The organism is Micromonospora sp. NPDC049559, from assembly GCF_040676675.1.
Classification (GTDB): Bacteria; Actinomycetota; Actinomycetes; order Mycobacteriales; family Micromonosporaceae; genus JBFAPK01.
This window is the reverse complement of the sequence record NZ_JBFAPK010000013.1, coordinates 107,312-163,297: the sequence shown is the minus strand read 5'-3', so window position 1 is coordinate 163,297 and position 55,986 is coordinate 107,312. Positions and strand designations below refer to the sequence as shown.

The window sequence follows — 55,986 nt, the reverse complement described above, 5'->3', positions numbered from 1 at the left end:
ATGTTCTTGCCCACGTAGTCGGCCCGGATGGGCAGCTCCCGGTGGCCCCGGTCGACCAGTACCGCGAGCTGTACCGAGCTGGGCCGGCCGAGGTCGTTGATCGCGTCGAGCGCGGCCCGGACGGTACGCCCGGAGAAGAGGACGTCGTCGACGAGGATCACCCGCTTGCCGTCGATCCCGCCGGGCGGCACCTCGGTCGGGCCGACCGCGCGGGTGGCGTGGCGGCGGAGGTCGTCGCGGTAGAGGGTGATGTCGAGCACACCGACCGGTACCCGCACGTCCTCGAAGGCGCTGATCCGGGCGGCCAGCCGGCGGGCCAGCGGCGCGCCCCGGGTCGGGATGCCGAGCAACACCGTCTCGGCCGCGCCCTGGGTCTTCTCCAGGATCTGGTGTGCGATGCGGTCGACCACCCGGTGCAGCTCGGCACTGGTGAGGATGACCTTCACGGACGGTGGCGGCGTGGTCGCGGGCTGGGCGGCCTGCGGGTAGGCCACGGCGGACCTCCTTCCCCGCCTCACGGGACGGGTCGTTAAAGGATGTCGGATTCGGCGCCCGTCCCGGGGGTCGGACGCCGGGGCTTCACGCCACGTTACCAGTGACCACAGGGATCCCCACCTCGGGTTCCTGACCGTCCGGTCAGCGGTCTACGGGATACCGGAATCCGAACAACTCCCTACGATCTTGCCAACAGGTAGGTCACGAATACTTGACCCGGTGTCGCAATCCCCGTACCGTCACGCTCCGTAGCGATCGCTGGGGAGAACCCCGAGCCAGCACCTGGGAGTGTCCGAATGCCCTCTGAGTACGCAAAGTCGTTGGGCGCGCGTCTGCGCTCTATCCGTCAGCAGCAGGGGCTTTCCCTGCAGGGGGTGGAGGAGAAGTCAAACGGGCGTTGGAAGGCCGTCGTCGTCGGTTCGTACGAGCGCGGTGACCGTGCCGTCACGGTGTCGCGCCTGGCCGAGCTGGCCGACTTCTACCGCGTACCCGTTTCCGAACTGCTGCCGGACGGCAGCGGAGTCCGCCACGAGCCGACCAACAAGATCGTGCTCGACCTGGAGCGGCTCTACGACGAGGCGTCCGAGGAGCTCGCCTACGTCGCCCGTTACGCCCGGGCCATCCAGCAGCAGCGGGGTGACTACAACGGCCGGGTCCTGTCGATCCGCGCGGACGACCTGCGGTCGCTCGCCATCGTCTACGACTCCTCGCCGTCCGGGCTGATCGAGCGCCTCACCGAGCACGGCGTACTCGTCGCCGACCCGCGGGCCCTCTTCGCCTCCTGACGGCGGCCCGCACCACCACCCCCGGAAACACCGACACACACGTACGAGGGGACGCGACCATCCCGGTCGCGTCCCCTCGTACGATGCGATACCGCCACGACGCCGGCCATACCGCGCAGCACGGTCGATGGCGGACCGGCCTCAGCGCGTGGCGTACTCCGCGATCCGGCCCAGCAGCCCGTTCAGGAAGCGCGGCGAGTCGTCGGTCGACATCTGCCGGGCCAGCTCCACCGCCTCCGTGATCGCCACCGGATCGTCGATCTCGTCCACGTAGAGCAGCTCGTAGACGGCGATCCGGGCGAGGTTGCGGTCCACCACCGGCATCCGGTCCAGCGTCCAGCCCTCGGCGTAGCTGGCGATCAACTCGTCGATCCGGTCCCGGTGCGCCGCCACGCCCTCGACCAGACCGATCGCATAGCCCAGGTGCTCGGGCCGGGGTTGCTCCAGCCGCGCGACGTAGCCGGTGAGCACCTCCCCCGGCGGAAGTCCCCGGAGGTCGGCCTCGTAGAGCACGTCCAGCGCACGCTTGCGCGCCTTGCGGCGCGCCGGCATCTGCGCCTTGGGCCCCTCGGCCATCAGGCCCGGCCGAGGTAACGGCCGTCGCGGGTGTCGACCTTGATCTTCTCACCGGTGGTGATGAAGAGCGGCACCTGGACGGTCGCACCGGTCTCGACGGTCGCCGGCTTGTTACCGCCCGTGGAGCGGTCGCCCTGCAGACCCGGCTCGGTGTACGTGACCTCGAGCACCACGCTGGTCGGCAGCTCGATGTAGAGCGGCACGCTTTCGTGCGTGGCGACGATCACCTCGGCCTCGGGCAGCAGGTAGTTGGCCGCCTCGCCGACGGTGCCGCCCGGCACCGGGATCTGGTCGTAGGTCTCCAGATCCATGAAGACGTAGTCCTCGCCGTCCACGTACAGGTACTGCATGGTGCGCTTGTCGACGGTGGCGGTATCGACCTTGGTACCCGCGTTGAAGGTCTTGTCGACGACCTTGCCGGAGAGCACGTTCTTGAGCGTGGTGCGCACGAAGGCGCCACCCTTGCCGGGCTTGACGTGCTGGAACTCCACAACGGTCCAGAGCTCGCCGTCGAGGTTGAGAACCAAACCGTTCTTCAGGTCGTTGGTGGTGGCCATTTCCTGCCTTGATCGTCAATGTGGCGGACGGACCCGACAAGTCTACTGGTCCCGCCGCGCTCCCCGCCGGCTCGGGTGGACGCGGCCGCCGGCCGGCCCGCCTCAGCTCTGGGCCGGCCGGCGGAACCCGCCGAACCACATGAGCAGGGCGATCTCCCGCGCCACCACCTCGTCCTGGTCCTCCGGGCCGATCAGGACCTGGTTGGCCAACGCCTGGAAACCACCCCAGACGAACACCCGGGCCGCGGTGGGTGGGTCCAGGTCGGCGGCGGTCCGGCCCGCCTCCTGGTCGCCGCGCAGCCACACCTCGGCCAGGTCGATGAAGCGTTGCAGCTGACTGTCCCAGAACTCGCGCGCCGCCGTGTCGTACGCGGACACCTCCAGTATCGCGGCCAGCAGGTGCCGCCGTTCCCGGTAGTAGCGCACGTCCCGGATCATCGTCGCGACGAGGCCCTCCAGTCCGGCTGCGGGCGTGATCGAACTCATCAGCTCGAAGGCGCCGTCCACGAGCGTGTCGATGAGCCGCAGCAGCACCTCCGTCTTGTCCCGGAAGTGGAGGTAGAAGGTCGAGCGGCCGACTCCGGCCTCGGCCGCCAGGCGCTGCACGCCCAGCTCGGTGAAGCGTGCGCCGCCCGCCAGCAGCCGCTCGGTCGCCTCGATGATCTTGGCATCGGTGGCGGCCCGGCGGTCCGGACCGGCCGCGCGCCGGCGGGTGACAGAAGCCATGTGTCGATCCTAGGGGCGCGTCTCCTACACTCGACTTGGACATCGTGTCCAGCTATGGTGTCCAACCATAGCGTCCAGCAGCTCGCCGGAAATCGGAGAAACAGCATGTCTACTGAGCGACCCACATTCGTCCTCGTACCGGGCGCCTGGCACCTCCCGTCGACGTGGGACCTGCTGCGCGGCGAGCTGGACGCGCTCGGCTACGCCAGCCGTGCGGTGAAGCTGCCCACCACCGGCCCCGACCCGCGCGGCGGTCTGCGGGACGACGCCGAGGTGATCCGCGCGGCGATCGAGACCATCGGCGGCCCGGTCGTCGTCGTGGCCCACTCGTACGGCGGCATCCCGGCCACCGAGGGCGTCGCCGGCCTGCCCAACGTCCAGCACCTCGTCTACCTGGCCGCCTACGTCCCCGACGTCGACGAGTCGCTGATCGCCCTGCACGGCGCCCCCGACCCCGAGTCGTCGGAGGGTCTGTTTCCGATCGTCTCGGACCCGCGGGCCCAGCTCTACGCCGACGTACCCAGGGCGGTGGCCGACCTGGCCATCGGCCGGCTCGTCGACCAGCGCCTCCAGCCGTTCGTCGACCGCGTGACCCGGGCCGCGTGGCACACCGTCCCCAGCACCTACATCCTCACCGAGCGGGACGCCTCGCTCCCGGTCGAGCTGCAGGAACAGATGGCCACCCGCGCGAAGCACATCCATCGGATTCCCACCAGCCACTCGCCGTTCCTGTCCCGCCCCGCCGAACTGGCCGCGCTCCTCGACCGGGTCGCCCGGGGCTGACCGGAGGTCGGGTCAGCCCCGGGCGAGCCGACAACGCCGCCGGGCGTCGTCCGGGCCCCGCCGCGGCCCGCCAGGAGATCCACGAGACACGCCCTAGCCCAGCGTGACCTTTTCGGCCAGGTTCGCCCGGAAGAAGTCGGCGAGCCTGGCGATCGCCTGCGTGACGTACTCGTCCCGGTCGTAGAGGTCGACGTGGCTGGCGCCGTCGATCCAGTACCGCTCCTTGGGCTCCCGCGCCATCTCGATGGCGCGGGAGGTCATCCACGCGGTGACGGCCTCCGTACCGACGATCATGAGCAGTGGGCGTGGCGCGATCAGCTCGACGAACCGGAAGGCGTCGAACGCCGCGATGCGGTCCACGCTGTTCAGGGTGAAGGACCTCGCCGAGCGCGGGTGCCGCGCCCGGTCGGTGCAGTAGTACTCCCATCCCTCGAAGAGGTGCCGGCCACCGGCGCGAGCCTGCTCCTCCGTCTCCGGGAAGATCGGGAAGACGCCGACGCCTTCGCCCCGGGCCTCGCTGGTGCGGGCCGCCGCCGCGGCGTCGAGCAGACCCTGGATGACGGCCGGGTCCTGCGTACCGTCGGCGCCCTCGCGGAACTGCCGGCCCATGTCGGCGGCGCTGACCGTCGCGACGGCCCTGATCCGGTGGTCGGTGGCGGAGGCGGTGAGCACGTAGCCGCCGGACGCGCAGATGCCGAGCGCGCCGATGCGGTCGGGATCGACGTCGGTCCGGGTGCCCAGGTACGAGACCGCCGCCCTGATGTCCTCGACGCGGTGCGCCGGGTCCTCCAACCCGCGCGGCTGGCCCTCGCTCTCGCCCTGGTAGGCGGCGTCGAACGCGAGGGTGACGTAGCCGGCGCGGGACAGCCGTTCGGCGTAGCCGCCGGCGGCCTGCTCCTTCACACCGCTCCCGGGGTGTCCGACGACGATCGCGGGCCGGGGGATGGGGTGCTGCTCGTCGGGGGTGTAGAGGTGACCGGCCAGGGCCAGGCCGGCGCTGTCGAACGTGACGTTCGTCTTCATACGGGTCTTCTCCGTCGGGTGTCGAAGGGGGCGGAGCTTCCGCCGGCCCTGCCCGGGCGAACCGCCGGGGCACGAAGCCAACCCTCGCCCGCCTTCTCACCCGCGTAGAAGGGCGAGTTCCGGTCCGGGTACCGGACTTCGGGGGAAGGATTCTGCCCCCTCACATCCGGCTCCCGGCGCGGAGAATGGAACTCGTGAGAACCGCGTCGGGCCGCTCCGCCGAGTTCGGGGACTTCCTCCGGGCCCGGCGCGCCCAGCTGACGCCACGGGAGGTCGGTCTTCCCGAACCCGGCACCCCGTCACACCAGGCTCTCGGGATCCTCGCCTCCTGGACCGCCGATGCCCCGACATCGCACGATTCCCGCCCGTGACCGTAGGGTCGCGGCCAGGCCGGCGATGACGGGTCAGGGGGTCGCGCGCGAGGCCAGGTGGGTGAGGGCGAGCCGGTACCCGTCGACGCCGAGCCCGCAGATCACCCCGGTGGCGACCGCCGAGACGACCGAGTGGTGCCGGAACTCCTCCCGGGCGTGGATGTTGGAGATGTGCACCTCGACCAGCGGAGCCCGCAGCATCGCGCAGGCGTCGCGGACCGCGTACGAGTAGTGCGACCAGGCGCCGGGGTTGAGCACCACGGCCGCCTCCTCGTCGGCGGCGGCGTGCAGCCAGGCCAGCATCTCGTGCTCGGCGTCGGTCTGCCGGACCTCGACGTCCAGCCCCAGCTCCGCGCCGACCGTCAGGCACTGCTCCACCAGGCTCGCGTAGCTGGTGACCCCGTAGACGTCGACCTGGCGGGTGCCGAGCCGGCCCAGGTTCGGACCGTTCAGGACGTAGACCTTCACGCCCGCGCCACCTCCTCGTACGCCGCGCGCAGCAGCGCGTCGTCCGGCCCGGCGAGGATGGCCGGGCGGGCCAGCCCGTCGAGGACCACGAACCGCAGCTGCGCGCCCCGGGCCTTCTTGTCCACCCGCATGGTGGCGAGCAGGTCCGGCCAGGCGTCGGCGCGGTACGTGGTGGGCAGGCCGAGGCTCTCCAGTACCGCCCGGTGCCGGTCAGCCGTCGGCCCGTCCAGCCGGCCGGCGCGGCGGGCCAGCGCGGCGGCGTAGACCAGGCCGACCGAGACGGCGTGGCCGTGCCGCCAGCGGTACGCCTCGGCCCGCTCGATCGCGTGGGCCAACGTGTGCCCGTAGTTGAGGACCTCGCGTACCCCGGACTCGCGCAGGTCGCCCGAGACCACGTCGGCCTTGACCCGGATGGCCCGCTCGATCAGCTCGCGCACCACCGGGCCGGCCGGGTCGGTGGCCGCGGCCGGGTCCCGCTCCACCAGTTCGAGGATGGCCGGGTCGGCGATGAAGCCGCACTTCACCACCTCGGCGAGGCCGGCGAGCAGGTCGGCGGCCGGCAGCGTGTCGAGCATGGCCAGGTCGCAGAGGACCCCGACCGGCGGGTGGAAGGCACCGACGAGGTTCTTGCCGGCGGCCGTGTTGATCCCGGTCTTGCCGCCGACGGCCGCGTCGACCATGCCGAGCAGCGAGGTGGGTACCGCCGCCCAGCGCACGCCGCGCAGCCAGGTCGCCGCGACGAAACCGGCCAGGTCGGTGACCGCGCCGCCGCCGATCCCCAGCACCGCGTCGGTACGGGTGAAGTTGGCGGCGCCCAGCTCGTCCCAGCACCGGGCGGCGACCTCGACGGTCTTGGCGGACTCGGCGTCCGGTACCTCGATCGTCAGCGGCTGGACCCCGGCGGCCCGCAGCCGCTCGGCCAGGCCGTCGACGTGGGACTTCAGCGGCGGCGCGTAGAGCAGCGCGGCCCGGGCGGCGCCGTCCAGCAGCGCCGGCAGGTCACCCAGCAGGTCACGGCCGACGAGCACGCGGTACGGCCGCTCGCCGCCGATGGGTATCTCGGTCAACTCGTTCATCGCCGGAAAGCCTAGAGGACCGGCCCGGTGGCATCGCCCTCCCGGCGCGCCTCGCGTTCCGGCGCCCCGCCGGCCCCGGCGGGCGGCGCGGGGACGAGTTGCGCGACGCCGTCGAGCAGGCGGTGCAGGCCGAACTCGAAGACGCTCGCCGGCTCCGAGGCCCGCAGCGCGTCGGCGTCGAACTGGGCGATCATCGGTAGCCCGCCGGCGCCGAGGGCCTCCTGGATCCGCGAGCTGCGGGCGTCGACCCACTGTTCGCGGGTGCCCCGCGCCTGGCGTTCGTGCGCGAGGAGGAACGCCGCGCTCTGCGCGTGTACGGAGACCGCGATCGCGATGCGTACCTTCGTGGCGAAGTCGAGGCCGGTGTCGTCGAACGCCCGGATCCGCCAGTCCGTGTACGCCATCAGCTGGCGGGCGATCGGCGGCCGGGTGGTCAGGGCGAACAGGTGCGGCACCCACGGGTGCTCCACATAGGTCTCCCACTCCCGCCACGCGGAGAGTTCCAGCTTCGCCCGCCAGCCGGGCGGACCGGGTTCCGGGAGGGGACGGTCGCCGAAGACGGCGTCGATCATCAGCCCGCCGAGTTCCTCCTTGCCCGGCACGTACCGGTACAGCGACATCGCGCCGACGCCCAGCTCGGCGGCCGTACGCCGCATCGAGAGTCCGGCGCTGCCGTCGCGGTCGGCCAGGGTGATGGCCGCGCGCACGACCCGCTCCAGCGTCAGGGCCGGACCGGCGGGGTCGAGCCGCTCCCCGGGCGGTACCGCTCGGGCGGTCTGGAGGGTGGGCGGCGGCGTCTCCTCCCGCTGCCGCTCCGCGACGCGTTCCCGGTACGCCCGCGCCCGGCAGGCGCGCGAGCAGTAGCGGGCGGGCCGGCCGCGACCCGCCGCCGGCAGCTGACGCCCACACACCCGGCAGTACTCCACTCGACGGCCCCTTTTCGTCACGGTCGAAGCTTTGTGACGAAAGTATAGCCGCCGACTCCGTCACCGTGTCGATAAGGTCACCAGAGACGGTAAATACGCTGGTAGAAGCGGTTATCGAACCCCTGCCCGAACGGGCAAGAGGCGCGTGAGTACGCTGTATTTATGACTCGTACGCTGTATCAAAGTCATCCGACCGCCGGCCCGGTCGCGCGGCCGAGCGTGACGCTGACCGACCTCGTCAAGACCTACCGGATCGGCAACTCGACCACCCGGGTGCTCGACGGGGTGACCGTCGCCTTCCCGCGCCGGTCGCTCACCGCCGTCATGGGCCCCTCCGGCTCGGGCAAGAGCACCCTGTTGCAGTGCGCGGCGGGGCTGGACCGGCCGACCTCCGGCTCCGTGGTCATCGAGGACGTCGAGCTGACCCGGCTCGACGAGACCGCGCTGACCCGCTTCCGGCGCGACCGGCTCGGGTTCGTCTTCCAGTCGTACAACCTGATCCCGACCCTGACCGTCCGGCAGAACGTCACCCTGCCGGCGGAACTGGCCGCCCGCCACGTCCCGGCGTCCGCCGTCCGCGACGTACTGGCCCACCTCGGGCTGGACCGGCACGCCGACGCCCGGCCCGCGGCACTCTCCGGCGGTCAACAGCAGCGCGCCGCGATCGCCCGGGCCCTGCTCGCCGATCCGGCGGTGATCTTCGCGGACGAACCGACCGGGGCGCTGGACACCCGCGCGGCGGGCCAGGTCCTCGGCCTGCTGCGGCACGCGGTCGACACCGCCGGGCGCACCATCGTGATGGTCACCCACGACCCGGTGGCCGCCGCGGTCGCCGACGCCGTCGTCTTCTTCGCCGACGGCCGGATCCGGGACACGCTGCTGCGCCCCAGCGCCGAGGCCGTCGCCGCGCGGATGGCGACGCTGGCCGCCCCGGTCGAGGCGAACGGCGGGCGGCGATGACCTGGCGGCTCGCGTTGCGCACGGTACGGGGCCGGCTCGCCTCGTACGCCGCCTCGGCGGGCGCCATGATCGCCGGTACGGCGCTGCTCACCGCGTTCGCCGCGCTGGCCGAGACCGGGCTCGCGGACCCGTCCGGCGCGGCGGAGACCCTGGCCATCCTCGCCGCCATCATGGGCGGCTGGACCACGGTCATCGTCGCGTACGGCGTCGTCGCCACCGTCTCGCTCGTGATCGGACAGCGGGAACGCGAGCTGGCGCTGCTCCGCGCGATCGGCACCACCCCGGCCCAGACCCGGCGGATGGTACTGGTGGAGACCGTCGCCGTCGCCCTGCCGGCGGTCGCCGTCGGCGTCGTACCCGGGATCGGGCTCGGGTCGTTCCTGCTCGGCCGGATGGTCGAGCTGGACGTGGTCGCCGCCGGCACCCCGCTGGTCACGACCGCGCGGACCCTCGTCGTCGGCGCGGCGGTCTCGCTGGTCTCGGCGGTCGCGGCGGCGGCGCTGGCGGGCCGCCGGGCGTCGCGGATCCCGGCGGTACTGGCCCTGGCCGGCGCGGCGGGCCCGGCGACCGGGGCCGCGCCGCTCGCCCGGCCGAGGCTGGTCGCCGGCCTCCTCTTCGTGCTGGCCGGCATCGGCACCGGGCTCGGCACGCTCGGCATGGCCAACGGGCCGCTGCTGGCCGCGGCGGCCGGACCGGCGTGCATCGCCACGGCGATCGGTCTGGCGCTGCTGAGCCCCGCGGTGGTCGCGGTGGTCGGCCGTACCGCCGCCCGACTGGCCGGCGGCGTGGGGCGGCTCGCGGCGCGCAACCTGCACGCCCGGGCCGCCGGGGCGGGCGCCGTCGTGGGCCCGATGACCCTCCTCGTCGGCATCGCGGTCGGCACCCTCTACATGCAGAGCACCGAGGACAGCACCCTGACCGCGCCGGTCGGCCCGGATGACGTCGGCCCGCAGTTCGCGGCGGCGAACTACCTCGTCGTCGCGATGATCATCGCCTTCAGCACGATCGCGGTGACGAACACCCTGGTCGCCGCGACCTGGCACCGGCGACGCGAGTTCGGGTTGCTCCGCCTCACCGCGTCGACCCGGCGGCAGGTGCTGGCCATGGCGGCGGTGGAGAGCACCATATCGGCGGTCCTCGCGATCGCGCTCGGCTCGGTCGCGGCGCTGACCACGACCGTGCCGTACAGCCTCGTCAAGACCGGCTCGCCCGTACCGTCCGGTCCGCTCTGGATGTACCTGGCGGTCGCCGGCGGGACGCTCGCGGTGGCGCTCGCCGCCACGCTCACCCCGACCGCGCGGGCGACCCGGGTACGCCCGATCCTGGCGCTCAGCACCGCGTAGCGGTGCTCGCGGTCGAGCCCCGACCGGCGGCGGCAGCCGCGCGCGGGATCCGTCCAGCGTCCGGCAAGGCCGAGGTTGCCCGGATACCGGTGTCGGTATCCGGGCAACCTGACAACGCGGCCGGGCGCGTCGGGGGCCGGCGCGGTAGGGCGTGGCCTTAGGAGGCGGGCCTCAGATCTGGTGCAGCCAGGCCACGAAGAAGAGTCCCATGGCCGCGCAGATCAGCAGCGCCAGCGGCAGCACCCAGGGCCGCAGCCGCTGCCCGTCGAGGGCGGCCGTGAGCCGCTGGTGCAGCGCGGCGATGACGATCAGCAGGGCGAGCCCGGCGGCGGAGGTGGGTATGCCCACCAGGAAGTGCACCGCCCAGGCGCCGGCCAGGGTCGGCCCGCCCCACGCGTGGTCGTACGGCCCGGAGACCACCAGGCCGTAGAGCGCCCCGCGCAGCACCATCAGCAGCTGGACCCCGAGCGGCGGCAGCGCCGCCGCACCGAGCAGAAGGCTGAGCAGGCCGTGGCCGGCGACGGCGAAAAAGCCCGCCCGGCGCCGGGGCTCGACGGACGGCGCCCCGAGCACCCGGGTCCGCAGCGCGCGCCACCAGGACACGGCGGTGCCCGCCCGGCCGAGCAGGATGGCCGGCAGGGCGGCCACGGCCAGCAGCGGCAGCAGCGCGCCGTACGCGAGGCTGCGGCCGGTCAGCGCCGCGAGTCGGCGCGCCGGGCCACGACTGCTGCTCTCGGCTACGGCGATGGAACGCGGGTGGGATGCGACGGACACAGCTTCTCCTCTGGTTCTCGGGTGATGTCGTAACCGTAGGGCCGCGTCGACGGGCGGGACGTCACCCCACGGAGCCAGAATTCCCGTACCCCTGGGGTACTACCCTCGACCGCCGCTGACGGTAGGTTCCCGGCGTGACCTCGTCAGATGTGCGCCGGCCCGGTCCCATCGGCCCGGCCGTGGTGATCGGCGCGTTGGCCGGAGCGGCGCTGGCCGCCCGCTGGGGCTGGTCGGCCGGACTGGTCGGCGCGGTCGCCGGAGCGGCGCTCCTCGGTACCGCCGAGGCCGTGGCGCGGGTCCGGCAGCGGCCCGGCGAGATCCCGGCGCTCTGGTCGCGGATCGTGATGAGCGCGGCGATCGCCGCCCCGCTCGGCTGGGCCGGCGGGTGGCTCACCGGCGCCGGTCCGCTCGTGGTGGGCCTCGCGACCGGCGTGGTGGTGGGGCTGCTCGGCGTACGACCGCACAAGGTGCTGCTCGGGCCGCTGGTCGGGGCTGCCGTCGGCTACGGCCTGTCGACCGTCGACGAGAGCGTCTGGGCGGGTCGCCCGGCTCCCGCCGCCATCGTCGCCGCCGGTACCGCGCTGGCGTACCGGGTGCTGGCGGCGCTGATCTTCCGCGATCCCCAGGTGAGCCTGCTGGCCGAGCGGGTCGGGGCCGAGGACCTTCCGTTCGTGGTGCCGCTGGAGTCGCGTACCCGGTACGTCGGGACCGGCTACGTCCGCGAGCTGGCGCGGGTGGTCGGCGGGGACTACCGGGCGGACGCGCCCGACGTCGGCATCGTCGCCTCCTTCGACGAGTTGGCCGGCCCGGGGTTCGACCCGGCCGGCGTCGACCCGAGGGTGCGCGAGTTCTACGAGCACACCACCCGCTTCACCCTCGACATCGTGCCCGAGTGGCGACTCTGGGTGCGCCCCGGCTACCTGCTCTACCGCACCTTCCTGGCCCGTCCGCTCGGGCAGGCGAACGTACCGATGAACCAGCGGGAGACGCAGCGGGGCGTACGCAGCCGCATCGACACGATCAGCCCCAAGCGGGACGGCGTGGTCGGCATCCGGGGCTGGATCCGCTCGTACGTCGACACCGACGAACCGATCTATGTCGGCATCTACACCACCTACCGGCACGACGGGCGCGGCTACGTCAGCGTCGGTTTCCCGTTGCCGCAGGCCAGCTTCACGGCCACGCTGCTGCCCCGCCCGCGCCCCGACGGCGGCCTGGTCCTCACCAGCCGCAGCGACCTGCCCCACCCCGGCCACTACCTGACCTACATCGAACCGGAGTCGCGGCAGCTCACCACGCTCGCCGTACACGGCTTCGCCGAGGAACTCGACGTGTACGTCCGGGACGGCGAACTCCGCGCCGAGCACGCGTTCTGGGTCTTCGGGCTGCCGTTCCTGGTACTGCACTACGCGATCCACCGCAAGTCGCCGGCGCGGTAGCCGCGCGCCGCAAGTCGCCGGCGAAGTAGCCTCGCGCCTCAGCCGGGCGGGGCGGAGGCGCGCTCGTCGCACGGGCCGTCGTGCCCCTCGGGCCGGCGACAGCAGCGACCCGGATCCCGGTCGACGGGCAGGTTGCAGTGCAGCCCGTACCGGATGTTCTGCCGGTGCTCCTCCGAGAACGTCGTGTAGTCGAAGTCGATGACGTCCACGTGCCCGAGCGAGTCGCGCAGACTGGCGGCCAGCTCGGCGGCCCGCTCGCGGGAGGTGAGCCGGGTCGGCAGGTGGATGATCCAGCGCTCTTCGCTCATCGCGGCCCCCGATTGGTGTGCTTCGGCCATTGCGACCCATGCGGCCATTGCGGATCGGTGAACCGGCAGCCGACGTGCCGCTCGCGCCACTGGCGCAGCCCTTGACGGATCCGCTCGCACTCCACGCGGGCGGTGGTCACCTCGCGGTGCAGCCGCTCGACCTCGTCGGCGAGGCGGGCGAGGTAGGCGTACACGTCCTGCGGGTCGAGGCCGCGCCAGCGTACGGCGAAGGTCGCGGCGCGGACCGCAGCCGGGACCAGACGCTCCTCGGCGTTCCCGCGCTCGCTATTCCCGGCTGGCACGGCTGTCTCCGGCGGCGCTCGGTCCCATCCCCGCTCCCCTCCCGTAGGTATTGCGCGGCGCCGGGACAGCGGCATCCACCAGCCGATTCACGGCTGCGAGTACGTGCATTCACTGTCCCGGCGGCACCCGGGCCGTCCACCCGGGATGAAGGCCCCGTTCGCCGACAACGCGCTGGTCGGCGCACCGGACTTCGACGGCTTCGGATCCCCCAGCGAGGCGCCAACCGACCGCTCAGGACCGCTAACCGCTGGTCACGACGCTACTGGCCTCATGTCACCTATGTCAAGCGAGCCATCGATGCCACCTTTGTCAGCAGCGTGACATGCGTTGCCTACGTCGGGGCCGCGATCAATACTGGTTGGGCCAACCGACCGCAAGGGACCCGTACATGCCTATCCCGCCAACGATGGACGAGCTGATCGCCGACATCCTCGATCGGATCAAGCGTGGCGAGTTCCCGCCCGCGTCGCAGTTGCCCTCAACCCAGCAACTCGCCGACCACTACGACATCTCGCCCTCGACGGTTGCCCGAGCCGTGAAGAGGCTCCGGCAACAGGGCGTGCTCGTCGGCCGCCCCGGTCGCGGCGTCTTCGTCGCCGACAACAAGTAGGACATTCATCGGCTCCGCCACGCGATGTCGCCACCGCGCGGCGTGCACCACGGAAACGGCACGGACCCCCACCCGGGCGGGACAAGCCAGGAGCCGGCTTGCAAGATGACCACGTGGACGCTTGGCAGCCGATCGACGATCTAATTGTGCAACGGCGGATCATCGCGGGGATGCAGGCGATCCGGCAAGCCGAGGGGTGCAGCCTCGAACAAGCGATCAGCCTCTTCGTGGAGCGGTACGAGCTTCTGCGGCAGCGCAGGCCCGACGACTTCGAGGTCTCTCACGATGGTTACTGGCACGGCGTCTACACCTGATCGCGGAGAAGATCGTGGCGCTGGAGCTGCTGTCGCCGCCCAGGTTCGCCCGCAGCGCGAGCTGGCTCGCCTTCCTCGACAAGGTCGGCAAGGCGTGACGCGCCGGCCGCCGCGCTACTCCTTGAGCAGGGCGAGGATCTCGTCGGCGACCTCTTCGGGCGTACGGCCGTCGGTGGTGACCGTGTGCGTGGCGACCTCCGCGTAGAGCGGTCGCCGCTGGTCGAGCAGGTGCTTGAGGGTGGCGCGGGGGTTCATCGCCAGCAGCGGCCGGCCCGCGCCGAGCCCGACCCGCCTGAGCGCGTCGGGCAGCTCGACCGACAGGTGGATCACGGTGTGGCCGGCGAGCGACGCGCGGGTCTGGTCGGCCAGGACCGCGCCGCCGCCGAGGGCGAGCACCCCGTCGAAGGAGGCCAGCGCCGTCGCCACCGCCTGGCGTTCGAGGGTACGGAAGTGCTCCTCCCCCTCGTCGATGAAGATCTCCGGGATCGGCTTGCCGGCCGTCGCCTCGATGTCGTGGTCGGTGTCGCGGAACGTCACGCCCAGCGCGGCGGCCAGCGCCTCGCCGGTGCTCGTCTTGCCCGAGCCGGGCGCCCCGACCAGCACACACACGGGGCGCGTCACCGGATCACCAGGTTGTCGAGGTAGCCGGCGAGGTTGCGGCGAATCTCGGCGACCGAGTCGCCGCCGAACTTCTCGGTCGCCGCCTCGGCGAGCACCAGCGCCACCATCGCCTCGGCCACCACGGCCGCGGCCGGTACCGCGCAGACGTCCGAGCGCTGGTTGATCGCGGTGGCCGGCTCGCCGGTGGTGACGTCCACGGTGGAGAGCGCCCGGTTCAGCGAAGAGATCGGCTTCATCGCGGCCCGGACCCGTACCGGCTCGCCGGTGGTGATGCCGCCCTCCAGCCCGCCGGCCCGGTCGGTGACCCGCCGTACGCCGGTCGCGGTCGGCACGATCTCGTCGTGCGCGACCGAACCCCGGGAGCGGGCCTGCTGCCAGCCGTCGCCGATCTCCACACCCTTGATGGCCTGGATCGACATGAGCGCGGTGGCGAGCCGGGCGTCGAGCTTGCGGTCCCACTGGACGTGGCTGCCCAGGCCCGGCGGTACGCCGTACGCGAGCACCTCGACCACCCCGCCGAGCGTGTCGGCGTCCTTCTTCGCGGCGTCGACCTCGGCGACCATCCGGGCGCTCGCCTCCGGGTCGAGGCAGCGCAGCGGGTCGGCGTCGATCCGCTCGGCGTCCTCCGGCCGGGGTTGCAGGCCGGGCTTGGCCGCCACCGAGCCGAGTTCCACCACGTGCGAGACGATCTCGATGCCGAGGGTCTGGCGCACCAGCGCCTTGGCGACCGTACCGACGGCGACCCGGGCCGCCGTCTCCCGCGCGCTGGCGCGCTCCAGGATCGGGCGGGCGTCGGTGTAGCCGTACTTCTGCATGCCGGCCAGGTCGGCATGGCCGGGCCGGGGGCGGGTCAGCGGGGCGTTGCGGGCCTGCCCGGCGAGGACCTCGGGGTCGACCGGGTCGGCCGACATCACGGTCTCCCACTTGGGCCATTCGGAGTTGCCCACCCGGATGGCGACGGGGCTGCCCAGCGTCAGCCCGTGCCGGATGCCGCCGATGATCTCGACCTCGTCGCGCTCGAAGGACATCCGGGCGCCGCGACCATAGCCGAGGCGCCGCCGGGCCAGTTCCCGGACGATCACCTCGCTGCTCACCTCGACCCCGGCGGGTACGCCCTCCAGGAGCGCGACGAGGGCGGGGCCATGCGATTCACCTGCGGTCAGCCAGCGCAACACGGTGCCAGTGTGTCACGCTGCCGGGACGGCACCCCACCCCGGCCGCGCCGTCCCGCACAGCGGACCGCGCCGCTAGCGGGCCGCCCAGCCGCACCGCTAGCGGGCCGCCCAGCCGCGCCGTTCCGGGCGGCGGACCGCACCCCGGTCACTCCTCCTCGGCGACCAGGTCGGCGAGGGCCCGCAGCCCCGGCGCGGCCCGGACGACCTCGCGCCGCGCCTCGGCGTCGAGCCGGTCGAGCGCGGCGACGAGCAGGTCCCGGCGGTGGGCGGCGTAGTCGGCGATGCGGTCGCGGGCGGCGGCGGTCAGCCGGAGCCGGACCACCCGCCGGTTCTCCGGGTCGCGTTCCCGCTCCAGCAGCCCGGCGCCGGCCAGCTCCCCGATCAGCGTGCTCACCGTGTTGGCGGCGGTACCGAGCCGCTCGGCGGCCTCCTTCACGCTGACGCCCGGCCGGCGTTCGACCAGCCGCAGCAGCTCCACCTGCGCGTCGGGCAGGGGTACCCGCCCGGCCCGGCGGCTGGCCGAGCGGCGCAGCACCCGGTGCAGGTCACCGAGGGCGCCGGCGAGCACCGCGGCGGCCGCGGCGATCTCCTTCTCGGGCAGCGGATCGGGCCCGTACGTCCGGTTGTCGGCCATCTCACCTCGCGACAGGTCGCACTCACCTCGCAATAACTCTGAAAACAGAGCTATGGTTTCCGGCCGGGATCGCCGTCGGGAGGGAAGATACCGTGCCGGAGAGGTCAGACCGGTCCGCGCCGGCCGGAACAGCGACAGCCGCCGCGCTCGACGCGCCCGCCGGAGCAGCTCCGCCGGCCGAGGCCGCCGCACGTGACGCGGCGACCGGAACAGCCACGGCCGACGCCGCACCCGACTCGGCGGCCGCCGCCGCCGCGGGCGCGGGCCGCGAGCCGGGTCCCGGCCCGCGCCGGGCCACCGGCGCCGCGCTGCTGATCCTGCTCGGCACCCTCACGGCCGTGAGTCCGCTCTCCATGGACATGTACCTGCCGGCGCTGCCCGGCATGGCCGCCCAGCTGCACGCCAGCCAGTCCGAGCTACAGCTCTCGCTCACCACCTGCCTGCTCGGCAACGCCCTCGGACAGTTGGTCGCCGGACCGCTCAGCGACCGGTGGGGCCGGCGGCGGCCGGTACTGCTCGGCATCGGCGCGTACGCGGTGATCGGCCTGCTCTGCGCGCTCGCCCCCGGCGCCGGTACGCTCGCCGCGCTCCGCCTGGCCCAGGGCTTCGCCGGCGGTACCGGGGTGGTCGTCGCGCGGGCCGTGGTCCGCGACCTCTACTCCGGCGCCGCGGCGGCCAAGTACTTCTCCCAGCTCACGCTGATCTTCGGCGTGGCGCCGGTGGCCGCGCCCGGCTTCGGCAGCCTGGTGCTGCGGATCGGCGACTGGCGGGCCATCTTCGTCGCGCTCGCGGCGATCGGGGCCCTGCTCGCGACCGCGGTGGCGCTCTGGCTGCCCGAGACCCTGCCGGCCGAGCGGCGGCACGCCGGTGGGCTGGCCGCCACTGGCCGGGCGCTGGGGACGCTGCTCACCGACCGGATCTACCTGGGCTACGCGCTGACCCAGGCGCTCGCCTTCGGCGGGCTGTTCGCGTACATCTCCGGGTCGTCCTTCGTCATGCAGGACGTCTTCGGCGTACCGGCCGGCGTGTTCAGCCTGCTCTTCGGCCTGAACGCGCTCGGCTTGGTCGGCCTCGGCCAGCTCAACGCGCGGCTGCTCGACCGCTTCCCCGCCCGACGGTTGCTGGTCGGCACGCTGGTCGCCGGGCTCACCGCCGCCGCGTGCCTGCTCGCGGGCGCGAGCATCGGCCGGCTGTGGCCGGTCGCGGTCGCGCTCTTCGGCTTCGTCGCCACGGTCGGCATGGTCACCCCGAACAGCACCGCGCTGGCGCTGGACCGGCATCCGCGCAGCGCCGGAACGGCCGCCGCCGTACTCGGCGCGACCCAGTCGGTGCTCGGAGCGCTCGCCGCGCCGCTGGTCGGGCTCGGCCCCACCGACAGCGCGGTGCCGATGGCGGTGGTCATCACCGGTACGGCCAGCCTGTCGCTGCTCGCCGTCCTCGCGCTCGCCCGTCCGCGACACTCGTCGATCTAGGGCAAATCCTCGTGATTGGAGATCAACTCACCCGGATTTGCCCTAGATCGGCACGGTGCGGGCGGGTGGGGATCAGGGCGCGGTGCGGGCGGCGGCGAGGGCGGTACGCATCGCGTCGACCGGGGCGGTCACGCCGGTGAACTGCTCGAACTGACCCACCGCCTGGGCGAGCAGCAGGTCCAGCCCGGAGACGATCCGGCAGCCGGCGCGCCGGGCGGCGGCGGCGAGCGGGGTGGGCCACGGGTCGTACAGCGCGTCGAAGAGGACGGTTCCGCTCCGCCAGGCGACCTCGTCGGCCAGGTGGTCGGCGGCCCGCTTCGGCACGGTGGAGACGACCAGGTCGGCGGTGGCGTACCGGGGCGCGTCGGCCCAGGCGCCGGCGATCATCGCCAGCCCCAGTGCGGCGGCGACCGGGCGCAGTTCCTCGACCGCGTCGGGGCGGCGCGCCACCACGGTCACCGTGGCGGCGTCGAGCCGGGCCGCCGCGGCCAGCGCCGCCCGGGCCGTGCCACCCGCCCCGAGTACGGTCACCGCGGCGCCGGGCGCCACCCCGGTCTCGCCGAGTACCCGCACCATGCCGGTGACGTCGGTGTTGTCGGCGTACCAGGAGCCGTCGGCACGGCGTACCAGGGTGTTCGCGGCACCGACGGCGGCGGCGACCGGCGAGACCTCGCCGGCCACCCGCAGCGCCGCCTCTTTCAACGGCATGGTCAGCGACAACCCGGCCCACTCCGGCCCGAGGCCGGCGACCCGGTCGGGCAACTCGGCCTCGGCGCACTCGATCGCCGTGTACGACCAGCCGGTGAGCCCGGCCGCCGCGTAGCCCGCGTTGTGGATCACGGGCGAGAGCGAGTGCGCGATCGGCTTGCCCAGTACCGCCGCCCTCACCGACAGTTGTCCCCGGTCAGCACGCCGTTGCGGCACATGGTCTTGATCAACCCCCGGTACTCGGCGTCCGTCGAGCCGTAGCCCATGGTGCCCTGCTTGTCGATGGTCATGAAGTAGATCCAGTTCCCGGACGGCGGGTTCATCGCGCCCTTGAGCGCGTCCTCGCCCGGGTTGCTGATCGGCGTGATCGGCAGACCGTCGACGTTGTGTGTGTTGTACGGGTTCTTCCGGTCGTTGATCTCGCTCTGCAACAGGTCGTCGGAGTCCTTCGGGTTCTTGCCCTGCAACCGGAACCAGTAGTTGATCGCGCTGTCGATCTCCAGGCAGTTGCAGTGGTAGTTGTCGCCGTAGACCCGGTTGTAGAGCACCCGGGCGACCTTGGGCATGTCCTGGTGGTGCACCGACTCCGCCTGGGCGATCGAGGCCGCGATCAACGCCTCGTACGGCGAGATGTGCAGCTCGTCGCGGACCGTCTGCTCGAAGTTCATCGCCTTGGTGACCTCGATGAACTTCTGCACCATCAGCTTGAGGATCTGCTCGGCGGTGGCGTTGGGCGGCAGTTCGTAGGTCGCCGGGAAGAGGAAGCCCTCCAGGCTCTTGGCCGACTTCTTGCCGTCCTCGCGCTGGAACCACGAGGCCGGTACGCCGAGCTTGACCGGGTCCGCCGCCGCCTTCTTGAACTCTGCCACCGGGATCTTGGTGAACTCCGAGAGCCGGTCGTAGACGGCCAGGGTGATCTCACCCTCGGGGATGGTGATCCCGTTGATCACCCGGCTCTTCGGGTCGAGCATGAGCGCCAGCGCGGCCGAGGCCTTCATCTGCTTGCGCAGCTTGTAGGTGCCCTCGCCAAGACCCCGGCTGCGCGGCTCGGCGTCGGTCGCCTGCACCCACGCCTTGAGGCCCTTCACGACGTCGGCCTCGACGAGCTTGGTACCGACCGCGGTGAGGTTCTCGCCGGCCGCGACCTTGATCAGCGCCTCGCCGCTGCCCTGGCCCTCGTAGTCCGGCGTGAAGAAGTGGTTCTGGATCCGGTCGAAGCCGACGACGGCGACGCCACCCGCCCCGACGATCAGGACCAGCACCGCCGCCAACGCGACGACGAGCACGTTGCGCTTGCCCTTGCCGCCCTTGCCCTCGGCGGCGGTCTTCCCGCCCTTGCCGCCGCCGCCCTTGCCGCCGCCGGCCTTGCCGCTCTTGCCGGCCTTGCCGCCCTTGCCCTTGGCCCGCCGGCCGTCGCGCGTGCCCGCGTCGCCGCGCGCGTCCGCCTCGTCGTCCGGGTAGCCGGGCTCGCCGGGGAAACCGGGGTCGCCCGGAAAACCGGCACCGTCGAGGAAGCCCGGCTCGCCGGGGAAACCGGCACCGTCGAGGAAGCCCGGCTCGCCGCTGCCCGGGAAACCTCGCTCGTCCACGCGACCGCGCGGATCGCCGGGGTCCCGGCCGTGCAGATCCCGCTGGTTGCCGCCGTGGTCCGGGTACCGGGGCTGGTCCGGGTAGCCCTGCTGTTCCGGGTACCCGCCGTAGCCGGGGTCGCGGCCGGGCTGCGGATAGCCCTGGTCGCCGCCGTAACCCGGCCCCGCCGGCTGGCCTCCGGCCGGGTAGCCCCGGCGGTCGCCGTAGCCCTGCTCCTCGCGGTAGCCCGGGTCGCCGCGATAGCCCTGGGGCTCGGTCCGACCGCCGTACCCGCCGCCGCGGCCGGCCTGCGGGTGGCCCTGCTCGCCGCCGTAACCCGGCTGGCCCGGGTAGCCCCGGTCGTCGCCGTAGCCGCCCGGGGCGCCGTCCCGGGTCGGGTACTCCGGCTCGGCGCCGTAGCCCGCCGGCTCGGCGCCGTAGCCCGGCTGGGCCGGATAGCCCCGGCCGCCGCCGTAGCCGGCCGGCGAGCCGGTCCCGGCGGTGGGATAGCCCTGGTCGCCGCCGTAGCCCGGCTGGGCCCCGTACCCCTGGTCGCCGCCGTAACCCGGCTGGGCCCCGTACCCCTGGTCGCCGCCGTAACCCGGGTCGCCGTAGCCCGGCTGCGCGCCGTAGCCAGGCTGGGCGGGGTAACCACCGGCGACCGGGCGACCTCGACGCTCGCGGTAGCCCTCCGGCTCCTCGCCGTAACCGGCGCCGTCGGGGTAGCCCTGCTGCTCGGGGTAGCCGCCGTAACCGGGCTGGCCTCGGCGGCCCGACCTGTCGCTCACGGGGCCTCGTTCCGGTTCGGTGCCCCGTCGGGAGCAACGGACATCATTCGGGTCGGCACGCTCGTCACTCGGGTCAGCACAGCGGAATCCCGTTCTGGCACGCCTTCTGGATGTTGGCCTGGTGGCCGCTCCAGCTGGTCGCGTACGCCATCGTGCCCTTGGTGTCGATGCTGACGAAATAGACGTTCTTGCTCGGCGGCGGGCTCATGGCGCCCTCGATCGCCGCCTTGCCGGGGTTGCCGATCGGACCGATCGGCATGCCGGGGAAGTCGTGGGTGTTGTACGGGTTCTTCGGGTTGTGCAGGTCGGCGTTGCTCAGGTGCTCGGACGCCTTGCTGCCCTGACCGGTGATCCGCAACCAGTAGTTCACCGTGCTGTCCAGGCCGAGGCAGCTACAGGGGAAGTTTCCGCCGTACGCCCGGTTGTAGAGCACCCGCACCACCGGGCCCATGTCCTTGTCGTGCATCGCCTCGGCCTGCGCGATCGAGGCGGCGATCAACGCCTCGTACGGCGAGATGTGCAGGTTCTGCTGCACCGTGTCGGCGAAATTGATTTCGCCCATCTCGTTGTTGAAGTGCTCGACCATCGTCTTGAGCATGTCCGTGGCGCTCGCGTTCGGCGGGAACTCGTACGTCTCCGGGTAGAGGAAACCCTCGATCGACTTGTTGAGCTTCTTGCCGTCGTCGCGCTTGAACCACCAGTCCGGTACGCCGAGCGCGACCGGGTCCTTGGCGGCGTCGGCGAACTCCTTGACCGGAATACCGGTCGCCTTGGCGAGCGCCTCGAAGGTCTGCTGGTACGACAGCCCCTCCGGGATGGTGACCTGTTTCGTCACCTTGTTCTTCAGGTCGAGCAGCAGGCCGAGCGCGTTCTCGGCGCTCATCTGCTTGCGCAGCCGGTAGAAGCCCGGCTGGATGTTCTTGCTCCGGGAATTCGCCTTCGCCGCCTTCACGAACGCGGCCTGGCTCTTGACCACGTCTTTCTCGTAGAGCGTGGTACCGATGTCCGCGCTCAGGTCGCCGGCCTTCACCTCGACGAGGATCTCGCCCGTACCCGCGCCTTCGTAGTCGGGGGTGGTGAAGAAGGACTGGACCCGGTCGAAGCCGTACCAGACGCCACCACCCAGAACGCCGAGGAGTACGAACGCCATCAGCAACGCGAGAATCGTCCGGCCCCGTCCGCCGGATTTCTTTTTGCGCCGGCGCGCCGCGCTGCGGGTGTGTCGCCCTCCCCCATCGTGATCCTCGTCCTCGAACACGAGGTCAAGTTCGTCGATCATAAAGTCCGCCTCCGCTGCGCATCCAGCCAGCTCTGCAGGATCTCCACCGCGGCCGCCTGATCGACCACCGCCCGTTGGCGTCGTCCTCTGACGCCCCGCTCGGACAGCCTACGAGACGCGACGACCGTCGACATCCTCTCATCGACGAAGCGAACCGGAACGGGCGCGATGGCCTCGGCCAGCCGCTGCGCGTACGCCTTGGTGTGAACGGCAGCCGGGCCGTGGGTGCCGGCGAGGGTCACCGGCAGCCCGACCACCACCTCGACCGCCTCGTGCGCCGCCACCAGGCGCGCGCACTCGGCGATGTCGGCCGGTACCCGGTCCGGGTCGGCGGTCAGGTCCCGGGCCAGGGTCACCAGCGGGGTGGCCAGGATGCCGTCCGGGTCGGAGACCGCCACCCCGACCCGGACCTTGCCGACGTCCACGCCGAGCCGTACGCCGCGTGGAAAGTCACTCATCCGTACCGCTCCGCAACCGAGTCGATCTCATCGTGGATCATGTGGCTGCCGATCAAACCACAGGGGTTCGCCACGGATCAACCTGGCCGCGGCTCAGGCCTCGGCGAGCGCCTTCTCGATCGTGACCAGCAGGTTTGGCGCCTCCGCCGCCGGCAGGCCGCCGCCCTGGGCCAGGTCGGCGTTGCCGCCGCCCCGCCCGGAGAGCGCCGCCTTGACCAGATCCGCCGCCGAGACGCCGCGTCCCTTGGCCGCCGCGTTGACGGCCACCACCAGCGACGCCTTGCCGTTCGCCCGGGCGGTCACCGCCACCACGGCCGGCCGGGCCGGATCGATCTTGCCGCGGATCTCCTGGGCCAACGTCCGTACGTCGTTGCCGGCCGCGCCCTCCGGCGCCTCGGTACCGACGAAGGCCACCCCGCGCAGGTCCCGGGCCTGGGCGGCCAGCGCCGCCGCGCCCCCGAGCACCAGCTGGGCGCGCAGCTTCTCCAGCTCCTTCTCCGCGTCGCGCAGCTGGGTGACGGTCTGCTCGACCCGCTCGGCCACCTGCTCGCTCGGCACCCGGTAGAGCTCGGCCAGCCGGGAGACCAGCAGGTGCTCCTTGGCCAGGAACTGGAACGCGTCGATGCCGACCAGCGCCTCGACCCGGCGTACGCCCGAACCGATCGACGACTCGTTGAGGATCTTCACGAGGCCGAGCTGTCCGGAGCGGGAGACATGTGTACCGCCGCAGAGCTCCCGGGCGTAGTCGCCGACCTCGACGACGCGCACCTCCTCGCCGTACTTCTCGCCGAAGAGCGCCATCGCGCCGAGCCGGCGCGCCTCCTCCTGGGAGGTGATGAAGGCGTGCACCTCCAGGTCGCTCAGCAGCACCTCGTTGACCTGCTGCTCGACGTCGGCCAGCACGCTCGGCGCGACCCCGCTGGCGGTGTTGAAGTCGAACCGCAGCCGGCCCGGCGCGTTGAGCGAACCGGCCTGGGTCGCGGACTCGCCGAGGAAGTTGCGGATGGTCTGGTGCACCAGGTGGGTGGCGGTGTGCGACCGGGAGATCGCCCGGCGCCGGGAGATGTCGATCTCGGCGAAGCCGGTCTCCCCGCTGCGCACCTCGCCGCGCACCACCCGGGCCCGGTGCACGATCAGCCCGGGGATGGGCTGCTGCACGTCGAGGATCTCGACCTGGCCGCCGCCGACGGTGATCAGACCGGTGTCGGGCTGCTGGCCGCCGCCCTCGGCGTAGAACGGGGTGGTGTCGAGGACCAGCTCGACCGTCTCCCCCTCGCCGGCCGCCGCGACCGCCTCGCCGCCCGAGGAGAGCAGCGCCCGCACCGTCGACTCGCGGGAGACCTCGGTGTAGCCGGTGAAGGTCACCGGGCCGCCGGCGTCCAGCACGCCCCGGTACGCGGTCAGGTCCACGTGTCCGGTCTTGCGCGCCTGCGCGTCCGCTTTCGCCCGGGCCCGCTGGTCGGCCATCAGCCGGCGGAAGCCCTCGTCGTCGACGCGGAGCCCCTGCTCCGCCGCGATCTCCAGGGTCAGGTCGATCGGGAAGCCGTACGTGTCGTGCAGCTGGAACGCCTTGGCGCCCGACAGCGAGGTGCCGCCGGTCGACTTGGTCTCCGCGATCGCCGTGTCCAGGATGGTGGTGCCGGCCCGCAGCGTCGACAGGAACGCCTCCTCCTCGGCGTACGCGTACTGCGCGATCCGCTCGAAGTCGTCGGCCAGCTCCGGGTACGACGGCGCCATGCAGTCCCGCGCCACCGGCAGCAGCTCCGGCAGCGCCCGCTCCTGCCAGCCGAGCAGCCGGACCGCCCGGATCGCCCGTCGCATGATCCGCCGCAGCACGTAGCCGCGGCCCTCGTTCGACGGGGTCACCCCGTCACCGATCAGCAAAAGCGAGGTGCGCACGTGGTCGGCGATCACCCGCAGTCGTACGTCGTCCGGGTCCGACTCGGCCGCCGCGTGCCCCGACCGGGCCCCGTACCGCTTGCCGGTCAGCTCGGCCGCCCGGTCCAGGATCGGCCGTACCTCGTCGATCTCGTACAGGTTGTCCACGCCCTGCAGGAGCGAGGCCATCCGCTCCAGCCCCATGCCGGTGTCGATGTTCTTCGCCGGCAGCTCGCCGAGGATCGGGTAGTTCTCCTTGTCGGTGCCCGCGCCCCGCTCGAACTGCATGAAGACGAGGTTCCAGAACTCCAGGTAGCGGTCCTCGTCGACCTCCGGACCACCCTCGCGGCCGTACTCGGGGCCCCGGTCGTAGTACAGCTCCGAGCAGGGCCCGCACGGGCCCGGGATCCCCATCGACCAGAAGTTGTCCTTCTTGCCCCGGCGGACGATCCGCTCGGCCGGCATCCCGGTACGCCGCCAGATGTCGATCGCCTCGTCGTCGTCGAGGTAGACGGTGGCCCAGATCCGCTCCGGGTCCAGCCCGAACCCGCCCTCGGCGACCGGCTTGGTCACCAGCTCCCAGGCGAGCGGGATCGCGCCCTCCTTGAAGTAGTCGCCGAAGGAGAAGTTGCCGTTCATCTGGAAGAACGTGGCGTGCCGCGAGGTCTTGCCCACCTCGTCGATGTCCGGCGTACGGATGCACTTCTGCACGCTCGCCGCCCGCCGGAAGGGCGGCGTCTGCTGCCCGAGGAAGTACGGCACGAACTGCACCATGCCCGCGTTGACGAAGAGCAGGTTCGGGTCGTTGATGGCGGGCAACGGGGCCGACGGCACCACGGCATGGTCGTTCGCCGCGAAGTGCGCCAGGTAGCGCCGCTTGATCTCCGCCGTCTTCATCGGGTGTCTTCCTCCGAGAAAATGTCGTGATCGCCGAGGCGCGGGTTGCCGCGGTACTCGGCGAACTGGTCGTCGAACGCGACGCCTTCGGCGAAGGCCGCGTGAATCTGCTGCTCCCGCTCGGCCATCCCGTCCCGTACGTCGTCGACGAAGCTACGCACCGTCTCGACCAGTCCGCCAGCGGATTGCGACAGCGAGGTGGCGATGCCACCGGGCGTGTACGACTGGGCCGTCCGGGTCAGCTTCCGGACGACCAGTGCTCCGACGGCGAGCCCGATGCCCAACCACAGGAGTCGCTTCATGGCCTCATCCTCTCTCGGCTCCCCGACGACGGAGGCGGCGGGATCACCCGACGGGCGCGGTCAGCTCTCCGCGCCGCGCTTGGCGGCCCGACGCCGCTGCTTGATGACCGCCCGTACCTCGCGCTCGTCCTCGGCCTGCCGCCGGGCGGCGGCGGCCCGGCGCACGCCGTAGCCGAAGGCCGCGACCTTCACCAGCGGGTTCGCCGCCGCGGCGGAGACCACGGTGGCGAGGTTGGCGACGTTGGCGGTGACGTTCTGGGCGTGGCCGGTCATCGTGTCGATCTTGGCGAGCTGGATGTTCACCCCGTCCAGCGACGTGTGCACCTGGGTCAACGCGGTGTTCACGTTGTCGATCGTCGTGGCCGCGCCGCCGAGCAGCGGTGCCGTCCGGTCGTTCAGATCGTTGATCGCCCGGGTCGCCGCGTCGACCGTGTGGCGCAGCCGCAGGATCGGCACGGCCAGCACGAGCACCAACATCAGGAAGGCACCCGCGGCGATCAACGCGGCGATCTGTCCACCATCCACGCCTGTTCTCCTCCACCCGTACGTATCGAATGCGCGACCGTCATTACCCCGGGCGCGGCGCGCGGGAACCGTTCCGGCCGCCCGCGACGCGCGGGCGGCCGACCAAACCACCAAGCAAAGACCCTACCGTCCGTGACGGAGCCCGTCTCACGACGGTGAAGCTGTCAGGTCACCGAGCGGGTCGGGAGGGAGCGTCGGGTCAGGATCCTCGCCGGTGAGCGAGGGATCCGTACTCGGCTGCGGCCTGGTCCGGTCGTCGTCGATCGCGTTACGGACCTTCACCGAAATCAACGAACCCTTGCACTCCGCGGCATCGGTCGCGGGACTGGGCGGCGCCACCGCCCCTTCGGTCGGCTCCGCCGGCGGGCAGGCCGGCGGCCGGACCCAGAGGTCCAGGGTCAGCTCGTCCCGGCGCCAGCAGGTGTAGTGCCCGGCGACCTTCTGCTCCGGACAGAGGTCCGGCTTCCACCGCTGCCAGCCCTCGTCCGCCAGCGCCTTCTCGTAGACCTTGGCCGTGTCGTCCGGGGTACCCGTCGACTCCACCGTGCGCTCCCGGTAGCGGCACTCGATGATGCACCACCGGCTGCCGCTCACGTCGTCCACCGTCTTGCCCGCGGCCCAGCTCGGCACCTGGAGCGCGTCGAGGGAGTTGAAGACCGGATCGCGGGTCGCCGCGCGGATGCCGAAGAAGAGCGGCAGCGCGCCGAGCACCAGCAGGCTGGCCAGGATGACCGCGGCCATCCGCAGCCGCCGCTGCTCGCGTACCCGGCGGTGCAGCTCCGAGCGGGCCTCGGTCGGGCCGTCCGGCTCGGCGTCGTCGTCCACGTCCGGCCCGTCGGGCCGGAGCGATGCCCGGCCGGAGCGTACCGCGGGGCCGGCCTCCACCGGCACGGACGCCGCGCCGACCGGTGGCACCGCCGCGGCCCCGACCGGCGGCACGCCCGGTACGGCGGCCGCCGCACGGGCCGGCTGCGGCCCGGCGGCCTCTCTGGACGGTACGGCCGCCGAGCCCCCGGGCGCGTCACGGCGCGGCGGGGCGACCGCCGCGGCCGCGGCGGCGGGGCGGGGCGGGGCGGGGTCCGGTCCGCCTGGCCCACCGGGTCCGTGCGGTCCACCGGGTCCGTGCGGTGCGCCCGGCCCACCGGGCCCGGCCAACCCGCCGGGCCCGGCCGGTCCGTGGGGTCCGCCAGGCCCACCAGGCCCACCGGGCTTGCCGAGGCCACCGGGCTTACCCGGTCCGCCGGGCCCGTGCGGTCCGGCGGGCGCGCCCGGTCCGGGGCCGGGCCGGTCCGCGCCGGGCACGCTCGCCCGGCCCGGCCCGCCGGCACGACCGGCGGCCTGGTCCGGGGGTACGGCGCCGGCGCGCGGCCGGCCGGTGCTCCCGAGCGGCGGGCGGCCGGGACCGGCGGGCGGGACGACACCGGCGCGCCCCGGCTCCGGCGCGGCACCCGGGCGACCCGGCTCGGGCTCGGCCGCGCCGTGGCGACCCCCGCCCGGTTCGGTGCCGCCGTGCCGGCCGGTACCCGGTTCGGTACTGCCATGGCGACCCGCGCCCGGCTCGGTGCTGCCGTGGCGACCCGGACCCGGACCCGGCTCGGCGGCCCCGTGGCGACCCGTGCCGGGTGCGGTCGCGCCGTGCCGGCCGGTCGGCTCCGGCCCGGCCGGTGCCCCTGGCCTGCCCGCCGGCCGCCCGGCGCCCGGCGCCTCGGCCCGCCCCGGTGCCGCGTTCGGCACGGCCGTCCGCCCCGGTCCGGCCGGCGGCGTACCCGGTCCGGCGGGCGCGCCGCCCAGCCGGCTCAGGCCCGGCCCGTCGCCGGCGACGGGCCCCGGCTGGGTCCGGCCGGGCGGCGGGGTGATGTCGGATCGGCCAGCGTCGCGGCCCGCCGGCTCACCGGGTGCCGGCGGACGGGCCACGGGGGGCCGCTCGGCGCGGGCGCGACGGGGCGCGCCCGGCTCCGGGGCCGCACGCCGACCCACGCCCGGTCCGCCCGGCTCCGGGGCGGCACGCCGACCCACGCCCGGTCCGCCCGGCTCCGGGGCGGCACGCCGACCCACCGACGGTTCGCCCGGTCCGGCCCGGTGCGGGCCGTCGCCGGGTCCGGCGGGATGCTCCCGCTCCACCGGCGGTACCCGGTCCAGGCCCGGCTCCGGCGCGGCCCGGCGTCCCCGGCGCGGCGGCACGGGTGGCGCGTTGCCGGTGAGCGGTACGGCGGGCTCGCCCTCGGTCCCGGGACGGGGCGGGGCAAAGCCCTCCTCCGGTGCCGGCCCGGTACCGGGGCGGGTACCCGGGACGGCGCCCGCCGCCCGGCGACCCGCCCGCCCTTCGGCGGCCGACTCCGGGGCGGCGCGGCGACCGGTCGACGCGGGCCCGTCCCCGGCGACCGACGGCGGCGGCACCGGCGGCACGGCCGCGCGACGACCCGCCGACGGCGCGGCGCCCGTGTCGCGCGGGTCGGACGGGCGGTTTCCGACGAAGGGCGGGACCCGGTAGCGCCCGCCGGTGGTCTCGGGGTCGTCCGGCGCCGAGCCGAAGGCGGCCGGGTCGCGGGATTCCGGCCCGGCGCCGTGGCGCCCTGCCGCGCGGCGGCCCTCCGGCTCGTCCGGCGCCGCCCGGCGTGGCTCGGCCCCGCTGGGCGCGGCGCGGCGGGGCCCGGCGCCGAACGCCCCGGCCTGGTCGGTGTCGCCCGGACCCGGGTCGGTGTGCCGGGGCCCGGCGGACGTGGCCGACCAGGCGCCGGGTCCACCACCGGGCGCTGGCGCGGCGGCGGGCGGCCCGGCGGGCGCGCCGCCACGGCGGCCCACGGGCCGGGCCACGTCGGCTCCCGGGTCGGTCTGCTCAGGGCGGCGGGCGGCGGCCCGGGCCGGACCGCCACCGGGCTCGCCGGGTCCGAACGGCGCGCCGCGCCCACCCGGCTCCGGCCCGAGGCCGGGCGGGGCGGGAGGAGCGCCCGGGGCCGGGAAGCCGCCCGGATCGTCGCGGTCCGGGGCGGGCGGCGCCTCGCGCCGCGGCTCCGGCGGCCGGCCCGCGTCGCCCTCGGGAACGCTGCCCGGCCCGCCCGGACCGATGTCGGCCCGCTCCTCCTTCGCCGTACGAAGGTCGGCGATCCAGCCGAGTTCCTCGCCGCTGACCGGCTCCTCGGCGGCGGCCTCGGGCTTGCCACGACCCCAGCGTCGGCCCTTGGCCCGTGGATCCCGCCGCTCGTCGGGGCCGTCCTCGGGCCGGTCGGAAGCGCGCGATCTCACAGATGTTCCTTCCCCGCGGAGGTGTTGCCGCTGTCGTCCGTCGCCTCGCCGCCCGGCGCGGTGGCGCCGACGCGGTCCGTGCCGTCGCCCGGTGCCGATCCGGACCCGCCGCTGGCCGCCGATCCGGGCCCGGACTCGCGGCCCGCGCCGGGACGCTCCGCCTCGGCGCCGGTCCTGCCGTTCGCCACCGCTCCCGGCCGGGACTCGCGGCCCGCGCCGGAACGGTCCGCCTCGGCTCGGCCGCCGCCGGCCGGGGCCGGCTCGCCGCGCACGATCCGGCGCAGCACCGGCAGTCGGCCGGCGACGGCGCGCTCGGCGCCGTGCCCGGTCGGGCGGTAGTACTCCACGCCGACCAGGTCGTCCGGCGCGTACTGCTGGGTCACGACGCCGCGCGGGTCGTCGTGCGGGTACCGGTAGCCCGTGCCGTGGCCGAGGCCCCGGGAGCCGGGATAGTGCGCGTCGCGCAGCGGCCGGGGCACCCCGCCGCCGCGTCCGGCCCGTACGTCCGCCATCGCCGCGCCGATCGCCACCGTGGCCGAGTTCGACTTCGGGGCGGTGGCCAGGTGGATGACCGCGTGGGCCAGGTTGAGCTGCGCCTCCGGCAGCCCGACGTACTCCACCGCGTGCGCCGCCGCGGTCGCCACGCTCAGCGCGCTCGGGTCGGCCATGCCGACGTCCTCGCTCGCGAAGATCACCAGCCGGCGGGCGATGAACCGGGCGTCCTCCCCCGCCACCAGCATCCGGGCCAGCCAGTGCAGGGCGGCGTCCGGATCCGAGCCGCGCATGCTCTTGATGAAGGCGCTGATCACGTCGTAGTGCGCGTCGCCGTCGCGGTCGTAGCGCACCGCCGCCACGTCGACGGCCTGCTCCGCGGTGGCCAGGTCGATCCGGTCGCTGCCCAGCGCGGTCGCCGACCCGGCCGCCGCCTCCAGCGCGGTCAGCGCCTTGCGTACGTCGCCGGCGGCGAGGCGTACCAGGTGGTCCTCGGCGTCGGCGGCGAGCGTGACCCGCCCGCCCAGCCCGCGCTCGTCGGCGACGGCCCGGCGCAGCAGCAGGCGCACCGCCTCGTCGCCGAGCGGTTGCAGGGTGAGCAGCACGCACCGGGAGAGCAGCGGCGAGATCACCGAGAAGTACGGGTTCTCGGTCGTCGCCGCCAGCAGCGTCACCGTCCGGTCCTCGACCGCGGCGAGCAGCGAGTCCTGCTGGGTCTTGCTGAACCGGTGCACCTCGTCGATGAAGAGCACGGTCGGCCGGCCACCGGCGCGGCGCTCCCGCCGGGCGGTGTCGATCACCGCGCGGACGTCCTTGACGCCGGCGGAGAGCGCGGACATGGCCACGAACCGCCGGTCGGTGGCCCCGGCCACCAGATGCGCGATCGTGGTCTTGCCACTTCCCGGCGGACCCCAGAGAATGACGGACATCGGTGTCGCACCGGTCACCAACTGGCGCAGCGGAGCCCCCGGCGCCAGCAGGTGTTCCTGCCCGACCAACTCGTCCAGGCTGGTCGGACGCATCCGGACGGGCAGCGGCGAGTCGGTGCCGGGCGCGGCGAAGCCGTCGACGGCGGCCGGCCCGGGCGGTGCCGCGCGCACGCCGCCGGGGTCGGCGAGAGAGAAGAGGCCGTCGGACTCCATCGGGGAAACATTACCGGCCCGGTCTCAGGGGCAGAAAATCCACCGAAACCGGGCCGATTACGTGCGTACCCGTGCCGTTCCGCCGCGATCGGCGTGCACGGCTGGCCGGTTGTGCCACGATCCGCTACCGCTCCGGCGGGTCAGCCTCGGCCCGGGCGCCGGCCGCGGTACCAGCGACCACCGCCGCCGGCTCCGGCGGGCCGGCCGATGCCGGCGAGGTAGAGGGCGGCCAGGAACAGCCCGATGAGCACGAGGGTGTTCCAATTGAACAGGTCGGGTGCGCCGAGGTCGGTGTCGAGCAGGTCGAGTAGCAGGGCGAAACCGAAGACCGCGGCGGCGGCGATGGCGAGCATGATCTCCTCCGGGGGGTTCAGTGGGTCCGGGGCGGATATACCCAGCTGGGTCGCGCGCCAATCTCCACGGTGGACGCCGCGGCACCGCGTTAAGGTGACGAAATGATCATGCAAGCGACACCGGTCGCCGGGCGGGACGGGGTCCTGGCGACCGCCGGCGACCACCCGTACGTCCGGCTGCAGACCGGCGGCGACGAGGAGCTGACCGGCTACCTGGTCGACGACACCACCGTGTGGTTCCGCGACGGCCCGACCGGCCGGCAGGGATTCGCGATGGGCGACCCCGAGCGGGCGGTACGGTTCGTCGCCGGGCTGATCTCCGCCGGCACGATCCCGCCGCCGACCTGGCTGCACCTGCCCCGGGTGGCGCCGGAGGTCCTCGACGCGCACCTGCGGACGGGCAAGCGGGACCAGTGGGACTTCCGCTGGACGGCGACCCCGCCGCCCGAGCAGCCGGGCGAGGAGCGGGTGGTACGCCTCACCGACGCCGAACACGCGGCGATCCACGACCTGATCGAGTCGTCGTTCCCGGCGACCACCACCCGACCGGGCGACCCCCGGGTCAACCACTGGCACGGCGTCTGGGCCGGCGACCGGCTCGTCGCGGCGGGCGCGGACCGCAGCCGCGGCGGCACGGGGTTCCTGGCCGGGCTCACCGTCGACCCTACGTGGCGGGGCCGAGGGCTGGGTGCGGCGCTCACCGCGGCGATGACCCGGGCACTGCTGGCCGAGGCGGAGGAGGTCACGCTCGGCGTGATGGTCGACAACCTGGTCGCGATCCGCCTCTACGAGCGGCTCGGCTTCGCCGGGTCGCTGGCGCGTACCTCGGTGGAGCTGGTCGGGGTCGCCTGACCGGCGGCCTCCGCGCCCGGTCCGACCAGCACATCCGATCCGATCGGCGCGGCGGATCCGGCCGGCGCGTCGGACCCCGCCCGCGCATCGGGCCCGGCCGGCGCGTCGGCCGTCGGCCTCGGCGCGGGGACGACGGGACCCGCGCCGCCGGAAGCGGGGGTCGCGGACGGCGGACCGGCCACGGCGGGCGGGACCTGCGCGGCGGGCGCGGGAGCCTTGCGCGCGCCGCGCCAGGCCGGCAGGTAGAGCGGGGCGGCGGCGGCGAGCACCACCCCGCCGACCAGCATGGCGGTACCGACCGAGGTGGCGCCGGCGAGCGCGGTGAGCACCACCCCGCCGAGCGAGCCCGCGGGCTGCGACACCATCGAGTTGAGCGAGATGACGCTGGTCCGGTACGGGCCGTCGACCTGACGGTGCAGCAGCCCCATGTGCAGCGGGTTGGACGCCCCGTGCACGGCGTAGCAGGCCAGGTAGGCGGTGATCACGCCGACCGGGCCGGCGAGCAGGCCCATCCCCACCACCGTGGCGCCCTGCAGGACGCGGAGCAGTGCGGCTGCCGGTGCGACGCCGATCCGTCGCCCGACCAGCGGGATGATCGCGGCACCGGCCGCCGAGGCGAGCCAGGCGGCCGAGCTGGCCGGTCCGAGCAGCGCCGCCGCCCGGTCGGGGTTGCCGATCACGTCGCCGAGCCGGACCGGCAGCAGCGTCTCGAAGGTGACCATGCCGAATCCCCAGAACAGCTCGACCGCGACCAGGGCGAGCACGATCCGGGAGCGTCGCAGCAGCCCGAACGCGTCGCCGATCGCGCGGGGGATCTCGCGTACGGTGCCGCGCAGCGCGCCGAGGCCGCGGGCCGGTCGTACCTCGACCAGCAGCAGCGCCAGCGCCACCAGGCCGGCCACCTGCAACCCGGCGGCGACCAGCACCGGAACGGTCAGCGCGCTGACGCTCCCGACCGGGCCGAGCGCGACCAGCCCACCGCCGAGCAGCGAGCCGACGCCGATGGCCACCCCGACGGCGGTGCCGCCGGCGCCGAGCCCGCGTTCCAGGTCCGCGCCGGGGTCGGCCGCCAGCGTGGCGTCGACGTACCAGGACTCCAGCGGGCCGCTGTCCAGGGCCCGGAAGACCCCCTGCAACGCCCAGACCAGCAGGAAGATCCAGTAGTCCCGGGCGAACGCGAGGAGCAGCAGGGTGCCGAGGTTGATCACGCCGGCGACCAGCAGCAGCGGCCGGCGTCCCAGCGCGTCGGCGAGCCCGCCGGTCGGCAGCTCCAGCGCGAGCACCACGAGCCCCTGGGCGGCGAAGACCGTGCCGGTCTGCGCCAGGCTGAGGCCCCGCTCCAGCATCAGCAGCACCGTGATCGGGATGAGCAGGCCGGTCGGCAGCCAGCGCAGCCCGGAGAGGACGAGGTAGCGGTTCCGGGCCGCGCGTACGGTCAGCGCGCTCACCGGGCCTCCCGGGTGGAGTCGCGGCCGGGGGCCGTAGGGCGCCTCGACCGCTCCGGCGCCGCCCTTCCATCGCGCGGCCCGGTCGCCGCCCCATCGCGCGGCCCGGTCGCCGCCCCATCGCGCGGCCCGGTCGCCGCCCCATCGCGCGGCCCGGTCGCCGCCCCGTCACGCGAAGCGGCGGCGGTGCGGCCGGCTCGGCCCCGGGGGAAGGCGGCGAAGAAGACGAACACCTGCTCGGTCCCCTCGCGGCGGGGCGTGGTCTCGCGGTGGTAGCGCTCGACCACCCGGTGCAGCTCGTCGTTGAGCGCCCGCAGTTCCTCGGGTCGCAGGTGCAGCAGCAGGTCGGAGAAGGCGGCGGCGTCCTGCCACTCCCGGGGGCGGTCGGTCCGTACGGCCCGCCACCCGGCCGCCTCCTCGGCCATCGCGTTGATCTGGTCGGCGGCCAGCCAGTCGAGCGCGGCGCGGTCGTCGGGGTCGGAGTGGTCGGTGTCCCACCAGCCGTGCGCCGCCTGCGCCGCCCGCCAGTACCGCTGGCGGCCGGAGCCCCGGTCCGGTTCCTCCACCACGAGCCCCACCTCGGCGAGTTGCCGCAGGTGGTAGCTGGTCGCGCCGGTGTTGGTGTCGAGGGCTCGGGCCAGCTCGGTGGCGGTCGCCGGGCCGTCGAGGCGTAACGCGCCGAGGAGACGGGCGCGCAGCGGATGGGCGAGGGTACGCAGTTGACGGCTCTCCAGCCAGATCTCCGGCTGCGGGCCGTCAACGGGCCGGGTCGAGGGGCGCATACATGCACAATAACTATGCACAAAGTCTATGCACAATACTTGTGCATCCACCGCACTCGTCGATCTAGGGCAAATCGTGGTGATTGGAGATCAAACCACGGGGATTTGCCCTAGATCGACGGGCGGGTGGCGAGGGCCTCGGCGATCGGGCGCAGCGGGGTACGCAGCAGGCCGGCGGCGCGGGCGGAGTCGAGTCGTACCTCGGCCGGGCGGACATGGCCGGACTCGGCTATGGTCGTCGCGCGCAGCCGGACGGGGTCGAGGCCGTAGCGGCGGGCCACCAGCCGGCCAAGTTCGACCCGGCTGACCGCCTCCGGGCCGGCCACGTTGAGCGTGCCGGCGTAGTCCCCCGCCACCAGTTCCAGCACCGCCGCCGCGACATCGTGGACCGAGACCGGACAGCGCACCTCGTCGCTGAAGAGCGCCAGGCCGGGCGTACCGGCCAGCACGTCGAGGCAGAGCCGCACCTGCTTGGCGCGCCGGTCACCGATGATCAGCGAGGTCCGTACGATCGCCGCGGCGGGATGGACCAGCCGTACCGCCGTCTCGGCCGCCGCCTTCGCGGCCCCGTACGGAAAGATCGGGGTGGGCGCCTCGTCGTCGCCGTACGGTTCCGGCCGGCCGCCGTGCAGCGCGTCGCTGGAGAGGTGCACCAGCCGGGCACCGGCCTCGGCCGCGGCGAGCGCCACGTGGGCGGCCCCGTCGGCGGTGGCGTCCCAACCGTCGTAGCGGTAGGCGCAGTTCACCACCGCCGCCGGGGCGGCGCCCCGGACCAGCTCCCGCACGGCGGCGGCGTCGCGGACGTCCAGCCGTTCCCACCGCACGCCCTCGACGGTGCCGGGCGCCCGGTGGTACGTCCCGACGACCGGCCGGCCGGCGGCGAGGGCACGCCGGCACACCTCACCGCCGAGGTACCCGCTCGCACCGACGACCACCAGGGTCATGCCCACTCCTCTGCCGGCACCGGGCCGACGGTCGGGAAAGGGCCCCTTCCCGCGGGAAGGGGCCCTTTCGGACGGCGGATCAGGACGGCTCGACCGGGGCGGCCACGCCGGCGGTGCCGGTGTGCGCCGGGGCCGGCGGCTTCGGCTTGGCGTCGATGCCCGCCTCGGTCCGCTGCTGGGCGGTGATCGGCGTCGGCGCGCCGGTCAGCGGGTCGAACCCGCCGCGGGTCTTCGGGAACGCGATGACCTCGCGGATCGAGTCGGCGCCGGCCAGCAGCATGCAGACCCGGTCCCAGCCGAACGCGATGCCGCCGTGCGGCGGCGGGCCGTACTTGAACGCCTCCAGCAGGAAGCCGAACTTGTCGTTCGCCTCGTCGGGGGTGATGCCGAGCAGGTCGAAGACGCGGCGCTGCACGTCGGCGCGGTGGATACGGATCGAGCCGCCGCCGATCTCGTTGCCGTTGCAGACGATGTCGTACGCGTACGCCAGGGCCCGGTCCGGCGCCTCCTCGAACCGGTCCACCCACTCGCCGTTCGGCGAGGTGAACGGGTGGTGCACGGCGGTCCAGCCGCCCTCGTCGGTCCGCTCGAACATCGGCGCGTCGACCACCCAGCAGAACGCCCAGGCGCTCTCGTCGACCAGCCCCGCCCGCCTGGCGATCTCGATCCGGGCCGCGCCGAGCAGTTCCTGCGCCTCCCGCTCGTGCGCCGAGGCGGCGAAGAAGACGGCGTCACCGGGCTTGGCGCCGACGGCGTCGCCCAGCCCCGCGAGGTGCGCGGCGGAGAGGTTCTTCGCGACCGGGCCGCGCGCCTCGCCCGTCTCGGCGTCGAGCACCACGTAGGCGAGGCCGCGGGCGCCGCGGGCCTTGGCCCAGTCCTGCCAGCCGTCCAGCTCCTTGCGGCTCTGGGCCGCGCCGCCCGGCATCACCACCGCGCCGACGTAGCCACCGGCGTCGATCGCCCCGGCGAAGACCCGGAACTCGGTGCCGCGCAGGTAGTCGGTCAGGTCGGTCAGCTCCACGCCGTAGCGCAGGTCGGGCTTGTCCGAGCCGTACCGGGCCATCGCGTCGTGCCAGGTGATCCGCGGGATCGGCGTGCTGATCTCGTACCCGGCCAGTTCCCGCCAGAGCGTGCCGACGATCGCCTCGCCCAGCTCGATCACGTCGTCCTGGGTGACGAAGGACATCTCGATGTCGAGCTGGGTGAACTCCGGCTGCCGGTCGGCCCGGAAGTCCTCGTCCCGGTAGCAGCGGGCGATCTGGTAGTAGCGCTCCAGGCCACCGACCATCAGCAGCTGCTTGAACAGCTGCGGCGACTGCGGCAGCGCGTACCAGGTGCCGGGCTGCAGGCGGACCGGGACCAGGAAGTCGCGCGCCCCCTCGGGGGTGGACCGGGTCAGCGTCGGGGTCTCCACCTCGACGAACTCGCGGTCGTGCAGGACGGTGCGGGCGAGCTGGTTGGCGCGCGAGCGCAGCCGCATCGCCCGGGCCGGGCTACTGCGGCGCAGGTCCAGGTAGCGGTACTTGAGGCGCAGGTCGTCGCCGGCCTCCACCTGGTCGTCCACGGGCAGCGGCAGCGGCGCGGCCTCGGAGAGGACCTCCAGCTGGCTCGCGGTCACCTCGATCTCGCCGGTGGCGAGCTCGGGGTTCTCGTTGCCCTCCGGGCGGCGGGTCACCTCGCCGGTGACCAGGACGCAGAACTCGTTGCGCAGCGCGTGGGCCGACTCCATGCCCTCGCGGAACACGACCTGCACCACACCCGAGGCGTCCCGCAGGTCCACGAAGATCACGCCGCCGTGGTCCCGCCTGCGGGCCACCCAGCCGGCGAGGGTCACCGAGCTACCGGCGTGCGTCGCGCGCAGGCTCCCGGCGTCATGGGTACGGATCACGACAGGCGTCTCCTCACGTGTACGGGTTGCCCCAGCATTCTGTCAGGGCCGGCGGGGCGCCCGGGGTGCCGGGTTCGGTGCCGGCGGCCGATCCGGGCCACGCCCATCGGCGGGATCGACCGGCGACGTTGTCCGCGAATTGATTGTTCAGCCGCGGACGCCGATTCCGAACAATTCCCGCGTGCTACCCCTTGGACCCGTGGCACCCGTTTCGCCTGCGGGTGCGGAGGGAGAAGCACCTTGTCCAGGAAGAGACTCTCGCTCGTCGTACTGCCGATCCTGCTGGCGCTCGCCGCGCTCTGGGCGACCCCCGCGAGCGCCGCACCCGCCGACGCGACCCGCACGGGCGCGGCACCCGAGGCGCGGGGCCAGCTCGTCCTCTTCGAGAACCCGTACTTCACCGGCACCACCCAGGTCTTCGACGTCGCCACCTGCGCCCCGCAGCTGGCCCAGCTGCGCGGGCAGGTCGCCTCGTACGACAACCAGCCGGTCGCCGGATGCCAGGCATCGCTGACCAACAGCGCGGGCGCGCAACTGCGCCTCTGCGTCGGGCGCGCCCTCGTTCCGGAGGCGTTCCGGGTGGCTCCCCTGCTGACGATCCAGCCGGGAACCAGCCTGCCGTGCCCCACCGGGCCCGGCGGCGTTCGCGCCGGCGCGGACGACACCGACGTGGCCGGCGGGGGTGCGGCGTCCGACGCGCGGCTGCCCTGCGGCTACTACACCCTCGACGGCTGGGGCTGGTACCGCCACTGCGCCAGCGACACCACGGTCCTGGTCTACGTCGAGACCTGGGACAACCAGTTCGAGTACAGCTTCTGCGTCGGGCCCTGGGAGAACTGGCCGATCGACTACACCACCCGGGTCAGCTTCGCCCATGCCATCGGTCTCTGTCACTGACGGCGGGCCCGCGGCCGGCCGGGGTCACGCGACCCGGGCCGGCCGTACCCGCCGGCGTCGGCCCGGTCGGGTGGCGGCGGACCGCTCGGCGCAGTGAGCGGGGCGCTCGCCCGCTCCACCGGCCCGCTGACCTCACCCGGCGCCGATCGCATCGCCGATCCTCGATTCAGTCGGCCGCTCCGCCGCCGCCACCGGCGCCGCGCGGAACCGTCCCGCGGCCGGCACCGACGGAAGGATCAACCATGCGATGGAAGGCACAGCGGCGGCGGCTGAGGCCGCTCGCCGCCGGCGCGCTCGGGCTCGCCCTCGCGGCCGGGATGGCGCTGGTCCAGGCCGCGCCGGCCCGGGCCGCGGAGTCCAACGGCGGGGTACGCGTCATGCCGCTCGGCGACTCGATCACCGACGGCTTCAACGTGCCCGGCGGGTACCGCATCGAGCTGTGGCGCCGGGCCGTCGCCGGCGGGTACACCGTCGACTTCGTCGGCTCGGGGGTCAACGGGCCGGCGAGCCTGGGCGACCACGATCACGAGGGGCACTCCGGTTGGCGGATCGACCAGATCGACGCCAACATCGTCAGCTGGCTGCGGGCGAGCAACCCGCACACGGTGCTGCTGCACATCGGCACCAACGACATGAACCAGAACTACGACGTGGCGAACGCCCCGGCCCGCCTCTCCGCCCTCATCGACAAGATCCGGTCGAACGCGCCCGCGGTGGAACTCTTCGTCGCCACGATCACGCCGGAGTCGGATCCGACGCTGGAGGCGCGGGTCCGGGCGTACAACGCGGCCATCCCGGGCATCGTGGCCGGCAAGGGCGCGCGGACGCACCTGGTCGACATGCACGCCGCGCTGACCACCGCCGACCTCGCCGACGGGGTGCACCCGAACGCGGGCGGCTACGACAAGATGGGCGCCCGGTGGTTCGGCGCGTTGCAGGCCGTACCGGCCAGCCTCATCCCGCCGGGCGTGGCGCCGATCGGCACCGCGGTCGGGCTGGCCAACTCGCAGTCCGGCCGCTGCCTCGACGTCTCCGGGGCGGCCACCACGGCCGGCACACCGGCGATCATCTGGGACTGCCACGGCGGCGCCAACCAGCGCTGGACCCGTACCGCCGCCGGCGAGCTACGCGTCTACGGCGACCGTTGCCTGGACGTGGCGTCCAGCGGCACCGCCGACGGGACCACCATCCAGATCTGGACCTGCAACGGCACCGGGGCGCAGCGCTTCGCGTTCCGGGCCGACGGGTCGATAGTGGTGCCGGCCTCCGGGAAGTGCGTCGAGGCGGCCGGCGGCGCGACCGGCAACGGCACCCGGGTCCAGCTCTACGGCTGCACCGGCGCCGGGGCGCAGCGCTGGTCCGCCCGGTGACGGAACGCTCCGCCCGATGACCGGCGCGGTCCGGGGCGCGGGCCGCGTCCCGGACCACGCGCCGGAGTCAGACCTTGATCTTGCTGGCGCTCTGGACGTTGCAGCCGATGTAGGTGCGCTTGGTCAGGTTGTATCCCTGGGTCACCGTGAGCTTGCGCTCCATCCCCGGGCCGACCGTGACGTCCAGCGACTGGTTGCCGAAGAGGTCGTCGGAGAACGGGGTGTCCCCGCCCGAGAACCGCACGTAGATGCTGTACTTGAAGGTCAGCTCCGACGAGGAGTTCTGGATCGACAGGTCGTACCTGATCTGCTTGCTGCCCTGGTCGTAGTGGCAGTTGGTGCCGACGACCTCACCGCTCGCGTTCGAGTTGTACGTCGGCGGCAGGGAGTACGACGAGGTGGCGGGCGCGGGCGCCGGACCGGCCCCGCGCTGCGGTACGAGCCGGCCCACCACGCCGCACCCGAGGCTGCCCAGCGCGAGCGCGCCCAACATTCCCGTGATCGCGATTCGGACGCGGCGCTGATTCCGCACAGAGACCCCCGTGATTGACGAGCGGACGACACGGTACCGCGTCGGAGGGAATCTTCGCCCGGACCGATATGCGCCCGGCAAGGTGAGAAGTGGACAGCCGCCGGGGGTCTTCGGGCAGCCCCGGCCCAATGCCGGGCAAATCGGCACTAACCTGGTGGAATGCGGTCTGGGATGCCGCCGGTGCCGTGGTGGACCATCGTCTCGGCGGTGATCGCACCGGTGGTGCTGGCCACCGGGGTCACGGTCGCCGCGTCCCGCCAACCGGCGGACGGGTACGACCCGCTGACCAGTACGCTCAGCGCCCTCGCGGCGCACGGCGCGACCGACCGGTGGGTGATGACCACCGCGGTGGTGCTGCTCGGTCTGGCGCACTCGGTCACCGCGCTCGGGCTGCGTGCCGTCGCGCCGCCCGGCCGGTTCCTGCTCGGGCTCGGCGGCGTGGCGACCGCGCTGGTGGCGGCGTTTCCGCAGGCCGACGGGCATGGGACGAACTCGCACGCGGTGGTGGCCGGGCTCGCCTTCGGTACCTTCACCTGCTGGCCCGCGCTCGCCGGACGGCGGGGGCCGGGCCGGCGCGCGGTCACGGTCCGGCCGGCGCGGGACCCGGTCGGACCGGCGCGGGCCTGGTGGCAGCCGCGCCGCACCGCCGCCGCGGCGGCCCGGTCCCGGCCCGGCGCACCACCCGCCCCAGCAACGCTCCCCCGGCCGGCGACGCTCCCCGAGTTCGGCGCGCTTCCCGGGCCGGCGGCGCTCCCCGGGAGCGGGGCGCTTTCCGGGCCGGAAACCGAGGGGGCGCCCTGGCCGCTGCGTCCCTGGGTGGGGCTGGTGGCCTCGGCGGTCAGCGTCGGGCTGGTGGCCTGGTTCGTGGTGGAACTGGTCACCCACGCCCGACCCGGCCTGCCGGAGACCGCGGCGGTCGGGGCGATGACGCTCTGGCCGCTGGTGGTCGTGCTCGGGCTGCGCCTGGGCCGGACACCGGGCCCGTGAACGCGGGTACCGCCGCCGGCGCCGGACCGGGCGGCGCGGGCGGGCCGGGTCCGGCGACGTACAGACGGACGAGCCGCCGGGAAGACCCGGCGGCTCGTTCGGTGCGGTCGCGTCAGTAGATGCTCACGCCGTAGGCGTTGAGCGCCTCGACGACGGGCTGGAAGTAGGTGACGCCACCCGAGGAGCAGTTGCCGCTGCCGCCCGAGGTGAGGCCGTGGGCGGTGTTGCCGCTGAAGAGCGAGCCGCCGCTGTCGCCCGGCTCGGCGCAGACGGTGGTGCGGATCAGGCCGGAGACGCTGCCCTCGGCGTAGTTCACGGTCGCGTTCAGCGCGGTCACCCGGCCGCTGCGCAGGCCGGTGGTGCTGCCGCTGCGCTGGACGGTGGCGTTCACCGCGGGGGTGGAGGCGCCGGTGATGTCCCGGTAGGTGCCGTTGTAGAGGTACACGTCGCCCGGCTGCTGGCCGATGCTGTAGCGGACGATGCCGTAGTCGTTGCCCGGGAAGCTGGAGCCGGCCCGGGTACCGATCGACGAGCCGCCGGAGCTGGCGGACCAGCTCGAACCGATGTTGGTGCAGTGACCCGCGGTCAGGAAGTAGTAGGTGCTGCCGCTGCGGACGTTGAAGCCGAGCGAGCAGCGCCCGCCGCCGGTGTAGATCGCGTTACCACCGGAGATCGTGGTGCTCAGCGTGCCCGGGGTCGGCTGGATCCGGACCGCGCCGCCGAAGGCCGCGACCGCGCTCTTGACCCGGTCCAGCTTGGCGCCGGTGATGGTGCTGTCCACGTCGACGACGACCTGGTTGCTCACCGGGTCGACGTACCACGCGGTGCCGGGGATCTTCGCCGACTTCTCCAGCGCGGCGGTCACCTGGTTGAGCTTGTCGAGCCCGCGGGCGACGAGCTTCGGGGTCGCGCCGGCGGCGCGTACCTTGCGGGCGCTGGCCTCGTCGGTGACGGTGACGACCATCTTGCCGTTCTCGTCCTGGTACGCACCGGCGGAGGTCGCGCCGAGCGTGTCGGCCAGCGACATCGCGGCCTCGGGGGACGCGGCGGGGGCCGCGCTGGCCGAGGGGGCGCCGGCCAGCGAGCCGGCGACGAGCGTGCCGGCCAGGAAGGTGAGCGCGATGCTGCGGAGCTGGGACCTCGTGGGTCGCATGGAAGGCCTCCCGGAGGGGGGTCGGAGGGGGCGCGTGGGGGTTCGCGCCCGGATACGGCTCGGCGGCGGATCGTCCCGGTGCGTTCGGGGATCGCATGAACTGACAGGCGTGCCCCGAGGCGCCGGGTTTACCACCGCCACCAGGGGAAAGTATTCACACTCTTAAGATCCTTTTCAATAGACCGATCCATAAGATCAGCCTCATATCATCCCGACCGGGACCAAAGTGGATCATGTACCCGGCGGGTCAGCGCCGGCGGCGGGCACCCGGACCCGGGCGGGGCACCGCCTGCCGCGGCCCGGCCAACTCGTGCCCGTCGGCGCAGCGCAGCACCGCCCGCACCTCGGCGCCGCAGTCCCGGTGCACCACCGCCAGCGGCGAGCCCTCCGGGTCCGCCAGGTACCGGTCCCCCCACGCCAGCACGGTCACGAGCACCGGCCAGAGGTCGAGCCCCTTCTCGGTGAGCCGGTACTCGTACCGCTGGCGGGCGCCCGGCTCCCGGTACGGCTCCCGGCGCAGCACCCCCTGCTCGACCAGCATCGCCAGCCGGTTGGTCAGCACCTGCCGGGGGATGTTCGTCCGCTCCCGCATGTCGCCGAAGCGGCGGATCCCGTTGAAGATCTCGCGGAGCACCACGAGGGTCCAGCGCTCACCCAGGATCTCCATCGCCCGCGCGATGGTGCAGTTCTCCAGCGACCAGTCCAGCGCCGTCGGTCTCATCGCGACAGGCTAAGTCTTGTTGACAGACTCAGCAACGACTGCCAGGCTGCGTCCATGACCGAGACTCAGGCGGCGACCCGCAGCCACTCCTTCTCGTGGACCGACCCCGCCCTGGTCGCCGCGCACCTCGGCCGGCGCGACGGGCTGGAGACGCTCCGCTCGATGATCGACGGAGAACTCCCCGCGCCGCCGGTGCTCGCGATGATCGGCTACGAGCGGATGACGGCCGAGCAGGGACGCGTCGTGCTGGAGCTGACGCCGCGCGAGTTCCACTACAACCCGCTCGGCAGCGTGCACGGCGGGGTCCTCTCCACGGTGCTGGACACCGTCGCGGGCTGCGCGGTGCACAGCACGCTGCCCGCCGGAATCGGCTACACCACGCTCGACCTGAACGTGAAGTTCCTGCGGCCGGCCACCCTCGCCTCCGGCGTACTGCGCGGCGAGGGCAACGTCCTGCAACGCGGCCGGCGTACCGCGCTGGCCGAGGCCCGCATCACCGACGGCGCCGGCCGGCTGATCGCGCACGCCACCTCGTCCTGCCTGATTTTCGAGGTGCCGCCGGCCGAGTAGCCGCGACGCAAGATTTCCTCAAGTCCGGCGCCGGGCACTGTCGGCCACCCGCGCGCGCGGCCAGGGTGGGAGGCGCAAAATCCCACCGGACCCGGGAGCTGTTCCGTGGTATCCACGCGCACCCTGCCCGTGCCGGTCGGGCCCTCCGCCCGCCGGTCGCTGCCCGGCCCGGCCGCCGGAACCCGAACGTCCCGGCTGGACTGGCCGACCCTGCTCGCCGCGTTCGAGGTGGCCGCGCTGCTGCGGTGCGGCGCCGGCCCGACCGCCCGCCTCCCGCTGCCGTACGTCGGACCCGTGCCGGCCCGGCGCGGACCGGCGCTGGTGACGGACGAACAGATCGCCGAGTTCAACCAGCGGCCGGCCGCCGAACGCCTGGTGCAGCTGCTGACCGTCCTGGAGATCCCGGCCCGGTCCGTCGCGACGACCGGCGGGCTGCGCCGCCGCTACGACCTGCACCGCGTACACGTACCGGGCCCCGCGGCGGCGCGGCTGGCCGGGATCGGCGAGCTGGCCTGGCGCCAGGGGCGCGACCTGCTGCTCGGGCCGGGGCCCACCGGCGTCACCGCCGCCCGGCACCGGCGACGTCCGGTGCTGGCCGCCGCCGCGTGGCGGGCCGCGCTGCTCGCCGCCGGCCGGCACGTACGCCGGCACGTGCTCGGGGTGCACGTCAACGACCACGACGTGGCAGCCGTACTCGTCCGCGGCGCCCACCTACTCGACGCGGCGGCGACGCTGCGGGGTCGGCGCGGGTGCTTCCTGGTCAGCGTCGCGGTCGGGCCGGACCGCGAGCGCATCCTGCGCGGGACGGAGCTGCCGGTACCGGCCGACCGGGCCGCCTGACCGCGCCCGACCCGACCGCGCGGACCGTCACCGGACCGGACCGCCAGGACACCCCGACCCGCACCCGGCCCGGCTCGGCCGTTCGGTCGGTGTGCCGATCGTGAGCCGGTGCGCGAAACTGGGCCGTGCCCCGTTGGCATGATCATCGCCGCCGCACCCGGGCCGGGGGTGCCGGGTGAACGGCCTCGCCCTGTACCGGCGGTGGCGCCGACCCCGACGGTCGGTCGCCGCTCTGGTCGCGCTCGTGCTGCTGCTGGCCGGCTGCGCCAGCGCGCCCCGCCCGCCGATCACGATCCGGATCGCCACCGGCAGCCCCGCGGCCGTCTACCACGCCTTCGGCGAGTCGCTCGCCCGGATCATCAACCGGGAACTGACCGGCGTCGACGCGGGCGTGCTGACCACCGCCGCCTCGGTGGAGAACGTCGCGCTGGTCAGCGGGGGCGGAGCCGAACTCGGCTTCACTCAGGCCGACGCGCTGCCGATCACGGCGGGCGGCGATCCCGGGGTCCTCGCGGTGGCCCGGATCTACGACGACCTGCTGCACCTGGTGACCCGGGCCGACGGCCGGATCCGCCGGCTGGAGGACCTGCGCGGGGCGCGGGTCTCGATCGGCGCGCCCGGCTCCGGTACGGAGATCACCGCCAGCCGGCTGCTGCGCGTCTCGAAGGTCATCGACGCCGACATACACGTGGAACGGCTCGGGCTGGACGAGTCGGTACGGGCCCTGGCCGCCGGGGAGATCGACGCGTTCCTCTTCTCGGGTGGCCCGCCGGTCGCGGCGATCGCGGGGCTCGCCGCCGGTACCCCGCTCCGCCTGGTCGACCTCGGGCCGTGGGTGGCGCCGCTGCGGACCGGCTATGGCGAGGTCTACGTGGCGCGCGACGTCCCGCGCTCGGTCTACCGGCTGGATCCGATCACCACGGTCGCCGTCCCCAACTACCTGATCGTCGCGCCCGGCCTCCCCGACGACGTGGTCGAGGAGCTGACCCGGCTACTGATGGAGCACCGCGAGGAGCTGGGGCTCGCGCATCCGGCGGCCGGCCGGATGAGCCAGCAGTCGGCCATCACCACTCCCCCGCTCGACCTGCACCCCGGCGCCGCCCGCTACTACCGCGACCACAAGCCCTGACCGCGCCGCGCCGACCGCGGGCGCACAGCGCGGGCCCCGGCTGCGGAGCCCCGACCGCGCGGCGGTTCAGGCGGCGCGGAACCAGAGCGTGGCGGCCAGGCCCCGGGGCTGCGCCGGTCGCATCGTCAGCCGGCCGCCCGAGACGTCGACCAGGACCGCGACGATCGCCAGCCCCAGCCCGGCGCCCTCGACGTTCTGCGTCTGCGGTGCCCGCCAGAACCGCTCCGTGGCCTGCTGGAGCTGGCCGTCGGGCAGGCCCGGTCCGTCGTCGCGGACGACCACCCGTACGCCGTCGTCCGCGCGGTCGACGACCACCTCGACCCGGCCGCCCTCGTCGGCGAACTTCAACGCGTTGTCGATCAGCGCGTCGAGGGCCTGGTCGAGCGCGGTCGGTACGGTCAGCGCGTACACGGGCTCGGACGGCCGCCGCACGGTCAGGGTGATCCGGCGGTGGCGGGCCAGCGGCTCCCAGGCGCGCTCCCGGAACCCGGCGACCTCGGCCGCGTCGACCACCACCAGGGTCTCCTCGCTGCGTTCCGCCCGGGCGAGCGCGAGCAGGCCGTCGAGCACGTGCGCCAGCCGGTCGGTCTCGTCGAGCGCCAGCGCGTGCTCGGTACGGCCGTACTCGTCGGTCAGGCTCGGGCCCAGCTCCTCCACCCGCAGCCGCAGCGCGGTGAGCGGGTTGCGCAGCTGGTGACTGGCGTGGGCGACGAACGCGCGCTGCCGCTCGACCAGGTCGGACACGGCGTCGGCCATGTGGTTGAAGCTCGCCGCGAGCCGGCGCAGCTCGGGCGGGCCCGCGCTGTGGCGGACCCGGGCGGTCCGGTCCCCGGCCGCGATCTCGTGCGTCGCCGCGTCCAGCACGGTCACCGGGCGCAGCACCCAGTTGGCCAGCCGCACCGCGGTGAGCACGAAGGCGAGCACCGCGAGCGCGCCGATCGCCGCGAGCGTCGCCCACCAGCCGAGTACGGCCCGGCGCAGCCGGTTCGTGGGCGAGGTGATGATGACCGTACCGAGCACCTCGCCGCCGTCGCTGACCGGCGCGGCCACCACGAGCGGCTCCCCGCTCCAGAGGTCGGTCAGGGCGAACGAGGTGAACTGCTGCCCGGCGAAGGCGGCCCGCAGCGCCGCCCCGGTCGCCTCGGGGCGCGTCGCGTACCCGGGCGAGGCGACCACCACGGCGCGGTCCCGGTCCACCACGGCGGCGCCGATCGAGTAGAGCTCCTCGTAACGGTTCAGCTCGGCCCGTACCGCGCTGGTGACCCCGAGCCGCAGGGCCGGGCCGGAGAGCGAGGCGAACCGGGTGGCGTCGGCGAGCCGGTCGGCGCGGACCCGTTCCATCTCCCGGTTGGCCAGCGTGTCGGCGAGTGGAAGCTCCAGCGCCAGCAGGACCAGGGTCAGCAATAGCAGATAGCTGACGATCAGACGACGACGCATCGCACCCGCCCCCGCCTCACTCGCCGCGCAGCCGGTAGCCGACCCCTCGTACGGTCTCGACCAGGCCCGGGTCGCCGAGCTTGCCACGCAGCGACGCCACGTGGACCTCGACGGTGTGCCGGGTGCCCCAGGTCGTCTGCCACACGTCCAGCAGGATCCGCTCGTGGGTCACCGCGTGCCCGGGCTGGCGGGCCAGCGAGACGAGGATGTCGAACTCCTTGCGGGTCAGCGCGACCGGTGCGCCGTCCACGGTGACCGTACGCGCGGCGGTGTCCACCCGGACCCGTCCGGTACCGATCACCACCTGCGCCGGGGTGGAGCGCGCGGCCCGGCGCAGCACCGCCTCGATCCGCGCGTGCAGCTCGGCCATGGAGAAGGGCTTCACCACGTAGTCGTCGGCGCCGACGCGCAGCCCGAGCACCCGGTCGCGCTCCTCGCCCCGGGCGGTGACCGCGATGATGCCGAGCTGCGGCCGCTCGGCCCGCAGCTGCCGGCAGATCTCCACCCCGTCCCCGTCGGGCAGGTTCAGGTCCAGCAGCACCAGGTCGCAGGGGGCCGCGGCCAGCGCCGCCGCCGCGGTGGCCGCGTGCTCGACCTCGAACCCGCGCCGGGTCAGCGCGGAGGTCAGCGCCGCGGCGACCCTGCGGTCGTCCTCCACGAGCAAAATGCGCACCCCACCCTCCCGTCCCCGTCCGGTGCGGGTCGTCCGCCATTCGCTCGGCCCGACGGTCCTCTCGCTACCCCGCCCCGGTACGCGCCGCGAGGGCGGTGGCGAGGGGTTCCGCCGATCCGATCGGCAAGAGGCTACGCGGCGCGGCCGGCCGGAGCGAGGGGTAGCGGTTATCCACCCCGCGTATACACCGGGTGTATACGCGGGGTGTAGAGTCTCGCGGCATGACCGTCGCACAGACATTCCTCGGGCTGTTGGAGTCCCAACCCCGGCACGGCTACGACCTCAAGCGCGCCTACGACGAACGCTTCGGGCACGGCCGGCCGCTGCACTACGGGCAGGTCTACGCGACCCTGTCCCGGCTGCTCAAGCAGGGGCTGGTCGAGGTCGACGGGGTCGAGCCGGGTGACGGTCCGGAGCGCAAGCGCTACGCCATCACCGACGCCGGCGTCACCGACGTGCGCCGCTGGCTCTCCCACCCGGAGAAGCCCGACCTGTACCTCCAGAGCACCCTCTACACCAAGGTCATCCTCGCGCTGCTCACCGGCCGCAGCGCCACGGAGATCCTGGACAGCCAGCGCGCCGAGCACCTGCGCCTGATGCGCGAGCTGACCCAGCGCAAGACCCGGGGCGACCTCGCCGACCAGCTCGTCTGCGACCACGGCCTGTTCCACCTGGAGGCCGACCTGCGCTGGCTGGAGCTGACCGCCGCGCGCCTCGACGACCTCGCTCGGACGGTCGCCCGGTGACCGCCGGGCGAGAGGCCACCGGACCGCGACCCACCGCCGGACCGGAAGGGACCGTCCGGCCAGGACAGGAGCATCACGTGACCGACAACGACAAGCCACTGCTCGCGGCGGTGGAGCTGCACAAGACGTACGGGCCGACGCCCGCCCTGGACGGGGCGACGATGCGGGTACGCGCCGGCGAGGTGCTCGCCGTGATGGGCCCCTCCGGCTCGGGCAAGTCCACCCTGCTGCACTGCCTGGCCGGGATCGTCCGGCCGGACCGGGGCCAGGTCTTCTACCGCGACCGGGAGCTCTCCGCGATGTCGGACGCCGAGCGCAGCGCCCTGCGCCGGGGCGAGTTCGGCTTCGTGTTCCAGTTCGGCCAGCTCGTACCGGAGCTGACCTGCCTGGAGAACGTCGCCCTCCCACTGCGACTGGACGGCGTACGGCGCCGCGAGGCCGAGCGGCGCGCCACCGAGTGGCTGGAGCGGCTGGAGGTCACCGACGTCGCAAGCAAGCGCCCGGGCGAGATCTCCGGCGGGCAGGGTCAGCGGGTCGCGGTGGCCCGGGCACTGGTCACCTCCCCCCGGGTCGTCTTCGCCGACGAGCCGACCGGCGCGTTGGACTCGCTCAACGGCGAGCGGGTGATGCGGCTGCTCACGGCGGCGGCCCGGGAGACCGGCGCGGCGGTCGTACTGGTCACGCACGAGGCGCGGGTCGCCGCGTACTCGGACCGCGAGGTCGTGGTCCGCGACGGGCGTACCCGCGAGACCGAGCTGGTGGCGCCGTGAGGCGGCCCACGCCGGGCCGCTGGGGACGGGACCTGGCGCTCGGCATGCGGCTGGTCGTCAGCGGCGGCCGGGAGAGCCTGCTGCGTGGCGCCATGGCCGCCGTCGGGGTCGGCCTCGGCGTCGCGCTGCTGCTGGTCGCCGCCTCGATCTCGACCATGCTGCACGACCGCACGGCCCGGGGCGCCGCCCGCGACGACATGCACCTCGGCGTCGAGGCCCCCGCCCCCGGCCCGCGCACCATGCTCGTCGGCCAGTTCGACACGTCCTACCGGACCGCGCCCGTCCGGGGCCGGATCCTGCGGCCGGAGGGGGCGGACGCCCCGGTGCCGCCGGGCCTGCCCCGGCTGCCCGGTCCGGGCGAGGTCTACGTCTCGCCCGCCCTGGAGCGGCTGCTCGCCTCCCCCGACGGGGCGCTGCTGCGGCCGCGGCTGCTGGACGCCCGGATCGTCGGCACCATCGGCGCCACCGGCCTCGCCGGTCCCAACGAGTACGCCTTCTACCTCGGCAGCGACCGGCTCAGCGAGGCGGACGCGCAGCGGACAGACCACTTCGGCGAGCCCGTCACGGGCGAGGGGCTCGACCCGATCCTGCTGCTGCTCGTGACGGTCATCTTCCTGGTCCTGCTGCTGCCGATCGCCGTCTTCATCGGCACCGCCGTACGCTTCGGCGGGGAACGCCGCGACCGGCGGCTCGCGGCGCTGCGGCTGGTGGGGGCCGACCGCTCGACCACCGCCCGGATCGCCGCCGGCGAGGCGCTGCTCGGCGCGCTGCTGGGGCTCGCCGCCGGCGCGCTCTTCTTCCTCGCCGGCCGCCAACTCGTCGAGCGGTTCACGCTCTGGAACATCAGCTTCTTCACACACGACGTGCGGCCGAGCCCCGGACTGGCGCTGCTCATCGCGCTCGCCGTGCCGGTCGCCTCGGTCGCGGTGGCGCTGCTCGCGCTGCGCCGGGTGGTGGTCGAGCCGCTGGGCGTGGTCCGCCGCGCCGCCGGCGCCCGCCGGCGCCTGTGGTGGCGGCTGCTGCTGCCGCTCGCCGGCGCGGCGCTGCTGCTGCCCCTGGTCGGGAGCGTCCGCAAGGAGGGGAGCTCGGTCAACCCGACGCAGGTGACGGCCGGCGTGCTGCTGCTGCTCGTCGGGGTGACCGCGCTGCTGCCCTGGCTGGTCGAGACGGGGGTACGGCGGCTGCGCGGCGGTCCGGTCTCCTGGCAGCTCGCCACCCGCCGGCTCCAGCTGGACAGCGCCGCCTCGGCCCGCATGGTCAACGGGGTCGCCGTCGCGGTGGCCGGCGGTATCGCCCTGCAGATGCTCTTCTCGGGGGTCTCCGGCAACTACGTCAGCACCACCGGTCAGGATCCGAACCGCGCCGACCTGTTCGTGGAGACCCGGCTGGACCCCGCCGACGGCGTGACGGGCGACCAGGTGGCCGAACGGCTGCGCGGCACCGAGGGCGTACGCGAGGTCTTCGCGCTGGTCCGCGGCACCCTGCAGCCGGCCGGCGCGAAGCCGGACGCGGACGGCAACCGGCCGACCTCGGAGCTGCTGGTGGCCGACTGCGCCACCCTGCGCGAGCTGGCCGAGCTGGACCGCTGCGCCGACGGGGACGCCTTCGCGGTGTTCCATCCGGTCGACCAGACCCCGCGGCCCCGCCCCGGCCAGCCGGTGCAGATCGGCGACCCGGAGGGGACCGCCTTCCAGTCCTGGACCGTGCCGCCGGGCCTGCGGCGGGTGCCGCCCCGCACCGCGCCCGACGGCAACATCTACACCGGCTTCTACGCCACCCCCGGCGCGCTGCGCCTGGCGCAGCCGCCCGGGCTGCGCGTGGTCGCGTACCTGCGGCTGGGCGGCGACCAGGAGACCGCGGTCGAGCACGTCCGCAACACCGTGGCGGCGGTCAACCCGGTGAGCCAGGTCTGGCGGTTGCAGGCCACCTCCATGGGGAACCGCTTCGCCAACATCCGGCGCGGGCTCCTCATCGGGGTGCTGGCGACCCTGCTGCTGCTCGGCGCCAGCCTGCTGGTCACCACGCTGGAGCAGCTGCGGGAGCGGCGGCGGCTGCTGGCCGTGCTGGTGGCCTTCGGCACCCGGCGCAGCACGATGACCTGGTCGGTGCTCTGGCAGACGGCGGTACCGGTGCTGCTCGGGCTGGTCCTGGCGATCGTCACCGGCAGCGCCCTGGGCGCCGTGCTGCTGCGCCTGGTCGAGACGCCGATCCGGCTGAACTGGACCGGCATCGCCACGATGTCGGGGGCGGCGGCCGGCGTGGTGCTGGGGGTCACCGCGTTCAGCCTGCCGGTGCTGTGGCGGCTGATGCGCCCCGACGGCCTGCGTACCGAGTAGCGACGCGGCGAGGGCCCGCGACCACCCGAGGAGGGTGGTCGCGGGGGCCCGGGCGGCCCCGACCCGCCCCGGGCGCGGGGGCCGGGGGGGGGGCGCCGCCCCCCCCCCCGCGCCGCTGGGCCCGTGCGGCCCGGCCCCGCCCCCCCCCCCCCCCCCGGGGGGGGCCCCCGCCCCCCCCCTCGGCCGGCCCTGACCGGCCGCGTCAGCGGGTCACGGAGCGGATCAGCCGATTGCCGGGCGGAGGTCGGCCGCCGGCGGGCTCCACACGTCGGCCACCGCCGGCACCTGGTCGCCCGAGCGGATGTCCTTCACCTCGTCCGGCGCGCCCTCGTCGCCGGGGAACCAGACGTACGGGATGCCGCGCCGCTCGGCGAAGCGGATCTGCTTGCCGAACTTGGCGGCGCTCGGGGCGACCTCGGTGGGGATGCCCCGGCGGCGCAGCGCGGCGGCGATCCGCTCGCTCTCCGGGCGGCGCTCCTCGGCGACGAGCGCGACCAGCACACACGTCGGTACGGCGCGGGAGATGGTCAGCGCGCCCGCGCCGAAGAGCAGGCCGAGCATCCGGGTCACGCCGATGGAGATGCCCACCCCGGGGAAGCGGGTCGCACCCGAGCTGGCCAGGTTGTCGTACCGGCCGCCGGAGCAGATCGAGCCGAACCGCTCGTACCCCTTGAGCTGCGTCTCGTAGACCGTGCCGGTGTAGTAGTCCAGCCCGCGCGCGATCTTCAGCTCGGCCACGCAGAGCCCCGGGGCGTACTCGGCGGCCGTCTCCACCACCCGCAGCAGCTCCGCGAGCCCCTCGTCCAGCAGCGGGTCGGAGACGCCCAGCGACCGTACCGCGTCCGCGAAGGAGGCGTCCGGCGCCGAGATCTCGGCCAGCGCCAGACACGCCTTCGCCTGGGCCGGGGTGGCCCCGGCCGTCTCGGCGAGCAGCTCCGCCACCCGGTCCGGACCGATCTTGTCGAGCTTGTCCACGGCGCGCAGCGCCGCCTCGGTGTCGGTGAGCCCGATACCGCGGTAGTAGCCCTCACAGATCTTGCGGTTGTTGACCTGGATCAGGATCGGCGCCTGGCCGGCGGCCTGCCCCAGCGGCAGCCCGCCGAGCGCGTCCCCGATCACCAGCGGCAGCTCCGACTCGTAGTGCGGCGAGAGCGTGTCCCGGTCGACGATGTCGATGTCGGCCTGGAGGAACTCCCGGTAGCGCCCCTCCTGCGGCCGCTCGCCGCGCCAGACCTTCTGGATCTGGTACCGCCGGAACGGGAACTGCAACCGGCCGGCGTTCTCCAGCACGTAGCGGGCGAACGGCACGGTCAGGTCGAAGTGCAGTCCCAGGGCGTCGTCGCCGGTGGGCTCGCCGGGTTCGGACTGCAACCGGCGCACCAGGTAGACCTCCTTGGAGGTCTCGCCCTTGCGCAGGAGCTGGTCCAGCGGCTCCATCGACCGGGTCTCCAGCGGCGCGAAGCCGTACAGCTCGAAGGTGTCGCGGATCCGGTCGAGGACGTACTGCTCGATCATCCGCTGCGGCGGCTGCCACTCGGGAAAGCCGGAGATCGGCGTGGGCTTGCTCATGATGGAAGACTCCTTGAACTCCCGCGCCAGCGGCGCGAGGGGATTACCAGCCTCGGGTGGGGGTGGCCGCGGGTCGCGCGCCGTCCGCGTCGATCACCTGACGCAGGTACGGGTTGCGCGCGCGCTCACGGCCGATGGTGGTCTCGGGTCCGTGGCCGGGCAGCACGACGGTGTCGTCCGCCAGCGGCAGAATCTTGTCCCGCAGGCTGGCGAGCATGGCGGGCATGCTGCCGCCCGGCAGGTCGGTGCGGCCGATCGAACCGGCGAAGAGGACGTCCCCGGAGAGGCAGACCTGGTCGGCCTCCCACGGGGAGTCGGCGCCGGGCAGCCGGAAGAGCACCGACCCGCCGGTATGGCCGGGGGCATGGTCGACCGTGATCTCCAAGCCGGCCAGCGTGATCGCGCCGCCGTCGGGCAGCTCCGCCACGTCGTCCGGCTCGGTGTACGGCAACCGGCCGCCGAAGAGCTGGGCCATCTCCGCCGAGAGCCCCTTGGCCGGGTCGGCGAGCAGCCCGCGGTCGGCGGGGTGGACGTACGCGGTGATGCCCCGGGCGCCGCAGACCGGCGCCACCGAGAAGGTGTGGTCGAGGTGGCCGTGGGTGAGCAGCACGGCGGCCGGGTGCAGGCGGTGCTCGGCGAGCAGCGCGTCGAGGCGGTCCAGCACCCCGATGCCGGGGTCGACCACCACACACTGCTCCCCCGGCGCCGTGGCCACCACGTAGCAGTTGGTGCCGAAGGCGTCGGCGGGAAAGCCGGCGACGAGCACGTCCGCTCCCCTCACACGTCCAAGGTTGTCGTCCCCGAAGCCTAGCCGCCACCGATCAGCGGTGGTCCGGCACACACCGGTCCCGCCAGCACCGTTGGTCACAGTGATGACGCCCGATCGCTCTCGGATGGACCTCGTACACCACTTTCCCAGCGGATACCCGTACACTCTGGCGGGCATGTGGCTTGGCGCACTCGACGCCGGACGGTGAGAAAACGCGTCCACGCCACGATCAGGGTAGAGGAAAGGGGAGCGCGGGTGGCTTCCAGCAGGGACCGGCAGCGTAAGTTGGCACGGGCCAAGCTCGACCGGCAGATGGCCCGGCGGGCCGCCAGCGCCCGGCGCAAGCGGCAGGTCAGGGCCGGTGTCGGCGCCGCCGTCGCGCTGGTGCTCATCGTGCTCGGCTCGGTCTGGGCGCTCGGCGGCTTCGACCGCGAGCCCAAGCCCCAGGCCGCTCCCGACATCTGCGCCTGGACGCCGCAGGACGCCTCGGCCAACAGCAACCTCAAGGACGTCGGCACGCCGGCCACCAGCGGCCTGCCCACCTCCGGCACCCGCCCCATGACGATCACCACGAACCAGGGCGCCCCGGTGACCGTGGAACTCGACCTGGCCAACTCCCCCTGCGCCGGTGCCAGCTTCGCGTACCTGGCCGGCAAGTCGTTCTTCGACAACACCAAGTGCCACGAGATCACCACCGAGGGGGCGGTGCACTGCGGTGACCCGAGCGGCACCGGACAGGGCGGTCCGACCTACACCTTCGTGAACGAGAACGTCCCGGCCGCCGCGCCGACCCCGACCCCGTCGGCCAGCGCGACGCCCGACCAGCCGCCCGCGTACCCGGCCGGCACCGTCGCCATGTTCGGCAACCCGCCGGGCGCCAACGGCAGCCAGTTCCTGATCTTCTTCAAGGACTTCAACCCGCCGACGCCGAGCTACCCGATCATCGGGAAGGTCACCGCCGGGCTCGATGTGATCAAGAAGATCGGCAGCCTGGAGACCGTGGACAATGGTACGGGCAGCAAGGTGAAGCCGAAGACCGACGTGGTGGTCCAGAGCCTCACCGTCGGCGAGGTGGCCTCCACCGCGCCGACCGCTCCGCCGACCGGGTCCCCCGCGCCGAGCGGGTCCGCCTCGCCGTCGGCCAGCCCGGTGGTCGGGTAGCACCCCGGCGGGCCCGACCCCGGAACAGACGCAGACCAGACACCCGCACCGCACAGATAGTCCAGGAGGAGCCATCGTGACGTCCACGAGAGAGCGCCAACGCGCCGCGGCGCGGGCCCGACTCGAAAAGGAGATGGCCGAGCGCGCCGCCCGGGCCCGCCTCCGCCGTCGGCGGCAGGCGATCGTCGGCGCGGGCGTGGTCGTGCTGCTGGTCGTGGCCGGCACGGCCTGGCTGGTGGTGAGCCTCTCCGACAACGACAAGAAGAGCAACACCGCCGCGCCGGCCGCGGGCACGACCCAGTGCTCCTGGACCGAGCTCCCGCCCGAGCAGCGCAGCCCGCAGATCAAGGACGTCGGGCTGCCGCCGCTCACGGCGAAGAACACCGGCAGCCAGGTCATGACGATCGACACCAACCTCGGGCCGATCACCGCCAAGCTCAACCTCTCGGCCGTGCCGTGCACCGCGGCGAGCTTCACCCACCTCGCCGAGAAGAAGTTCTTCGACAACACCAAGTGCCACCGGCTGGTGACCGAGGGGCTGAAGGTGCTGCAGTGCGGTGACCCGAGCGCCACCGGCAACGGCTGGCGGGAGACCGACGGCACCGGCGGGCCGAGCTACCGGATGGCGGAGGAGAACCTGCCGACCGACAAGCGGCCCCCGTACCCGGAGGGCATCATCGCGATGGCCAACTCCGGCCAGCCCGGCAGCACCGGCAGCCAGTTCTTCATCGTGTACGGCGACTCGCAGCTCGACCCGGCGTACACCGTCCTCGGTACCGTCACCGGCGGCATGGACATCGTCAAGCAGGTCGGCGCGGCCGGCGACGACGGCGCGTTCGCGCAGCAGGCGGGCGGCGGGCACCCGAAGAAGGAAGTCGTCATCAAGACGCTGGCGATGAGCGCGCCGCAGGGCTGAGTTTCCGCTCGTTCGAAAGGGCCCGCACCGGGTTGGTGCGGGCCCTTCGCGTTCGTCGTGGGCGGGGTGGGGGTTGGGGGCCGGAGTGTCCCGCGAATCCCGTCAGGCTTGATGTCTTCGCGGGGC

The 55,986-nt window shown here is 73.8% G+C and carries 52 protein-coding genes and 3 pseudogenes (1 of these 55 running past the window's edge); 20 read left to right on the top strand and 35 right to left on the bottom strand.

The genetic code is table 11. The features are described from left to right. Nucleotides 1-494: pseudogene (pyrR, locus tag AB0J86_RS17075) on the bottom strand (bifunctional pyr operon transcriptional regulator/uracil phosphoribosyltransferase PyrR) (its annotated part extends 73 nt beyond the left edge of the window); the annotation flags it as partial. A 297-nt stretch (nt 495-791) separates the two neighbouring features. On the opposite strand from pyrR, the gene AB0J86_RS17070 reads away from it, so the two are divergent. Continuing rightward, nucleotides 792-1,280 carry a transcriptional regulator gene (locus AB0J86_RS17070; protein WP_363857991.1) on the top strand — a complete coding sequence of 163 codons (489 nt, stop codon included), beginning with the start codon at nt 792-794 and terminating at the stop codon, nt 1,278-1,280. Between the two features lie 141 nt (nt 1,281-1,421). On the opposite strand, the gene nusB is transcribed toward AB0J86_RS17070, so the two are convergent. The 3 genes from nusB to AB0J86_RS17055 all read right to left on the bottom strand — a co-directional run bounded on the left by nusB (nt 1,422) and on the right by AB0J86_RS17055 (nt 3,139). Further along, nucleotides 1,422-1,832 carry a transcription antitermination factor NusB gene (gene nusB / locus AB0J86_RS17065; RefSeq protein ID WP_363858039.1) on the bottom strand — a complete coding sequence of 137 codons (411 nt, stop codon included), beginning with the start codon at nt 1,830-1,832 and terminating at the stop codon, nt 1,422-1,424. Nucleotides 1,833-1,855: 23 nt separating this feature from the next. Next, complete coding sequence (gene efp / locus AB0J86_RS17060) at nt 1,856-2,413, bottom strand: elongation factor P (RefSeq protein WP_363857989.1); 558 nt, start codon at nt 2,411-2,413, stop codon at nt 1,856-1,858. Nucleotides 2,414-2,515: 102 nt separating this feature from the next. Beyond that, on the bottom strand, nt 2,516-3,139 hold the full coding sequence (locus AB0J86_RS17055; RefSeq protein WP_363857987.1) for a TetR/AcrR family transcriptional regulator: 624 nt from the start codon (nt 3,137-3,139) through the stop codon (nt 2,516-2,518). A 105-nt stretch (nt 3,140-3,244) separates the two neighbouring features. Here AB0J86_RS17055 and AB0J86_RS17050 point away from each other — a divergent pair, with 105 nt between their 5' ends. Next, nucleotides 3,245-3,922 (top strand): alpha/beta hydrolase, encoded by a 678-nt coding sequence (locus tag AB0J86_RS17050; protein WP_363857985.1) that lies wholly within the window; start codon nt 3,245-3,247, stop codon nt 3,920-3,922. A 93-nt stretch (nt 3,923-4,015) separates the two neighbouring features. On the opposite strand, the gene AB0J86_RS17045 is transcribed toward AB0J86_RS17050, so the two are convergent. The 4 genes from AB0J86_RS17045 to AB0J86_RS17030 form a co-directional block, all read right to left on the bottom strand. Continuing rightward, nucleotides 4,016-4,945: an alpha/beta hydrolase gene (locus tag AB0J86_RS17045; RefSeq protein ID WP_363857983.1), complete on the bottom strand. Its 930-nt coding sequence runs from the start codon at nt 4,943-4,945 to the stop codon at nt 4,016-4,018. Nucleotides 4,946-5,349: 404 nt separating this feature from the next. After that, nucleotides 5,350-5,784 carry a type II 3-dehydroquinate dehydratase gene (gene aroQ, locus AB0J86_RS17040; RefSeq protein ID WP_363857981.1) on the bottom strand — a complete coding sequence of 145 codons (435 nt, stop codon included), beginning with the start codon at nt 5,782-5,784 and terminating at the stop codon, nt 5,350-5,352. Further along, the gene (aroB, locus tag AB0J86_RS17035) at nt 5,781-6,860 is read right to left on the bottom strand and encodes a 3-dehydroquinate synthase (protein ID WP_363857979.1); all 1,080 of its coding nucleotides are present in this window, start codon (nt 6,858-6,860) and stop codon (nt 5,781-5,783) included. The genes aroQ and aroB overlap by 4 nt, the downstream gene beginning before the upstream one ends. 11 nt (nt 6,861-6,871) lie before the next feature. Then, the gene (locus tag AB0J86_RS17030) at nt 6,872-7,771 is read right to left on the bottom strand and encodes a TetR/AcrR family transcriptional regulator C-terminal domain-containing protein (protein WP_363857978.1); all 900 of its coding nucleotides are present in this window, start codon (nt 7,769-7,771) and stop codon (nt 6,872-6,874) included. 177 nt (nt 7,772-7,948) lie between these two features. Between AB0J86_RS17030 and AB0J86_RS17025 the strand changes: the two genes are divergently transcribed. Together AB0J86_RS17025 and AB0J86_RS17020 are read left to right on the top strand one after the other, a co-directional pair. Next, a complete protein-coding gene (locus tag AB0J86_RS17025; RefSeq protein WP_363857976.1) occupies nt 7,949-8,746 on the top strand; it encodes an ABC transporter ATP-binding protein in 798 nt (265 codons plus the stop codon). Continuing rightward, entirely contained in the window at nt 8,743-10,089 is a 1,347-nt protein-coding gene (locus AB0J86_RS17020) for an FtsX-like permease family protein (protein ID WP_363857974.1), read from the top strand. The genes AB0J86_RS17025 and AB0J86_RS17020 overlap by 4 nt, the downstream gene beginning before the upstream one ends. A gap of 171 nt (nt 10,090-10,260) precedes the next feature. On the opposite strand, the gene AB0J86_RS17015 is transcribed toward AB0J86_RS17020, so the two are convergent. Then, a complete protein-coding gene (locus tag AB0J86_RS17015; protein WP_363857972.1) occupies nt 10,261-10,863 on the bottom strand; it encodes a hypothetical protein in 603 nt (200 codons plus the stop codon). Between the two features lie 134 nt (nt 10,864-10,997). On the opposite strand from AB0J86_RS17015, the gene AB0J86_RS17010 reads away from it, so the two are divergent. After that, nucleotides 10,998-12,302 carry a hypothetical protein gene (locus tag AB0J86_RS17010; protein WP_363857970.1) on the top strand — a complete coding sequence of 435 codons (1,305 nt, stop codon included), beginning with the start codon at nt 10,998-11,000 and terminating at the stop codon, nt 12,300-12,302. Nucleotides 12,303-12,340: 38 nt separating this feature from the next. Here the strand turns inward: AB0J86_RS17010 and AB0J86_RS17005 are convergent, their stop codons facing one another. Together AB0J86_RS17005 and AB0J86_RS17000 are read right to left on the bottom strand one after the other, a co-directional pair. Then, the gene (locus AB0J86_RS17005; protein WP_363857969.1) at nt 12,341-12,610 is read right to left on the bottom strand and encodes a hypothetical protein; all 270 of its coding nucleotides are present in this window, start codon (nt 12,608-12,610) and stop codon (nt 12,341-12,343) included. Next, complete coding sequence (locus AB0J86_RS17000) at nt 12,607-12,912, bottom strand: DivIVA domain-containing protein (protein ID WP_363857967.1); 306 nt, start codon at nt 12,910-12,912, stop codon at nt 12,607-12,609. Before AB0J86_RS17000 ends, AB0J86_RS17005 begins: the two co-directional genes overlap by 4 nt. Before the next feature lie 389 nt (nt 12,913-13,301). Here AB0J86_RS17000 and AB0J86_RS16995 point away from each other — a divergent pair, with 389 nt between their 5' ends. Further along, nucleotides 13,302-13,523: a winged helix-turn-helix domain-containing protein gene (locus tag AB0J86_RS16995; RefSeq protein ID WP_363857965.1), complete on the top strand. Its 222-nt coding sequence runs from the start codon at nt 13,302-13,304 to the stop codon at nt 13,521-13,523. 113 nt (nt 13,524-13,636) lie between these two features. Next, nucleotides 13,637-13,837 carry a hypothetical protein gene (locus AB0J86_RS16990; protein WP_363857964.1) on the top strand — a complete coding sequence of 67 codons (201 nt, stop codon included), beginning with the start codon at nt 13,637-13,639 and terminating at the stop codon, nt 13,835-13,837. Between the two features lie 114 nt (nt 13,838-13,951). On the opposite strand, the gene AB0J86_RS16985 is transcribed toward AB0J86_RS16990, so the two are convergent. The 3 genes from AB0J86_RS16985 to AB0J86_RS16975 form a co-directional block, all read right to left on the bottom strand. Beyond that, complete coding sequence (locus tag AB0J86_RS16985) at nt 13,952-14,458, bottom strand: shikimate kinase (RefSeq protein WP_363857962.1); 507 nt, start codon at nt 14,456-14,458, stop codon at nt 13,952-13,954. Further along, nucleotides 14,455-15,633, bottom strand: coding sequence for a chorismate synthase (gene aroC, locus AB0J86_RS16980; protein ID WP_363857961.1), 1,179 nt, complete (start codon nt 15,631-15,633; stop codon nt 14,455-14,457). The genes AB0J86_RS16985 and aroC overlap by 4 nt, the downstream gene beginning before the upstream one ends. Nucleotides 15,634-15,778: 145 nt before the next feature. Then, nucleotides 15,779-16,267: a MarR family transcriptional regulator gene (locus AB0J86_RS16975; protein ID WP_363857959.1), complete on the bottom strand. Its 489-nt coding sequence runs from the start codon at nt 16,265-16,267 to the stop codon at nt 15,779-15,781. A 92-nt stretch (nt 16,268-16,359) separates the two neighbouring features. Between AB0J86_RS16975 and AB0J86_RS16970 the strand changes: the two genes are divergently transcribed. Then, on the top strand, nt 16,360-17,739 hold the full coding sequence (locus tag AB0J86_RS16970) for a multidrug effflux MFS transporter (protein WP_363857957.1): 1,380 nt from the start codon (nt 16,360-16,362) through the stop codon (nt 17,737-17,739). A gap of 72 nt (nt 17,740-17,811) precedes the next feature. Here the strand turns inward: AB0J86_RS16970 and AB0J86_RS16965 are convergent, their stop codons facing one another. The 10 genes from AB0J86_RS16965 to AB0J86_RS16920 form a co-directional block, all read right to left on the bottom strand. Further along, the gene (locus AB0J86_RS16965) at nt 17,812-18,627 is read right to left on the bottom strand and encodes a shikimate dehydrogenase (protein ID WP_363857955.1); all 816 of its coding nucleotides are present in this window, start codon (nt 18,625-18,627) and stop codon (nt 17,812-17,814) included. Beyond that, the gene (gene mltG, locus AB0J86_RS16960; protein ID WP_363857953.1) at nt 18,624-20,804 is read right to left on the bottom strand and encodes an endolytic transglycosylase MltG; all 2,181 of its coding nucleotides are present in this window, start codon (nt 20,802-20,804) and stop codon (nt 18,624-18,626) included. The genes AB0J86_RS16965 and mltG (AB0J86_RS16960) overlap by 4 nt, the downstream gene beginning before the upstream one ends. Nucleotides 20,805-20,877: 73 nt before the next feature. Next, nucleotides 20,878-22,083 (bottom strand): endolytic transglycosylase MltG, encoded by a 1,206-nt coding sequence (mltG, locus tag AB0J86_RS16955; protein ID WP_363857951.1) that lies wholly within the window; start codon nt 22,081-22,083, stop codon nt 20,878-20,880. Next, entirely contained in the window at nt 22,080-22,541 is a 462-nt protein-coding gene (gene ruvX, locus AB0J86_RS16950; protein ID WP_363857949.1) for a Holliday junction resolvase RuvX, read from the bottom strand. Before ruvX ends, mltG (AB0J86_RS16955) begins: the two co-directional genes overlap by 4 nt. Nucleotides 22,542-22,634: 93 nt before the next feature. After that, nucleotides 22,635-25,316, bottom strand: coding sequence for an alanine--tRNA ligase (gene alaS, locus AB0J86_RS16945; RefSeq protein WP_363857947.1), 2,682 nt, complete (start codon nt 25,314-25,316; stop codon nt 22,635-22,637). Next, nucleotides 25,313-25,618 (bottom strand): hypothetical protein, encoded by a 306-nt coding sequence (locus AB0J86_RS16940; protein WP_363857946.1) that lies wholly within the window; start codon nt 25,616-25,618, stop codon nt 25,313-25,315. Before AB0J86_RS16940 ends, alaS begins: the two co-directional genes overlap by 4 nt. A gap of 60 nt (nt 25,619-25,678) precedes the next feature. Continuing rightward, a complete protein-coding gene (locus AB0J86_RS16935; RefSeq protein ID WP_363857944.1) occupies nt 25,679-26,143 on the bottom strand; it encodes a DUF948 domain-containing protein in 465 nt (154 codons plus the stop codon). A 147-nt stretch (nt 26,144-26,290) separates the two neighbouring features. Then, nucleotides 26,291-26,920 carry a hypothetical protein gene (locus AB0J86_RS16930; RefSeq protein ID WP_363858037.1) on the bottom strand — a complete coding sequence of 210 codons (630 nt, stop codon included), beginning with the start codon at nt 26,918-26,920 and terminating at the stop codon, nt 26,291-26,293. 2,462 nt (nt 26,921-29,382) lie between these two features. Then, nucleotides 29,383-31,020 (bottom strand): replication-associated recombination protein A, encoded by a 1,638-nt coding sequence (locus AB0J86_RS16925; RefSeq protein WP_363857942.1) that lies wholly within the window; start codon nt 31,018-31,020, stop codon nt 29,383-29,385. Nucleotides 31,021-31,160: 140 nt separating this feature from the next. Continuing rightward, complete coding sequence (locus tag AB0J86_RS16920; RefSeq protein ID WP_363857940.1) at nt 31,161-31,373, bottom strand: hypothetical protein; 213 nt, start codon at nt 31,371-31,373, stop codon at nt 31,161-31,163. A gap of 102 nt (nt 31,374-31,475) precedes the next feature. On the opposite strand from AB0J86_RS16920, the gene AB0J86_RS16915 reads away from it, so the two are divergent. Further along, nucleotides 31,476-32,225: a GNAT family N-acetyltransferase gene (locus AB0J86_RS16915; RefSeq protein ID WP_363857939.1), complete on the top strand. Its 750-nt coding sequence runs from the start codon at nt 31,476-31,478 to the stop codon at nt 32,223-32,225. Between the two features lie 200 nt (nt 32,226-32,425). Here AB0J86_RS16915 and AB0J86_RS16910 read toward each other — a convergent pair. From AB0J86_RS16910 to aspS, 4 genes and pseudogenes are all read right to left on the bottom strand, one after another. Beyond that, nucleotides 32,426-33,673 (bottom strand): annotated as a pseudogene (locus AB0J86_RS16910) (MFS transporter); the annotation flags it as partial. Nucleotides 33,674-33,876: 203 nt separating this feature from the next. Next, nucleotides 33,877-34,452: pseudogene (locus AB0J86_RS16905) on the bottom strand (helix-turn-helix domain-containing protein); the annotation flags it as partial. A 110-nt stretch (nt 34,453-34,562) separates the two neighbouring features. Further along, nucleotides 34,563-35,396 (bottom strand): sugar nucleotide-binding protein, encoded by an 834-nt coding sequence (locus AB0J86_RS16900; RefSeq protein WP_363857937.1) that lies wholly within the window; start codon nt 35,394-35,396, stop codon nt 34,563-34,565. Between the two features lie 79 nt (nt 35,397-35,475). Then, the gene (gene aspS, locus AB0J86_RS16895; RefSeq protein ID WP_363857935.1) at nt 35,476-37,284 is read right to left on the bottom strand and encodes an aspartate--tRNA ligase; all 1,809 of its coding nucleotides are present in this window, start codon (nt 37,282-37,284) and stop codon (nt 35,476-35,478) included. Between the two features lie 240 nt (nt 37,285-37,524). Between aspS and AB0J86_RS16890 the strand changes: the two genes are divergently transcribed. Together AB0J86_RS16890 and AB0J86_RS16885 are read left to right on the top strand one after the other, a co-directional pair. Next, nucleotides 37,525-38,181 (top strand): DUF6355 family natural product biosynthesis protein, encoded by a 657-nt coding sequence (locus AB0J86_RS16890; protein WP_363857932.1) that lies wholly within the window; start codon nt 37,525-37,527, stop codon nt 38,179-38,181. Between the two features lie 242 nt (nt 38,182-38,423). Beyond that, entirely contained in the window at nt 38,424-39,551 is a 1,128-nt protein-coding gene (locus AB0J86_RS16885; RefSeq protein WP_363857931.1) for a ricin-type beta-trefoil lectin domain protein, read from the top strand. 67 nt (nt 39,552-39,618) lie between these two features. Here AB0J86_RS16885 and AB0J86_RS16880 read toward each other — a convergent pair whose 3' ends face one another. Beyond that, entirely contained in the window at nt 39,619-40,044 is a 426-nt protein-coding gene (locus AB0J86_RS16880) for a hypothetical protein (protein WP_363857929.1), read from the bottom strand. A gap of 198 nt (nt 40,045-40,242) precedes the next feature. Here AB0J86_RS16880 and AB0J86_RS16875 point away from each other — a divergent pair, with 198 nt between their 5' ends. After that, nucleotides 40,243-41,070, top strand: coding sequence for a DUF998 domain-containing protein (locus AB0J86_RS16875; RefSeq protein WP_363857927.1), 828 nt, complete (start codon nt 40,243-40,245; stop codon nt 41,068-41,070). A gap of 112 nt (nt 41,071-41,182) precedes the next feature. On the opposite strand, the gene AB0J86_RS16870 is transcribed toward AB0J86_RS16875, so the two are convergent. Then, on the bottom strand, nt 41,183-42,223 hold the full coding sequence (locus AB0J86_RS16870) for an alpha-lytic protease prodomain-containing protein (RefSeq protein ID WP_363857925.1): 1,041 nt from the start codon (nt 42,221-42,223) through the stop codon (nt 41,183-41,185). A 247-nt stretch (nt 42,224-42,470) separates the two neighbouring features. Continuing rightward, on the bottom strand, nt 42,471-42,890 hold the full coding sequence (locus tag AB0J86_RS16865; RefSeq protein ID WP_363858035.1) for a helix-turn-helix domain-containing protein: 420 nt from the start codon (nt 42,888-42,890) through the stop codon (nt 42,471-42,473). Between AB0J86_RS16865 and AB0J86_RS16860 the strand changes: the two genes are divergently transcribed. The 3 genes from AB0J86_RS16860 to AB0J86_RS16850 all read left to right on the top strand — a co-directional run bounded on the left by AB0J86_RS16860 (nt 42,786) and on the right by AB0J86_RS16850 (nt 45,483). Further along, a complete protein-coding gene (locus AB0J86_RS16860) occupies nt 42,786-43,514 on the top strand; it encodes a PaaI family thioesterase (RefSeq protein ID WP_363858033.1) in 729 nt (242 codons plus the stop codon). The two genes, AB0J86_RS16865 and AB0J86_RS16860, sit on opposite strands and share 105 nt — an antisense overlap. Before the next feature lie 159 nt (nt 43,515-43,673). Then, nucleotides 43,674-44,354: a hypothetical protein gene (locus tag AB0J86_RS16855; protein WP_363858032.1), complete on the top strand. Its 681-nt coding sequence runs from the start codon at nt 43,674-43,676 to the stop codon at nt 44,352-44,354. Nucleotides 44,355-44,544: 190 nt separating this feature from the next. Continuing rightward, nucleotides 44,545-45,483, top strand: a complete 939-nt coding sequence (locus tag AB0J86_RS16850) for a TAXI family TRAP transporter solute-binding subunit (protein WP_363858030.1) — start codon at nt 44,545-44,547, stop codon at nt 45,481-45,483. Between the two features lie 66 nt (nt 45,484-45,549). Here the strand turns inward: AB0J86_RS16850 and AB0J86_RS16845 are convergent, their stop codons facing one another. Beyond that, entirely contained in the window at nt 45,550-46,920 is a 1,371-nt protein-coding gene (locus AB0J86_RS16845) for a HAMP domain-containing sensor histidine kinase (RefSeq protein ID WP_363857924.1), read from the bottom strand. Nucleotides 46,921-46,936: 16 nt separating this feature from the next. After that, nucleotides 46,937-47,593 carry a response regulator transcription factor gene (locus AB0J86_RS16840; RefSeq protein ID WP_363857922.1) on the bottom strand — a complete coding sequence of 219 codons (657 nt, stop codon included), beginning with the start codon at nt 47,591-47,593 and terminating at the stop codon, nt 46,937-46,939. A 221-nt stretch (nt 47,594-47,814) separates the two neighbouring features. On the opposite strand from AB0J86_RS16840, the gene AB0J86_RS16835 reads away from it, so the two are divergent. The 3 genes from AB0J86_RS16835 to AB0J86_RS16825 all read left to right on the top strand — a co-directional run bounded on the left by AB0J86_RS16835 (nt 47,815) and on the right by AB0J86_RS16825 (nt 51,445). Next, nucleotides 47,815-48,339 (top strand): PadR family transcriptional regulator, encoded by a 525-nt coding sequence (locus AB0J86_RS16835; RefSeq protein WP_363857920.1) that lies wholly within the window; start codon nt 47,815-47,817, stop codon nt 48,337-48,339. Between the two features lie 77 nt (nt 48,340-48,416). Then, nucleotides 48,417-49,109, top strand: coding sequence for an ABC transporter ATP-binding protein (locus AB0J86_RS16830; protein ID WP_363857918.1), 693 nt, complete (start codon nt 48,417-48,419; stop codon nt 49,107-49,109). Continuing rightward, nucleotides 49,106-51,445: an ABC transporter permease gene (locus tag AB0J86_RS16825; protein WP_363857916.1), complete on the top strand. Its 2,340-nt coding sequence runs from the start codon at nt 49,106-49,108 to the stop codon at nt 51,443-51,445. The genes AB0J86_RS16830 and AB0J86_RS16825 overlap by 4 nt, the downstream gene beginning before the upstream one ends. A 222-nt stretch (nt 51,446-51,667) precedes the next feature. Here AB0J86_RS16825 and hisS read toward each other — a convergent pair whose 3' ends face one another. Both hisS and AB0J86_RS16815 read right to left on the bottom strand, forming a co-directional pair. Beyond that, nucleotides 51,668-53,014, bottom strand: a complete 1,347-nt coding sequence (hisS, locus tag AB0J86_RS16820; RefSeq protein ID WP_363857914.1) for a histidine--tRNA ligase — start codon at nt 53,012-53,014, stop codon at nt 51,668-51,670. A 43-nt stretch (nt 53,015-53,057) separates the two neighbouring features. Then, nucleotides 53,058-53,780, bottom strand: coding sequence for an MBL fold metallo-hydrolase (locus tag AB0J86_RS16815; RefSeq protein WP_363858028.1), 723 nt, complete (start codon nt 53,778-53,780; stop codon nt 53,058-53,060). A gap of 258 nt (nt 53,781-54,038) precedes the next feature. On the opposite strand from AB0J86_RS16815, the gene AB0J86_RS16810 reads away from it, so the two are divergent. After that, nucleotides 54,039-54,944, top strand: a complete 906-nt coding sequence (locus AB0J86_RS16810) for a peptidylprolyl isomerase (RefSeq protein WP_363857913.1) — start codon at nt 54,039-54,041, stop codon at nt 54,942-54,944. Nucleotides 54,945-55,020: 76 nt separating this feature from the next. Continuing rightward, complete coding sequence (locus tag AB0J86_RS16805; RefSeq protein ID WP_363857911.1) at nt 55,021-55,860, top strand: peptidylprolyl isomerase; 840 nt, start codon at nt 55,021-55,023, stop codon at nt 55,858-55,860. The last annotated feature ends 126 nt before the right edge of the window (nt 55,861-55,986 follow it).

Coding starts and splice junctions, on each gene's coding strand:
- AB0J86_RS17045 (WP_363857983.1), bottom strand. CDS start 4,945: ATGAAGACGAACGTCACGTTCGACAGCGCCGGCCTGGCCCTGGCCGGT.
- AB0J86_RS16880 (WP_363857929.1), bottom strand. CDS start 40,044: ATGTTGGGCGCGCTCGCGCTGGGCAGCCTCGGGTGCGGCGTGGTGGGC.
- AB0J86_RS16835 (WP_363857920.1), top strand. CDS start 47,815: ATGACCGTCGCACAGACATTCCTCGGGCTGTTGGAGTCCCAACCCCGG.
- AB0J86_RS16915 (WP_363857939.1), top strand. CDS start 31,476: ATGATCATGCAAGCGACACCGGTCGCCGGGCGGGACGGGGTCCTGGCG.
- AB0J86_RS16870 (WP_363857925.1), bottom strand. CDS start 42,223: ATGCGACCCACGAGGTCCCAGCTCCGCAGCATCGCGCTCACCTTCCTG.
- efp (WP_363857989.1), bottom strand. CDS start 2,413: ATGGCCACCACCAACGACCTGAAGAACGGTTTGGTTCTCAACCTCGAC.
- AB0J86_RS17025 (WP_363857976.1), top strand. CDS start 7,949: ATGACTCGTACGCTGTATCAAAGTCATCCGACCGCCGGCCCGGTCGCG.
- AB0J86_RS17050 (WP_363857985.1), top strand. CDS start 3,245: ATGTCTACTGAGCGACCCACATTCGTCCTCGTACCGGGCGCCTGGCAC.
- AB0J86_RS16875 (WP_363857927.1), top strand. CDS start 40,243: ATGCGGTCTGGGATGCCGCCGGTGCCGTGGTGGACCATCGTCTCGGCG.
- AB0J86_RS16900 (WP_363857937.1), bottom strand. CDS start 35,396: ATGACCCTGGTGGTCGTCGGTGCGAGCGGGTACCTCGGCGGTGAGGTG.
- mltG (WP_363857951.1), bottom strand. CDS start 22,083: ATGATCGACGAACTTGACCTCGTGTTCGAGGACGAGGATCACGATGGG.
- AB0J86_RS16995 (WP_363857965.1), top strand. CDS start 13,302: ATGCCTATCCCGCCAACGATGGACGAGCTGATCGCCGACATCCTCGAT.
- AB0J86_RS16925 (WP_363857942.1), bottom strand. CDS start 31,020: ATGGAGTCCGACGGCCTCTTCTCTCTCGCCGACCCCGGCGGCGTGCGC.
- AB0J86_RS16845 (WP_363857924.1), bottom strand. CDS start 46,920: ATGCGTCGTCGTCTGATCGTCAGCTATCTGCTATTGCTGACCCTGGTC.
- AB0J86_RS17070 (WP_363857991.1), top strand. CDS start 792: ATGCCCTCTGAGTACGCAAAGTCGTTGGGCGCGCGTCTGCGCTCTATC.
- AB0J86_RS17005 (WP_363857969.1), bottom strand. CDS start 12,610: ATGAGCGAAGAGCGCTGGATCATCCACCTGCCGACCCGGCTCACCTCC.
- aroB (WP_363857979.1), bottom strand. CDS start 6,860: ATGAACGAGTTGACCGAGATACCCATCGGCGGCGAGCGGCCGTACCGC.
- hisS (WP_363857914.1), bottom strand. CDS start 53,014: ATGAGCAAGCCCACGCCGATCTCCGGCTTTCCCGAGTGGCAGCCGCCG.
- AB0J86_RS16975 (WP_363857959.1), bottom strand. CDS start 16,267: ATGGCCGACAACCGGACGTACGGGCCCGATCCGCTGCCCGAGAAGGAG.
- AB0J86_RS17055 (WP_363857987.1), bottom strand. CDS start 3,139: ATGGCTTCTGTCACCCGCCGGCGCGCGGCCGGTCCGGACCGCCGGGCC.
- nusB (WP_363858039.1), bottom strand. CDS start 1,832: ATGCCGGCGCGCCGCAAGGCGCGCAAGCGTGCGCTGGACGTGCTCTAC.
- AB0J86_RS17020 (WP_363857974.1), top strand. CDS start 8,743: ATGACCTGGCGGCTCGCGTTGCGCACGGTACGGGGCCGGCTCGCCTCG.
- AB0J86_RS16865 (WP_363858035.1), bottom strand. CDS start 42,890: ATGGAGATCCTGGGTGAGCGCTGGACCCTCGTGGTGCTCCGCGAGATC.
- ruvX (WP_363857949.1), bottom strand. CDS start 22,541: ATGAGTGACTTTCCACGCGGCGTACGGCTCGGCGTGGACGTCGGCAAG.
- AB0J86_RS16920 (WP_363857940.1), bottom strand. CDS start 31,373: ATGCTCGCCATCGCCGCCGCCGCGGTCTTCGGTTTCGCCCTGCTACTC.
- alaS (WP_363857947.1), bottom strand. CDS start 25,316: ATGAAGACGGCGGAGATCAAGCGGCGCTACCTGGCGCACTTCGCGGCG.
- AB0J86_RS16885 (WP_363857931.1), top strand. CDS start 38,424: ATGCGATGGAAGGCACAGCGGCGGCGGCTGAGGCCGCTCGCCGCCGGC.
- AB0J86_RS16940 (WP_363857946.1), bottom strand. CDS start 25,618: ATGAAGCGACTCCTGTGGTTGGGCATCGGGCTCGCCGTCGGAGCACTG.